The sequence below is a fragment of the Candidatus Magnetaquiglobus sp. genome, from assembly GCF_058402785.1.
Genome location: NZ_JBZVFG010000022.1, coordinates 15,324 through 62,542 on the forward strand (window position 1 = coordinate 15,324; position 47,219 = coordinate 62,542).

36 protein-coding genes are annotated in these 47,219 nt (G+C 60.3%); 10 read left to right on the plus strand and 26 right to left on the minus strand.

The window, feature by feature from the left end; genetic code table 11:
- Nucleotides 1-338 precede the first annotated feature (338 nt).
- Nucleotides 339-1,358, minus strand: coding sequence for a hypothetical protein (locus ACV4UY_RS09105; protein WP_491607287.1), 1,020 nt, complete (start codon nt 1,356-1,358; stop codon nt 339-341).
- 1,153 nt (nt 1,359-2,511) lie between these two features.
- Here ACV4UY_RS09105 and katG point away from each other — a divergent pair.
- Complete coding sequence (gene katG / locus ACV4UY_RS09110; RefSeq protein WP_491607288.1) at nt 2,512-4,692, plus strand: catalase/peroxidase HPI; 2,181 nt, start codon at nt 2,512-2,514, stop codon at nt 4,690-4,692.
- 97 nt (nt 4,693-4,789) lie between these two features.
- Here the strand turns inward: katG and ACV4UY_RS09115 are convergent, their stop codons facing one another.
- The 15 genes from ACV4UY_RS09115 to ACV4UY_RS09185 all read right to left on the minus strand — a co-directional run bounded on the left by ACV4UY_RS09115 (nt 4,790) and on the right by ACV4UY_RS09185 (nt 19,317).
- Entirely contained in the window at nt 4,790-5,032 is a 243-nt protein-coding gene (locus ACV4UY_RS09115; RefSeq protein ID WP_491607289.1) for a hypothetical protein, read from the minus strand.
- A 427-nt stretch (nt 5,033-5,459) separates the two neighbouring features.
- Nucleotides 5,460-6,233: a TorF family putative porin gene (locus tag ACV4UY_RS09120; RefSeq protein WP_491607290.1), complete on the minus strand. Its 774-nt coding sequence runs from the start codon at nt 6,231-6,233 to the stop codon at nt 5,460-5,462.
- A 64-nt stretch (nt 6,234-6,297) separates the two neighbouring features.
- Entirely contained in the window at nt 6,298-8,682 is a 2,385-nt protein-coding gene (gene feoB, locus ACV4UY_RS09125) for a Fe(2+) transporter permease subunit FeoB (protein WP_491607291.1), read from the minus strand.
- Between the two features lie 4 nt (nt 8,683-8,686).
- Complete coding sequence (locus tag ACV4UY_RS09130; protein ID WP_491607292.1) at nt 8,687-8,914, minus strand: FeoA family protein; 228 nt, start codon at nt 8,912-8,914, stop codon at nt 8,687-8,689.
- Nucleotides 8,915-9,318: 404 nt separating this feature from the next.
- Nucleotides 9,319-10,644 carry a sensor histidine kinase gene (locus tag ACV4UY_RS09135; protein ID WP_491607293.1) on the minus strand — a complete coding sequence of 442 codons (1,326 nt, stop codon included), beginning with the start codon at nt 10,642-10,644 and terminating at the stop codon, nt 9,319-9,321.
- Entirely contained in the window at nt 10,641-11,318 is a 678-nt protein-coding gene (locus ACV4UY_RS09140) for a response regulator transcription factor (RefSeq protein WP_491607294.1), read from the minus strand. Before ACV4UY_RS09140 ends, ACV4UY_RS09135 begins: the two co-directional genes overlap by 4 nt.
- Before the next feature lie 11 nt (nt 11,319-11,329).
- Nucleotides 11,330-11,698 (minus strand): P-II family nitrogen regulator, encoded by a 369-nt coding sequence (locus tag ACV4UY_RS09145; protein ID WP_491607295.1) that lies wholly within the window; start codon nt 11,696-11,698, stop codon nt 11,330-11,332.
- A gap of 4 nt (nt 11,699-11,702) precedes the next feature.
- Nucleotides 11,703-12,515, minus strand: a complete 813-nt coding sequence (locus tag ACV4UY_RS09150) for a DUF1538 domain-containing protein (protein WP_491607296.1) — start codon at nt 12,513-12,515, stop codon at nt 11,703-11,705.
- Nucleotides 12,516-12,524: 9 nt separating this feature from the next.
- Entirely contained in the window at nt 12,525-13,271 is a 747-nt protein-coding gene (locus tag ACV4UY_RS09155; protein ID WP_491607297.1) for a DUF1538 family protein, read from the minus strand.
- A 73-nt stretch (nt 13,272-13,344) separates the two neighbouring features.
- A complete protein-coding gene (locus tag ACV4UY_RS09160) occupies nt 13,345-14,802 on the minus strand; it encodes a TrkH family potassium uptake protein (RefSeq protein WP_491607298.1) in 1,458 nt (485 codons plus the stop codon).
- A gap of 9 nt (nt 14,803-14,811) precedes the next feature.
- Nucleotides 14,812-16,200 carry a Trk system potassium transporter TrkA gene (gene trkA, locus ACV4UY_RS09165; RefSeq protein WP_491607299.1) on the minus strand — a complete coding sequence of 463 codons (1,389 nt, stop codon included), beginning with the start codon at nt 16,198-16,200 and terminating at the stop codon, nt 14,812-14,814.
- A 10-nt stretch (nt 16,201-16,210) separates the two neighbouring features.
- On the minus strand, nt 16,211-16,579 hold the full coding sequence (locus tag ACV4UY_RS09170; RefSeq protein WP_491607300.1) for a hypothetical protein: 369 nt from the start codon (nt 16,577-16,579) through the stop codon (nt 16,211-16,213).
- The gene (locus tag ACV4UY_RS09175; protein WP_491607301.1) at nt 16,576-16,959 is read right to left on the minus strand and encodes a P-II family nitrogen regulator; all 384 of its coding nucleotides are present in this window, start codon (nt 16,957-16,959) and stop codon (nt 16,576-16,578) included. The genes ACV4UY_RS09170 and ACV4UY_RS09175 overlap by 4 nt, the downstream gene beginning before the upstream one ends.
- Nucleotides 16,960-16,992: 33 nt before the next feature.
- Nucleotides 16,993-18,750, minus strand: coding sequence for a DUF1538 domain-containing protein (locus ACV4UY_RS09180; RefSeq protein WP_491607302.1), 1,758 nt, complete (start codon nt 18,748-18,750; stop codon nt 16,993-16,995).
- A 30-nt stretch (nt 18,751-18,780) separates the two neighbouring features.
- Nucleotides 18,781-19,317, minus strand: coding sequence for a DUF3124 domain-containing protein (locus tag ACV4UY_RS09185; protein ID WP_491607303.1), 537 nt, complete (start codon nt 19,315-19,317; stop codon nt 18,781-18,783).
- 293 nt (nt 19,318-19,610) lie between these two features.
- Between ACV4UY_RS09185 and ACV4UY_RS09190 the strand changes: the two genes are divergently transcribed.
- Nucleotides 19,611-20,186, plus strand: coding sequence for a TerD family protein (locus ACV4UY_RS09190; RefSeq protein ID WP_491607304.1), 576 nt, complete (start codon nt 19,611-19,613; stop codon nt 20,184-20,186).
- A 19-nt stretch (nt 20,187-20,205) separates the two neighbouring features.
- Nucleotides 20,206-20,658, plus strand: coding sequence for a tellurite resistance TerB family protein (locus ACV4UY_RS09195; RefSeq protein WP_491607305.1), 453 nt, complete (start codon nt 20,206-20,208; stop codon nt 20,656-20,658).
- A 249-nt stretch (nt 20,659-20,907) separates the two neighbouring features.
- On the opposite strand, the gene ACV4UY_RS09200 is transcribed toward ACV4UY_RS09195, so the two are convergent.
- The 10 genes from ACV4UY_RS09200 to ACV4UY_RS09245 form a co-directional block, all read right to left on the minus strand.
- A complete protein-coding gene (locus ACV4UY_RS09200; protein WP_491607306.1) occupies nt 20,908-22,980 on the minus strand; it encodes a SulP family inorganic anion transporter in 2,073 nt (690 codons plus the stop codon).
- Nucleotides 22,981-23,203: 223 nt separating this feature from the next.
- The gene (locus tag ACV4UY_RS09205) at nt 23,204-23,533 is read right to left on the minus strand and encodes a hypothetical protein (protein WP_491607307.1); all 330 of its coding nucleotides are present in this window, start codon (nt 23,531-23,533) and stop codon (nt 23,204-23,206) included.
- A 255-nt stretch (nt 23,534-23,788) separates the two neighbouring features.
- Nucleotides 23,789-27,181, minus strand: coding sequence for an isoleucine--tRNA ligase (locus tag ACV4UY_RS09210; RefSeq protein WP_491607308.1), 3,393 nt, complete (start codon nt 27,179-27,181; stop codon nt 23,789-23,791).
- 205 nt (nt 27,182-27,386) lie between these two features.
- Complete coding sequence (locus ACV4UY_RS09215) at nt 27,387-30,407, minus strand: ATP-binding protein (RefSeq protein WP_491607309.1); 3,021 nt, start codon at nt 30,405-30,407, stop codon at nt 27,387-27,389.
- The gene (locus ACV4UY_RS09220; protein WP_491607310.1) at nt 30,404-32,608 is read right to left on the minus strand and encodes a PAS domain-containing protein; all 2,205 of its coding nucleotides are present in this window, start codon (nt 32,606-32,608) and stop codon (nt 30,404-30,406) included. The genes ACV4UY_RS09215 and ACV4UY_RS09220 overlap by 4 nt, the downstream gene beginning before the upstream one ends.
- On the minus strand, nt 32,601-33,515 hold the full coding sequence (locus tag ACV4UY_RS09225; protein WP_491607311.1) for a response regulator: 915 nt from the start codon (nt 33,513-33,515) through the stop codon (nt 32,601-32,603). Before ACV4UY_RS09225 ends, ACV4UY_RS09220 begins: the two co-directional genes overlap by 8 nt.
- 9 nt (nt 33,516-33,524) lie before the next feature.
- On the minus strand, nt 33,525-34,610 hold the full coding sequence (locus tag ACV4UY_RS09230; RefSeq protein WP_491607322.1) for an HD-GYP domain-containing protein: 1,086 nt from the start codon (nt 34,608-34,610) through the stop codon (nt 33,525-33,527).
- Nucleotides 34,611-34,885: 275 nt separating this feature from the next.
- Nucleotides 34,886-35,191: an STAS domain-containing protein gene (locus ACV4UY_RS09235; RefSeq protein WP_491607312.1), complete on the minus strand. Its 306-nt coding sequence runs from the start codon at nt 35,189-35,191 to the stop codon at nt 34,886-34,888.
- Nucleotides 35,188-36,282: a SpoIIE family protein phosphatase gene (locus ACV4UY_RS09240; protein WP_491607313.1), complete on the minus strand. Its 1,095-nt coding sequence runs from the start codon at nt 36,280-36,282 to the stop codon at nt 35,188-35,190. The genes ACV4UY_RS09235 and ACV4UY_RS09240 overlap by 4 nt, the downstream gene beginning before the upstream one ends.
- Before the next feature lie 198 nt (nt 36,283-36,480).
- Nucleotides 36,481-39,654, minus strand: coding sequence for an ABC transporter substrate-binding protein (locus ACV4UY_RS09245; RefSeq protein ID WP_491607314.1), 3,174 nt, complete (start codon nt 39,652-39,654; stop codon nt 36,481-36,483).
- 827 nt (nt 39,655-40,481) lie between these two features.
- Between ACV4UY_RS09245 and ACV4UY_RS09250 the strand changes: the two genes are divergently transcribed.
- The 7 genes from ACV4UY_RS09250 (at nt 40,482) to ACV4UY_RS09280 (ending at nt 46,951) form a co-directional block, all read left to right on the plus strand.
- The gene (locus ACV4UY_RS09250) at nt 40,482-41,531 is read left to right on the plus strand and encodes a 4Fe-4S dicluster domain-containing protein (protein ID WP_491607315.1); all 1,050 of its coding nucleotides are present in this window, start codon (nt 40,482-40,484) and stop codon (nt 41,529-41,531) included.
- A complete protein-coding gene (locus tag ACV4UY_RS09255) occupies nt 41,528-42,373 on the plus strand; it encodes an FAD/NAD(P)-binding protein (protein WP_491607316.1) in 846 nt (281 codons plus the stop codon). The genes ACV4UY_RS09250 and ACV4UY_RS09255 overlap by 4 nt, the downstream gene beginning before the upstream one ends.
- Nucleotides 42,370-43,164 (plus strand): NADH-quinone oxidoreductase subunit B family protein, encoded by a 795-nt coding sequence (locus tag ACV4UY_RS09260; protein ID WP_491607317.1) that lies wholly within the window; start codon nt 42,370-42,372, stop codon nt 43,162-43,164. Before ACV4UY_RS09255 ends, ACV4UY_RS09260 begins: the two co-directional genes overlap by 4 nt.
- Nucleotides 43,154-44,461, plus strand: a complete 1,308-nt coding sequence (locus ACV4UY_RS09265; RefSeq protein ID WP_491607318.1) for a Ni/Fe hydrogenase subunit alpha — start codon at nt 43,154-43,156, stop codon at nt 44,459-44,461. Before ACV4UY_RS09260 ends, ACV4UY_RS09265 begins: the two co-directional genes overlap by 11 nt.
- Before the next feature lies 1 nt (nt 44,462).
- Entirely contained in the window at nt 44,463-44,987 is a 525-nt protein-coding gene (locus tag ACV4UY_RS09270) for a hydrogenase maturation protease (RefSeq protein WP_491607319.1), read from the plus strand.
- A 130-nt stretch (nt 44,988-45,117) separates the two neighbouring features.
- On the plus strand, nt 45,118-46,521 hold the full coding sequence (locus ACV4UY_RS09275) for a sensor histidine kinase (RefSeq protein ID WP_491607320.1): 1,404 nt from the start codon (nt 45,118-45,120) through the stop codon (nt 46,519-46,521).
- A gap of 40 nt (nt 46,522-46,561) precedes the next feature.
- Nucleotides 46,562-46,951, plus strand: a complete 390-nt coding sequence (locus ACV4UY_RS09280; RefSeq protein WP_491607321.1) for a response regulator transcription factor — start codon at nt 46,562-46,564, stop codon at nt 46,949-46,951.
- Nucleotides 46,952-47,219 lie beyond the last annotated feature (268 nt).

Below are 47,219 nucleotides of genomic sequence, written 5' to 3' on the forward strand. Positions count from 1 at the left end.
GGATCGCTCCTTTTTTTGTAACTGGCATGATGGGGGGAGAACCCCCTCACCCCCCTACCATGGACCTCCCTTCGGGAGTTCCATGGTAAAAAAAAGGAGCGATCCGAGCACAACCGGATCGCTCCTTTTTTTGTAACTGGCATGATGGGGGGAGAACCCCCTCACCCCCCCCTACCATGGACCTCCCTTCGGGAGTTCCATGGTAACCATTCAGGCCCCCTTCATTCCCTTGCGCGGGGTCGGACCCTCCTCCCTGACGCACGAACTGCGGCAAACCGTGACCTGGCAACAGACCTCCCCTGTCGGCGCCAATCGGGCACGGAGAATCAACTCGCGCCTCAACGGCTCTTGATGACCGCCTCGCAGGTCATCACCAGCCCCTTTTTGTCGCTGACCAGCAACAAGCGCAGCGTCTCCTGATTCCTGTCGAGCACCGTGATCCCCTCGGCCCGGAACCCGGGCGGAAGGGTGCCGACAAAACGAATTTCGTCCTGATCGTCGTTCCAGATCCCCAATTGAAACGGCAGATCGCTCCCCGAACCGGAGGCGCCCAACAACACCAGGTAGGCATTGCCGCCGGCACCCGGAATCGGGGCCATGTCCCGCACTCCCAAAGGCTCCTTGCCGATTCCGAGAATGCCCCCCTCCTTGAAACGGGCCTGGAGTTTCAGCTTTCGCCACTGGACGACCGACAGAGCGCCGTTCGCCTCCTCCCTGGCGACCAGCACGACCGGTTTGCCCGCCAACTCCGGATTGCGGAATCCGAACACCAGGTGACCCTCGCGGGAGGCGGCCAACCCTTCGACATTGATGCCGGTTTCGCCATCCAGGGCCGATATCTTCTTGTCCCAGGGCGGATTGGCGGTCGTGGTCAGCCAGCCATTCAGCCCCCCGGCGGGCGAGACCTTCCGCGGGGTGTCGATCCCCGGCGGCTGAGCCCCATTCGGCTTGAGCGCGAACCGCAGGACCGTATCCCTCGGTTTGCCCTTGTGCAGCCCCAACGAGGCCGTGGCCACGAATTCGCCGCCCGGCAGTCGGGTGATCCCCTCCAGATCCTCCGGATTGAACTGCTTGACCTGGGCTGGCGTGAGCAGAGGAAGCGCGCGAATCGTGTTGTCCGGGCGGATCGCCTTGGGATCGAAGGCGAACAAGGCATGGGGCGAAGCCTCGTCCGAGACCCCGATCGCCCATTGAGTCGTCGGATCCCAGGCCACGCCCGACGGCTCCACCACGCCCTGATCAGCCACCAGTCTGGGCAATTTCTTGATCGTGTCCGGACATTTGACCGAATCGGCCACAGCCGGGGTCGCCAGCACGGTCAAGAACATCAGCGTGGTCAAGAGTGACAGGTTGCGCATGGTTCCTCCCTGGTTGATCAGACGATTTTCACTGGTTTGTTTTTACGATGGAACCCGGTTGGCCATGCAAACAGGATCGGACTCCTCATCAGACGGTAACCCGATTGGGCGGAATCGGCAAGCGCATTGTTTGATATTAAACCGCACCCATCACGGGATGCGTCGTTCCATTATCAGAGTCCAGGAGGATGATCCCCCTGGTGGGATCCAAGGGCAACGCCCTTGGGACGTTGCTTTTGACTTGAGCGCGCCCTTCTCAAAGAAGCATTGTTCGCGTCTTTTACCGTGGAACTCCCGTCAGGGAGGTCCACGGTTGGGGGGTGAGGGGGTTCTCCCCCCATCATGCAAGTTTGCGAAAAATGCGCCGCGCGCAGCCTTCGCGAGCTTCAGTTTCCGCTTTTTACCGTGGACCTCCCTTCGGGAATCACATAGTTAATTTCTATCGTACCGATTGATAAATAGTATTTTACTATTGACAAGCCTGTAACGTATGCTGGCATCAAGGTCGGACAGAGAATTCACCCGACCGGATCTTCGACGTTGCCCGTTCACCGTGCAACGCTCATCCGTTCACCTCCCCCAACACCCAACCACACATATGCGGAGGCAACATGTCTGGAAACGACACCCCAACCGCCGGAAAATGTCCCGTGATGCACGGAGGAAACACCCAGGCCAGCATGGCGAATCAGGCCTGGTGGCCGAAATCGCTGAATCTCGACATAGGAGGATGATCCCCCTGGTGGGATCCAAGGGCAACGCCCTTGGGACGTTGCTTTTGACTTGAGCGCGCCCTTCTCAAAGAAGCATTGTTCGCGTCTTTTACCGTGGAACTCCCGTCAGGGAGGTCCACGGTTGGGGGGTGAGGGGGTTCTCCCCCCATCATGCAAGTTTGCGAAAAATGCGCCGCGCGCAGCCTTCGCGAGCTTCAGTTTCCGCTTTTTACCGTGGACCTCCCTTCGGGAATCACATAGTTAATTTCTATCGTACCGATTGATAAATAGTATTTTACTATTGACAAGCCTGTAACGTATGCTGGCATCAAGGTCGGACAGAGAATTCACCCGACCGGATCTTCGACGTTGCCCGTTCACCGTGCAACGCTCATCCGTTCACCTCCCCCAACACCCAACCACACATATGCGGAGGCAACATGTCTGGAAACGACACCCCAACCGCCGGAAAATGTCCCGTGATGCACGGAGGAAACACCCAGGCCAGCATGGCGAATCAGGCCTGGTGGCCGAAATCGCTGAATCTCGACATCCTGCATCAACACGACGCCAAGACCAACCCGATGGGGGCGGATTTCAACTATCGCGAGGCGCTCAAGGGGCTGGATGTCGAAGCCCTCAAAAAAGATCTGCTCGCCCTGATGACCGACAGCCAGCCCTGGTGGCCGGCGGATTGGGGCCACTATGGGGGCTTAATGATCCGCATGGCCTGGCATGCCGCCGGCACCTACCGGATCGCCGATGGCCGGGGAGGCGCGGGAACCGGCAATCAGCGGTTCGCCCCGCTGAACTCCTGGCCGGACAATGCCAACCTGGACAAGGCGCGCCGTCTGTTGTGGCCGATCAAGAAAAAGTACGGCAACGCGATCAGCTGGGCCGATCTGATCATCCTGGCCGGCACCCTGGCGTATGAGTCCATGGGCTTGAAGACCTTCGGGTTCTCCTTTGGCCGCGAGGACATCTGGCATCCGGAAAAGGATATCTACTGGGGTTCCGAGCGGGAATGGCTGGCGCCGAGCGGTGGCGAGGGGAGCCGCTATTCCGGAGAGCGAGACCTGGAGAACCCCCTGGCCGCGGTGATGATGGGGCTGATCTACGTGAATCCGGAAGGGGTGGACGGTCAACCCGACCCCTTGAAGACCGCGCGCGATGTCCGGGTGACCTTCGGACGCATGGCCATGAACGACGAGGAGACCGTGGCCTTGACCGCCGGCGGTCACACCGTGGGCAAGGCGCACGGCAACGGCAACGCGGCCAATCTCGGTCCCGCGCCGGAGGGTGCCGACATCGAGGAGCAGGGATTGGGCTGGATGAACCATGCCGCTCGCGGGATTGGCCGGGATACGGTGACCAGCGGCCTGGAAGGGGCATGGACCACCCATCCCACCCGTTGGGACAACGGCTATTTCGATCTGCTGTTGGGATATGACTGGTGGTTGCAGAAATCCCCGGCTGGAGCCTGGCAGTGGGAACCGGTCAACATCCGCGAAGAGGATATGCCGGTCGATGTCGAGGATGCGACGATTCGACGCAAGCCGATCATGACCGATGCCGACATGGCGTTGAAATTCGATCCGGCCTATCGCACGATCGCGGAGCGCTTCCACAAGGATCCGGCCCGTTTCTCGGAGGTGTTCGCGCGGGCGTGGTACAAGCTGACCCACCGGGACATGGGACCGACCTCCCGTCACATCGGCCCGGACGTGCCCGCGGAGGCGTTGCTTTGGCAGGATCCGATTCCGGCAGGGGCCACGGGGTACGATGTGGACGCCGTGAAGGCAAAAATCGCCGTCAGCGGTCTGACCAGCGCCGAGATGGTGTCCACGGCCTGGGACAGCGCCCGGACATTCCGGGGTTCGGACAAACGCGGCGGAGCCAACGGCGCGCGCATTCGTCTCACGCCGCAACGGAACTGGGAAGGCAATGAACCGGCCCGTCTGGAGAAGGTATTGGCCGTGCTGGAGCCGATCGCCGCCGCGACCGGTGCCAGCGTGGCGGATGTGATCGTGCTGGCCGGCAATCTGGGAATCGAGCAGGCAGCCAAGGCCGCCGGTTTCACGGTGACCGTACCGTTTGCGCCGGGGCGGGGCGATGCCTCCCAGGAGTGGACGGATGTGGCCTCGTTCGGGGTTCTCGAACCGCTCGCGGATGGATTCCGCAACTGGTTGAAGAAGGATTATGTGGTCACCCCCGAGGAACTTCTGCTCGACCGCGCCCAGTTGATGGGGTTGACGGCCAGGGAGATGACCGTTCTCGTGGGCGGTCTGCGCGTTCTGGGCACCAACCACGGCGACACCGGGCACGGGGTGTTCACGGATCGCGTGGGGGCCTTGACCACCGACTTCTTCGTCAACCTGACCGACATGGCCCACACCTGGAAACCGGTGGGCCGGAACCTCTACGAGATCCGCGACCGACGGAGCGGATCGCTCCTCTGGACCGCCACCCGGGTGGATCTGGTCTTCGGCTCCAACTCGATCCTGCGCGCCCATGCCGAACTCTACGCCCAGGACGACAACCAGGCGAAGTTCGTGAACGACTTCGTGTCCGCCTGGACCAAGGTGATGAACGCCGATCGCTTCGACCTCGCATCCTCCTGATCCCCTCCTCGGGTACGACGGACCCTCCGTCGTACCCGACCGCGTGCGCCAGAAGTCACCCCTCCCCTTTGGATCCTCTCACGGCGCGCACATCCATTCAGCACGCTTCGGCCACGCCTCTGGCCTCCAGACGACCCGCCAGCCGGAACAGCGTCAACACCATCTCCGTCACGTCCCGAGCCGCCAGATCGAGAAAATCTTCCGGCGCGACCTCCCCGGATGCGAACAGGCGTTTGACCATGGCATGGTCCCACTCCAGAAGCGGATTCTGGGTGACCCCGTGCCGGACCACAATGCAAGGATCGCGACGTTCCAACCATGCGTCGATGGTGAAATCCATGTAAAATCTCCTGTAGGGGTGATCGCTGAATCGTGGACGGGCATTCTCTTCCCGTGTTTTCTGGCAAGGAGTGTAGCAAATCCGGATTATATTGTAAATGAGAATCATTACTATTTAAAAATTTCTCACGCCCTTCCAAACCGCCCCCCCCTGAAGCATGCTCCAGCCACGCGGCGCGTGTCCGCCAAATTGCGAAGCCATTTGCGAGAAGGCGCATCGTTCTTTTCGAATCGCGCCGGTTGGGTGATTCGATTCATGGAATCACCCAACCGACTCTGAAGGGGACTTTCACCCCCAAGTCAGTGCGCCATGCTGGGCACACAACGAAAAAGCCCGGCGCGATATCCGTTCGCACCGGGCTTTTGATGACAGCCTGATTTCAAGGGCCATCCCTGGCCCTCCTCTCCCGTCTCGACGACCAACGGGATCAGAAACTCTTGCTGACCTTCAACACCGCTTGATCATCCGAGTTGGCGAGATTGAGCTGGCGTCCATCCCGATCGGTGAAGTTGTAGGAGAGATCCACGCCGAAACCGAACAGCTCTTTCGACAGACCGACGGTGTAGTCGTTGTAGGATTCGGGAGCCCCTGTTCCCTCGAAATGATCCCCTGCCGTATGGCCCATATGCGCCGCGGCCACGATTTCGTAAGGCAGATCGTAGGTCAGCGCCCCTTCCAGGTAATAGGCCGACTTGTTGCCCGGCACGACGAGGTTGTCACCACCGAAGTTGGACGAATAGCTGTATTTGGCGTTCATCCCGAGGGCGTTGAACTTGTAGGCGGTCCCCAGGTAGTATTCGGTGTAGTCCAGGTGCATGGCGGAATTCACACCCGGATAGGTGTAGTGGATAACACCCAGATCCGGCTTGAATCCGGGGAACAGGATCTCCTTGCTCCAGCCCGCCGCGTAGTCCAGTTCCAGATTGGCGTTGTTGGCCGCCTGGAAATCGACCGAAAAGGCCGACACCGTGGCATAGATCCCGCTGGGGGTATGGCTGACCGTCGCCGCCCCCTGCAACGAGGGGTGCTTGTCGGAATTGGTGATGCCCCGCGACACATAATTGCTGGCCAGCGCCACATTGCCGGAAACAGCAAAATCACTGACGTTTTCAACTTTTTGGGCGTTCGACTCTTCCGCCTGGACTGGAACGGCAATCAGGCCTGCCAGAAGCGTGGCGGCTGTCATGAACGGGTAACGCATGGTTGCACTCCTTTGTTTGTTATGTTGATTCGCATGCCGTGTCGGCACTGTTGACAACAACTTCTCAATGACCGCTTTCACAACCGGCGCAGCCGCTTCCGCACCCCGCGCCGCTGGCGATCGGAATCGCGCGTGGCCGTACCGGCACGGCCAGAATCGAGCGCATCGGAACCAGACGCATCAGCATCACCACCACCAGCCAGAAGAGCCCCAATCCGGCCAGCCACACGAAGGACGAACCCGGATGGCGCGCGAAGGTGGCCGCCTGGTAGAATCCGGTCGCCACCGACCAGGCCACCGAGGTGGTCCAGAGGGCGGCAAACACCGTCCAACGCGGCCCGACCTCCTGTTGAATCGCCGCCGTGGCCGCCACGCAGGGAAAATAGAGCAGCACGAACAACAGATAGGCCACCGCCCCGGCGGTCCCGTCGAACAGACGGGTCATGGCCCCCAACGTGCCGGTGGTCACCTTGCTGGCCTTGGCCGCATCCTCGGCGCTCTCGAAGCTCTCCAGTTGAACTTTTAGCGGATCCGCCAGGGTTTGGCCCAACTCGCCGAACTTCTCGCCGATCGACGCGAACGCCTCTTGCGCCTTGCCCATGAGATCGAACGGGACAGCTTCCTCCTTGGCCTTCTCCTGGCCGTCCATCTGGCTGTAGAGCGCATCCAGCGAGCCGATCACCGCCTCCTTGGCGAACACGCCGATGAACAGTCCCACCGTGGCCGGCCAGTTGTCCTCCCCGATCCCCATCGGCTTGAAAATCGGCGTGATCTGCCGTCCGATCTGGCTCAACACCGATTTCTCCTGATTGGCGCTGTCGAAACCGCCATCCGTACCCATGGCATTGAGCATGCTCAACACCACGATCACCGGGATCAATACCCGACTGGCCCGCGTCACAAAACCACGCAGACGACCCGAAGCATGACGCAAAACGCTGGCCAAAGATGGCAGGTGATACAGCGGCAACTCCATGACGAACGGGGTGGGTTCGCCACGCAACAAGGTGTTCTTGAGGATCAAACCGGTCAGGATGGCCAGCAGGATCCCGGTCAGATAGAGAAAAAAGACCACGTTCTGTCCGCCTTGCGGAAAAAAAGCCGCCACGAACAGGGCATACACCGGCATGCGCGCCCCGCACGACATGAAGGGGTTCATCAGGATGGTCATCAGCCGGTCCCGGGGGTTCTCCAGGGTGCGCGTGCCGAGAATGGCCGGCACGTTGCAGCCGAAACCGACCATCATCGGGATGAACGCCTTGCCCGGCAGACCGATGAAACGCAGCAGCCGATCCAGAATGAAGGCCGCGCGAGCCAGATAGCCCGAGTCCTCCAGCCAGGAGAGAAACAGGAACATGAAACCGATCGGCGGAATGAAGGTGGCCAGGGTCTGGATGCTGCCGCCCAGACCATCGGCCAACAGGGTGATCAGCCACTCCGGAGCCGACACCCCTTGCAACAACACGCGGGTTCCCTCGACGAACACGGCGCCAAAGAGAATGTCGAAGAAATCGATGAATGCCCCGCCCAGATTGATCGTGAACATGAACATCAGATAGAGCACGACCAGAAAGATCGGCAGTCCCAAAAACCGGTTGAGCAGTACCGTATCCAGCCGGTCGGTGAGCGCGTGGGAGGCCATGCCGTTCCGGTCGATCACCGCATCGGCGATCTTCTCGATGGCATGATACCGGGCGTGGGCGAACGAGATGTCCGGTTCATCGCCGGTTTTGCTCTCCAACTCCTGCCGGATGCTGGCGACCTGGGCGACGATGCCCGCCTCATCCACCCCCTCGGGCGCGCCACCATCCCCTTCGATCAGCTTCAACGCCAGCCAGCGGGAATCCAGGCCAGCCGCATGCGCGATCGGAAGCACGGCAGGCCGCAACGTTTCGATCGCCGAGGCGAGAGGTTCGGTCAACTCCGGCATGCCCGGCAGCGACTCCCGGCCCATCCGGGCAGCCCGCACCATCACGGCCCGCAAGGTCTCCAACCCCTCGTCGCGCTTGGCCACCACCCCCACCACCGGACACCCCAACCGCTCCGCGAGCGCCTTGATATCCGGCACGCAACGCCGTTGCTCGGCCACATCCATCATGTTGAGCACCACCATCATCGGCACGCGCATCTCCATCAACTGCATGGTGAGATAGAGATTGCGCTCCAGATTGGAGCCATCCACGATGTTGATGATCAGATCATGGCTTCGGGAGAGCATGAAATCCCGCGCCACCCGTTCGTCCGGCGCAATCGCCGCCAGCGAGTAGATCCCCGGCAGATCGACCAGGGTGATCTCCTGATCGCCAACCTGAAGCAGTCCTTCCTTGCGCTCCACGGTCACGCCCGGCCAGTTGCCGATGGTCTGCCGCCCACCGGTCAACCGGTTGAACAACGTGCTCTTGCCACAGTTGGGATTGCCGACAATCCCCACGACCAGATTGTTTTTCATGGTTTCAAATCCTTTCCACCCGCACGGCGGATGCCTCTTCCCGGCGCAGCACCAGGGCAAACCCTCGAATGACGATCTCCACCGGGTCTCCCATGGGGGCGACCCGACGAATTCTCAACAGCGCGCCACGGATCACCCCCATGGCGAGCAAACGCGAACGATAGGCAATCGGTCCCTTTTGGTAACCGATCACCCGGGCCTGCTCGCCCACCGCCAAATCTTCTATGGTCATGGTCGTTCCTTGGTTGAAGCGTGAATGGTGTAGTCTATCGATGGGAAGAGCGTAGCGGATGCGACGGCTTTTGTAAATAGGAATTATTTAGATTTGCATTCGAAAGAAAATCGTTTCAGTTAGAAAATGAACTTGCGAGCGTTGAGGAAGGCAAGATGCGGGGAAGCGCGGGAAGCGCGGGAAGCGCGGGAAGCGCGGGAAGTGCGGGAAGTGCGGGAAGCGCGGGAAGTGCGGGAAGCGCGGGAAGCGCGGGAAGTGCGGGAAGTGCGGGAAGCGCGGGAAGCGCGGGAAGTGCGGGAAGCGCGGGAAGTGCGGGAAGTGCGGGAAGTGCGGAGAAGCGCGGGAAGCGCGGGAAGCGCGGGACCGGGTTCACGACCTCGCGGCAACCTTGGAAAGCCGACTCTTCATGCTTTCAACCGAATGCTGACCATGAAGCCACCCAACTCCCTGGAGATCCCCAGGGTGATCTCTCCGTCGTAGAAGGAGACGATATCCTGCGCGATCATCAGTCCCAGCCCTTGGCCCGGACGGCTCTCGTCCAGCCGCTTGCCGCGCCATTGACGCAGGATCGCCAGTTGCTCCTCCCCGACTCCGGGTCCGTCATCCTCGATGGTCAGCCAGAACCCCCCTTCATTACCGGCGGAGAGGATGATCCGGGATTTGGCCCACTTGCAGGCATTGTCCGCCAGATTGCCGATGAGTTCCAGAAAATCATCCCGATTGCCCGGACAGTTCAGATCGTCCGGGATGCGCATGTGCGTGTCGATCGCTTTGTCGTAATAGAGGATATCAAGCGCCCGGACCAGGGCGGGAAGCTCCTGTCCCAGCGAAAAGAACTCACCGGGCGTCGTGCGTCCAGCCAACGAGGCGCGACGCAAATGGCGTTCGATCAACCTTTCGAGCAGTCTGGTCTGTTCGGTCAACACCTCCCGGACAGCCGGATGCTGGCGCAACTCCCCGGACTCGGCCAGATGAAACAGCACCGTCAATGGAATCCTCAAGGTGTGACCGATGTGAGACAAGGTGCGCCGCACCCGATTCAAGGATCGCTCCTCGGAAAGCAACTGCCCTTCCATGATCCGCATCAGGGGCTGGATCTCCTCGGGTCCAAGCGGCAAGCGCCGGGGACCACTCCCGGAACGCCAACGCTCCAGATCGCTCCGCCACTGTCCGAACACCTCGAACTGTTGCGTGACATGCCAGTGGGTCAGTGCCGCAAACAGAAAAAACACGCAGAACGTGAACAACAGATGATAGAAGCGCCATTTCCGCAACTGCCCCTTGAGCAGGGACTCGGACTGACCCACCGCCAGGATCAACGTGCCGCTGGCGTGCGCTGTCGAGAGCGCCACCACCCTCATCTCCCCGCCTTCCGGCTCCGAAAGTTTCAGTTGCAATGGGCTCTCGGCAGACATCTCCGGCAACGGAATCGATTTGCCAGCCAAGGATGGGGATCGATGGATCGTGGTGCCAGTTGCCCGCCGCACCTCCCATTGGCAGTACAACCCGGAACCAGGCGGTTCCTGACACGGGTTGACAGGCTCGTCCATGTGTTGCAGGGCGGCCATCAACAGTGCGCGCAGCCCTTCCGCCTTGTGGGTGATCTCCCGCCAGGCCATCGAGTCGGCGAGACCGTGGGTGAGTTGATCGTTGACCGAGAACAGGATCAGAAAAATCGAGAACAACAAGGCTGACAGCCCGATGCGCAACTGCCCGGCGACCGACTTCATGCGCCGGTCTCCGGCTCGCTCAGTCGATAGCCATGCCCCCGCACGGTTTGGATCCACCCCTCGCCGATCTTCTTGCGCAGACGCATCACATGGGTTTCGATGATGGGCAGATCCGGTTGGGCATCTTCGTGGTAGAGATGGGAGAAGAGCTGCTCCTTGGAGAGCACCCGGTTGCGGTTGAGCAGCAGACAGCGCAGCAACTTGAACTCCATGGCGGACAGGGCCACGCTCCGTCCGTCCGCCAACACCACCTTGCGACGCGGTTCATCCAGGGTCAGACCGCCGACATGCAGCGAACCCTGCTGGGTCTTGGTGTGGGCGCGACGCAGCAACGCACGCAGACGGCTGGTCAACTCTTCGAGATGAAAGGGTTTGCCCAGATAATCGTCCGCGCCGGCATCGATCCCCTCCACCCGCTCCTTCCAGGAGTTGCGCGCCGTCAGGACGATCACCGGCAGGGGATTGCGCGCCCGACGCCACTGCTTGAGAATCTCCAGGCCGGAGTATCCCGGCAGGCCCAGATCGAGAATCGCCACGGCATAATGGGGTTCCTGCCCCATCTCCACGCCGACCAGCCCATCGTGGACCACATCCACGATGAACCCTTCACCCGCCAAATGGTGGCGAATCGATTCGCACACCTGCGCATTGTCCTCGATCAACAGCACGCGCATGAATCACGAACTCATTTGGCCGACTGTTTCTCCAGAACGCTCGGATGTTTGGAGATCCTCTGGAAGTGGGCCAACTGTGGATTGATGCCAACCGCCCGGATCACCGGCAGGTTCAGGGCGATCCCGGTGCCGTGCTGATCGAAGTTGCCGACCTTGTTGATGACATCCAAAATGTGATCCGCCACGCCCGCTTCCAGAAAAAACAGGATCACATCCGACTGCATGTTGAGATCCAGCCCGAAAAAGGTCTTGGCCTCGTTGATTCCGGTTCCCTGGGCCGAGATCACGGTGGACCCGGTGGCGCCCGCCGCCTTGGCGGCGCGGATGATGCGATCGGTCAACTCGGTCTTTGTCATGCAGACGACAAGATTGAATTCCATGGAATCAGATCTCCTGTTGGATCAATGAGGCGTTTTCCTGAGCCATCCGTTGCGCTTTTTGTTTCTGCCAGACTGCCAGCTGGGCATAGCCCATCACGGTCATCATGGGAAAAAGACTGGCAAAGGCGATCAGACCAAACCCGTCGATGGCCGGATTGCGTCCCGGAACGGTCGATGACAGGCCAATTCCCAGCGCCGCCACCAGGGGCACCGTCACCGTGGAGGTGGTGACCCCCCCGGAATCATACGCGAGGGAGATGATGAACTTGGGTGCGAACCATGTCTGGATTATAACGATGATATACCCCACGATGATGTACATCGCCAGGGATGTTCCGGTCACGATGCGAAAACAGCCCAACGAGATGCCGATGGCCACGCCGATGGCCACCGCCATCCGCAGGGGCCATTCGCCGATGGTGCCTCGCGAGACCTGATTGGCCTTGAAGGCCACGGCGATGAGCGCCGGTTCGGCAATGGTGGTGGCGAACCCGATCATGGCGCCGAACAGATAGAGCCACCCATAATCCCGCCAGGTGCTGTCTGCCGGAACCTCGTTGGTGCCGAACAGGAATTGCGGGGCCGAAAGCTGGGTGGCCATCAGTTTGCCGATGGGGAACAACGCCTTTTCCAGACCCACCAGAAACAGCGTGATGCCGATCAGCACGAACACCATCCCGAGAAACAATCGCTTGGGATGGGGCAGACCATCCCGCAGGATGAGCAGTTGAAAAAAGACGATCAGCACCACGATCGGCGCGATGTCGGTGATGGTATCCAGAAAGGTGTCGAGGAGCAAGACGAGGGTACTGTTCATGGAAGACTCCTATTTGACCCCGAACACCATGACGCCATAGGCCATCACGAAGATCATGGGGGTGAGGGAAGCGAAGGCGATCAGTCCGAAGCCGTCGATCATGGGGTTGCGTCCCCGGATGGAACTGGCCAGTCCGATGCCCAATGCGGTGACCAGCGGCACCGTGATCGTGGAGGTGGTGATGCCGCCGGAATCGTAGGCGATGCCGATGATCTCCCTGGGCGCCATCGCGGTGACGATCATGACGATGATGTAGCCGCCGATGATCAGGTATTGCACCGGCCACCCCTTGATGATGCGCAACGCCCCCATGGCGATGGCGAATCCCACGGAGAGGGCCACCGCGATGCGCATGCCAAAGGCATACTCCTCCATCCCCTGCTGACCCGGCGGCAGCAATCCGGCGCCGCTGGCCACCCTGGCCGCCTCATCGGCCACGGCGATCAACGCGGGTTCGGCGACCGTGGTGGAAAATCCCAGTCCGAACGCAAAGACCAGCAACCACAGCAGGCTGTTGCGCTTGGCGAAGTTGTAGGCCATCGCCTCGCCGATCGGGAAAAGCCCGATCTTCAACCCCTCGACGAACAGGGCCAGCCCAACCAGGACCAGGACCGCCCCCAGAAGGATCTCCTCCAGGTTGGGGATGGGCTGGCGAATGAGTCCGTACTGAAACACCGCCACCACGATGACGACCGGCATGAAATCCCGTCCGGCCTCCTTGATACGTGAGAACAACCAGTTAAAAATGCGGAGCATGTGCATTTCTCCAGCCGGAAAAAGGATCTGTCATCTCACTCCCTGCCTTGGACCCGAACAATCCGTCAACGCATCATTTCAAGATGGCGTCCGGTTTCCAGAAATGGGGCACGAACAGAATGAACACGGTGAACACCTCCAGGCGTCCGGTCACCATCAGCACGATCAACAGCCATTTGCCCGGATCGGGAATGGCGCCGAAATTCTCCATGGGTCCGACCAGACCGATTCCCGGCCCCACGTTGATCAGGGTCGCCAGGGTGGCGGAAAACGCGGTGGCCAGATCCAGGTTCAGGGCGGTGAGGATGATGGTCGCAGCCGCCACGGTCAAGGTCATGGCGAATCCCAGGGCCATCACGCTGTCCAACAGTTCCGCCGGAATCCGCTTGCCGTTGATCTTGATGGCGATGACCCGCTCCTGGGTCAGCATCCGGTTGATCACGGCGAAAAGCACCTTGAACAACACGATGGCCCGCACGATCTTGATGCCACCCGTGGTGGATCCCGACATGGCCCCGGTGATGGCGATGGTCAGCAGAATGATCTGCACATAGAGCGGCCAGGTCTCCCAGTCCACATTGGCAAAGCCGGTATTGGTCACCAGGCTCACCGCCTGGAACAGACCATGCAACAGGGCATCGTGGAGATTCTTGGCCGCCGTGGAGGCAAACGCCTCCAGGGTGCAGAAAAGCGCGCCCACCAGCATGATGATCCCATACCACTTCAACTCCTCATCCCTCAGGGAGCGCCACTCGCCGAGAAAGATCAACTGAAAATAGAGAACATAGTTGATGCCCGCCAGAATCATGAACACGATGGCGCACCACTGCACCGCCGGGCCATAGGCCCCCAGGCTGGCGTTCTTCGGCGAAAATCCGCCGATGGAGATGGTGGTGAAGGCGTGGTGCAGCGCATCCAGGGACGACATGCCCGCCAGATGGTAAGCCAGGGCGCATGCAACCGTCAGCCCCACATAGATCGCCCACAGGATGCGCGCCGAATCCGCGATCCGAGGCGCGAGCTTGTCCTTTCTGAACCCCGGCATCTCTGCCTTCATGATCTGGGCGCCGCCCACCCCCAGATAAGGCAGGATCGCCACCGCCAGCAGCAGAATCCCCATGCCGCCGATCCACTGGCTGATGCTGCGCCACAACAGCAGCCCCTGGGGCAGCGCCTCGACATCGGCCAGCACCGTGGAGCCGGTGGTGGTGAAGCCCGACGCGGATTCGAACATCGCGTCCACGCCGCGCATCGTGCCCGAAAGATAGTACGGGAGGGAGCCGAGCAGGATCATGACGATCCAACCCAGAATCACCGCCACCACGCCGTCGCGCGCATTCACCCCGCCGCCGAAGAGCTGGCCTCGCGAGGGAATGTAGAGCAGCGCGAGGGTGAACGTGATCACCAGGGTCCAGGCGGACGGGGCGAGCCGTTCGCCCAGATGCCAGGCCAACGCCAGACCGGGGAGTTGAAAGAGTCCCAGCATGGCGGAGATCACCGCGATGATGCGCAGGTTGAGTTGCAGGTTCATGCGGGGCGGCTAGAACAGGGTTGGCCACCGGGTATTGCGTGCGATCCACTTGTCCAACAGCGGCGCCTTGCCCGGTTGCACCACGAACAATGCCTGATCCCCCTGTTGCAAGCGCAAATTGCCGTGCGGCACCTCGATCCGGTCGTTACGCACCGACGCGGCGACGATCACCCCCTCGGGCAGCGACGCCTCCTTGAGCATGGGACCATCCAGACGGGATCCGGCCTGGATTTCGGTCAGGAACAGATTCAACTTTCCGCCCAGCAGGATATCCGAATCCAGCACCCGCCCCATGCGGATGAAGCGCAGGATCGAACCCACGGCAGCGGCGCGGGGACTTAAAATCGCATCCACCCCCAGTTCCGGGGCCAGGGAGAAATAGGCCTCGTTGTCCATCATGCTGATCACCTGCATGGCGCCCCGTTTGCGCGCCCAGAGCGCAATGAAAAAATTGACCTCCTGCACCGGCGTGGTGGCCAGCAGCGTGGTCTCCGGGGTGATGGCGCGTCCGAGCAGTGCCGTGTCGGTGACCTCGCCGTGCAGGATCACCGACCTGGACAGCATCTCCGTGAGCATCTGACACCGTTCGTAATCCGATTCGATCACCACCACCTGACGACCACGCTGTTCGAGCTGACGGGCGATGTTGACGCCGATCGGCGATCCGCCGGCAATGACGAACTTCTGTCTGGAACGATGGCTCTTGCCCAGCAGCGGCAGGATCACCGGCAATTCGATCCCCTCGGGAAGGGTGATGCAGATCCGGTCGCCGGTCTCCAGAACCGTATCCCCGGTGGGAATGAACACCTCGTCGCCCCGTTCCACGCCCACGATCAGGATCTGCTTCGACGGCAACTCCGCCCGCGCCGCCTGCAACGGCTTGCCGGCCAGCACGTTGTCGGAGCCGAGCCGGAAACAGGCCACCCGGATCTTGTTGTCCAGAAATTCGACCAGATCGAAGGCGTGTTGCACATCCAGGATGTTGATCGCCTTCTCGATCACCGCCCGCTCCGGACTGATGATCAGGGTATCGTTGAGATCCCGCGACTGCCAGAGCTGATGATTGTTCAAGAAGGCGTCATCCTTCACCCGTGTCACGATCCTGGCCGTGGGATTGAGCGAACGGGCGATCAGGGTGAGAATGATGTTGCTCTTGTCCTGATTGGTGATCGCCAGGATCAGATCCGCCTCCCGTACCCGCGCCTCCCGCAAGGTGTCCTGATCTTCCGCCGAGCCATGAACGATCTGCACATCCATCTGCTCACGGATCTTGCGCACCGTGTTGAGGTTGGATTCGATGAAACAGAGATGGTGTCCCTGTTCGGCGATGTGCCGACCCACCGCCTCGCCGACCAGTCCGGCGCCGAAGATCACCACCTTCATGGGTTTGTTCTGCATGGATTCCCCCTCAATCGCTCTCTTCCAGGGCCACCCCCTCCGGGAGCGTGAACGCCGTGCTGCCCAAAAGATCGCCCTGATACATGAGACACCCCTCCTGCATCGGTTGTCCGTATCCGGCCTGGTGATACAGAAACTCGAAGATCTCCTCGGCCTGCTCCCGCCACACCACCACCTTGAGCAGTTGCACCGCCACCGCCACCGGCTTGCCCTTGCGCTGAAAGGCGTGAAAGCCGCGACACGGAAAACTGTGCGCGGTGAGAATGCCGTGCCGGTCGCGCAGCAGCTTGAGCAGTTCGTGATCCCGTCCGTCGTCCGGCAGGATGCAGGTGATCAGTTTGGCCTCTTGCAAGGGATCGGGCGGCACGAAAGGGCTCATGGCGACACCTGACCGGCACTGCCATGTTTCTGGAGCACTTCGCGCGGAATGTAGGTGGCCGCCTTCTCCAGAGGGGTGACATACATGAATCCCATGCCCGGCGTGTCGAGTTGACCGGCCAGATAGATGTTGTCGAAGACCAGGTTCATCTGTTCGGTGGCCACCACGATGTTGACCACCTCCTTTTCCACCTCCACGGCCACGCCCAGCAGACCCAGGCGCTCCCGCACCCCGCTCCCTTTGGCGAAATAGACCGTCGCGCCATGGGCGCCGGCATCCCTGGCCGCCTGCACGATGGTATCCCCCAGGCCGCGTTGCACGATGCAGGTGATCAGGGAAACATCGGTCAGGAAGGTGATGCTGCGTTTTTCGGTGTTCATGCTACGGCTCCGGATTGGACAATGAAAACAATATCAGGCGTGGAGATCGATGGCATCCGCGACATCCCGTTCGGCGAGCCTGGCCTTGTGGCGTGCCCACAACCCCATGGTCAGCACGGAGAGGATGGGACAGATGGAGGCCACGGCGAGAATGCCGAACCCCTCGACCACGCCGACCGCGCCGCCGACCCCCAGACCGATGGAGAGCACCAGGGGCACGGTGATCGGACCGGTGGTCACGCCGGCGCTGTCCCAACCGATGTTGACGAACTCTTCCGTGGAAAGGTGGGTCAAGACGAGGGCCAGCAGATAGGCGGGGATGAGCAGATAGGCCAGCGGCAGGTCGAAGATGATCTTGGCCACGCCGATGGTGATGCCGAAGGCCACGCCCACGGAGACGGATCGGATCAGGGCGCTTTTCTTGAACACCCCCTGGGTGAGATTCTCCACCGTCACCCCCAGGGCATTGAGCGCGGGTTCGGCCAAGGTGGCGCCGAATCCGAGCAGCCAGGAGAAGATCAGCACGATCGCCAGTCCCAACAAGTGGAGATAGAGCGGGGAGTCGGCCAGGGCCGGAATTTTCATGAAGGCGCCGGGCAGCATGCCGCCGGTTTGGGAACCCAGGCTGGAGAGCCCGTAGGTAAGCCCCAGATTGAACAGACACATGCCGATCAGCGTCAGCACGATGCCGTAGAGCACGATGCCGGCATTGGCGATCTTCTCTTTCAGCATCACCCGCAGCACCAGCATCAGAAAAGCCACCAGCGGCAGGATGGCCCGCAAACCGAGCACGATGTCCACGCCCGGCGAGGTCTCGTACCAGGACAGATCGGTGGTGGTCGTGGCGGCCAGTCTGGCCGAAGCCAGGATGGTCTCCACAGGCACGGTCTGGCGCACGTAGATGGCCAGGGCCATCACGCTGATGACCGGGAACACCGAGGCCAGGGTGACGATGCCGAAACCGGAGAGTTTGGAGCTTCCCTTGCCCGCGGCAGAGGCGATGCCGATGCCCAGCGAGAGGACCAGGGGCACGGTGACCGGTCCGGTGGTGACGCCGCCGCAATCCCAGGCCAGGCCGAGCACCTTTTCCAACTCCGGATCCGAAAGGGCATACAGGGTGATCAGCAGGCCGGGAATGACGGAGATGTAGATCAGTGGTTTCAGGCTCCAGTCATACAGAAAGCGCAGCGTTCCCAGCACCGCCGCCAACCCCACGCCCCCCCCCACCATCAGGACCAACACGCCCGACCAGTCGTTGAGCAGGGCATACAGATACGGGGCCTTTTCCACCGAGACGATCTGTCCGGCGGTTTTCAAGGCGCCGATGGCCGGTTCGGCGAAGGTTACGCCCACACCGAGCAGAAAGGCGATGGTCAGCACGCCAGGCAGAGAGCTTTTCTTGGGCAGAAGATTGCCGATCGTCTCCCCAAAGGGCATCAGACCCTGGATCAACCCTTCCATGAAAAGCATCAACCCCAAAACCACACCCAGCATGCCAAACGAAATCGACCAGCCACTTTCCACGTTCCGGCTCAAGATGAGCATCTGGAACAGCATCAGATAGGCGGCCAGGGGCACGACCGCCTTGATCTGCTCCAACAGACGGTCCTGGATATAGTTCTTGAGCAGTCGATAGACATCGAGCAGGCTTAGATGAATCCGCGCCGCGGCATGGGGCATGACGCGCCCCTGGGCATCGCGATCGATTTTCGGGGCCAGTTTGTTGTAACTGATGCTCTGCGCGATCAGGGAGGTCTCGCGCACGAATTGACCATATCGGATGGTTGGCATGGCAGGCCAGGGACTCCTCGACGCGTGGGATCAGGGTTTCTGGGGGACTTCGGGTTTGGCATTGGGATTGGTCGCATGGATCACCTGTCCGCGACTGGTGAATGCCTGGGACTGCGTACCCCAGTGGTAGACCTGTACCGTTTCCATCATCGGCTGGTCGATGGGCTGTTCGGCATGCCAGATGACGATGAAATTGGCGCCGGTTCCACCCTTGTTCTCCCGGTTTTCGACGAAGAAGTCAGCGGTGGCGAGACGGGGAAGGAGCTGCGGTTTGGAGAGGTAGCGGCGTATCCGTTGACCGGTGGAGTCGTAATAATCCACCGCCGTGATGGTCATCGCGTGGTGGAGGTCGGTGTTGCGAACACTCAGCATGGAGGAGAGCAGCGCCTGTTCCGGTCTGCCCCGATCGTTGAGATTGCCGTGCAACACCGAGGAGTAGACCGGCACGTAAACCGTCTGTCCCGTGGACAGGGGAGGCTGTTCCATGGCGTTGGCATCCGGGATTGGGACCATCAACGCCCCGGACAGCAGACACCCGATCCATGACGACACCCTGGAAACGCGCACGGCACACCTCCTTTCCCACGCTGTTTGCCGACCAGGCATGGCCGACCAAAACCTCATGAGAAGGAAGTCTATCCGCAGTTCCTGACATTTCGCTGACAAAGCGCGAAGATTCACCCGCAATCCGGGTCGCGCCCCCCCTTTTCTTGAAGGCATCCAGTTTGAATTCAGGTTGCCGTGTTACCCTGTTTCAAAACGTGGATGTACCGCCCTTCAAGCCTCGAACACCCGCTGGAGGTGCCGGAGGGGAAGGATCCGGGTTCACACAAACCATCAACCGAATCAGAGGGAGTGGCATGACTGTCAGCTTAAGCAAGGGTGGCAATGTTTCACTGACCAAGGCGGCACCCGGCCTGCGGGAGATCGCGGTGGGACTGGGTTGGAACGCCCGACAGACGGATGGGACGGCTTTCGACATCGACGCGATCGCGTTCGTGCTCAACGATCTGGGCAGGGTGAGAACGGACAAGGATTTCATCTTCTACAACAATCTTGTATCGCCGTGTGGAAATGTCGAGCACATGGGCGACAATCGCACCGGTGTGGGCGAGGGCGATGACGAAGTGGTGCGCATCAAGCTGTCGGCCCTACAGGATGAGGTCCAGAAGGTGATCCTGGCCGTGACCATCCACGATGGCGAATCCAGACGACAGAATTTCGGACAGATCCAGTCAGCCTACATCCGCGTCGTCAATACCGCCGATCAATCGGTCATCGCCCGATACGACCTTTCCGAAGACGCCTCGACCGAAACGGCCATGATCTTCGGAGAGATCTATCGCAACGGATCGGAATGGAAATTCCGGGCCGTTGGACAAGGGTTCGCGGGTGGTCTGGGACCATTGGCGCGCAATTTCGGTGTGGACGCCTGACCAGGAAGGAGAAGATACCATGGGTTTCTTTGATGAAATGAAAAATTTTGCCGCACAGATGCAATCGTCGATGCAGCAGGAGCTGAGCCGTTTCAAGAATCGCGATCTGATGGAGGCGATCCTGGCTGGATGCGCCCTGGTTTCCGCCGCGGACGGCAAAGTCAACAGCGACGAGAAGCAGCGCATGATGGGGTTCGTGCAGAATTCCGATGTGCTCAAGGTTTTTCAGAGCAGCGAGGTGATCGACGCCTTTCAGCGCCACATCGGCAAGCTGGAGTTCGACTACGCACTGGGTCAGGCCGAAGCCTTGCAGACCATCGCCAAGATCAAGAATCCGGATCAGGCCCGCTTGCTGGTACGGGTCTGCTGCGCCATCGGCAGTTCGGACGGCCACTTCGACGAACAGGAGAAAGGGGTGGTCCGTGCCATCTGTCGCGAACTGCAACTCGATTCCAAGGATTTCGACCTCTGAAAAGGCGGTCCGCCCCCTGTCAGACCGCCCATGCGGGCCATGGGCATGCAATCCCCGGATTGCGCGGCCATTCTCGAACCATGCGCGTTTGGTGACGCCAGGATTGGCATCACCAAACAGTTTCCACCCTCCCCCCTGGAGCCTGCCACCCTGGTTGCGTGGCAGGCTCCTCCCCTGAATCCCGAAACGTTCCAGGCCAATCCGGGCCAGGCGTTGCATGGATCTTCGCCGTCCCTGGATGCGCGGCGATCAATCGTTCATCGCCTTGAGCAACTCCTCCTTGGCCTGGAACAGATCCCGACTGAAACTCTGCAGCGCCTTGTCCGCGGCGATCATGCTCTGCAAGGCGGCCTCCACGTCGGTGCCCGCCATCATCTCCCGGATCGTTTCGACATCCTCCTCCGTGCCGTCCAGCAGGGCGATCTTCGTCATGTCGCCCATGAGAATCGCCATGCGATGGGTACAGAAATCGGCCTTGTCATCCTGGCTGCACGAGCAGATGACCGTCATGTTGGAGCCAATCCGACGAAACAGCAGCTCCCGCGGTTCGCTTTCCGCGTCCGGCTCCCCGGAATCCTCCGTGGTGTCACGCACCACCAAACGAACCTCCCGGACCGGATTGGTCATGGCCTCGAACTCCTCAGCCGCCTTCTTCACCGAAACGTAGAACTGAAGATCATCCATGGTGACGATCGCGCCAACCTTTTCCAACTGTTGGTAGAAGGGACGCGGCGCGTCCGCCACCTTGACGACGATGCCCGCTTCATTGAACTCCCGGTACAATTCGGCGAACCTCTGTGCCGCCGTGATATCCATGTCGGTGATCGATTGCGCATCGATCACAAGCCATTTCACCGGTGTCGGAGCATTCATCACCAGATGTCGCAGACGGTTCATGACATGTCGGGCATTGGCGAAGATCAACGGTGCGTAGAGCCGATAAATGATCAAACCGGGCAGACTCTCTCCGGCATGGGCCTTGTCGCCGAAATCGTGGAATTTCTTGCCTGGCCCCTGACGACACAGAACGGCATCGCCGGGGCGGGAGAGTTCCACGATCATGCCGATCAGGGAGATGAGCAGCCCCAACAGAATGCCCGGCACCACCCCGGCCACCAAAATGGCGAGAATGACCATCATCGCCATGAAGAATTCAAAACGGTCGATGCGATAGAGATCGATCATCGCCTTGATTTCCAGCATGCCCATGGCGGTCACGATGAGAATCGCACCGAGAGCCACCTTGGGTAGCAGTGAGATCAATCCGGTCAAGAAATAGAGAAAGAGCAGCAATCCCGCCGCCGCCACCAGTTGGGCCACCTGCGTCTTGCCCCCGGTGGCATCGACGATGACGGTGCGCGAGGAGCTGGCCGAGACCGGAAACCCTTGCAGCAGACTCGCGCCGATGTTGGCCATGCCCAGGGCAGTGAGTTCCCGGTTTGGATTGATCTCGTAGCGGTTCTTTTCCGCGAACGCCTGGGCAAGAAGAATCCCGTCGGAAAAGGCCAGAAACGCGATGGCCATGGCGGCTGGCGCCAGTGCCGGTATGTCCGAGCCGAGGAATTCCGGCAGCACGGGCACCGGGGTGCCGGAAGGGACGGATCCCACCAGAGCCACCCCCATTTCGCCCAAACCGAAATAGAGGGTTCCCAGAATGCCAAGGGCCGACACCACCAGAGCCCCGGGAATGCGCGGCGCAAGACGCCCGAGGATCACCATGAGCAGAATCAGCGTGATACCCACGAGAAAGGTGGGACGATGGGTGGTGTGCAGATTGTCGATGATCTGCCAGAGCAACGAAAAAAACTCTTCTCCGCTTGTTTTGATGGCGAACATCTTGCCCAGCTGGGTCGAAACCAGAATCAGGGCTGCACCGTTCAGATAGCCGATCAACACCGGACGCGAAAGAAAATCGGCGATGGTGCCGACCCGAAGTCGGGCAGCCAGCAGCAGGATCACCCCGGACAGAAGCCCCAGAGTGGCGGCCAAGGCGGGAATGCGCGCCGGATCCCCGGCGGCCAAGGGCAGGATCGCCGTGCCGGCCAGCAGGCCAATGGCCGCATCCGGCCCGGCGATCACCTGTCGGGAGGAGGCAAAAAGCGCAAAGCCGATGGAAGCGGCCAGAGCCGCGTAGAGTCCGGTGATCGGCGGCATGTGGACCAGTTCCGCATACGCGATCACGGAAGGGATCATCACCACGCAGGCGCTCAGACCGGCCATCAGGTCGCCTTGCAAATAGCCCAGCCGGTAGCGACGCAGGGTGGATAGAATGGGTAGCCATGACTCCGGATCGAGCCATGACCTGTTGTGCTTCGTGTGCATTGAAATTCCTCGGGTGTTTTTAAGAATGAAAGGCTGTCGACAGGGCGGGATCCCCCGGGTCCATGGGGGATTTGGATGTGTGGATGCCGTCCAAGGCGTACTTGCGAAATCTGGAAGCGGTCGGAGCGCCTGACCGACCGGGCAAGTCAAGAATTCAGCATGGGACATGCGGGCGGCATGGCCGCCAATCCGCCTGCCATACCGCCCCTTATTACCCCTCGAATCAATCCAGCATGGCCTCTGCCAGGCGTTTTCTGGCGATGACGAAGTCATCCTGAGCGTTCATCAGACGTGTATTGGCATGCACCATCGCAACCAGGGCCTCCCCCACATCGGTACCGTCGATCCAGGATGCCAACTGACGTAAATCCTCGCTTCGGGCGTTAAGCACCCCTTCGGTCAGGCCACAAAGAATGTTCAGACGGTGCTGGCAGAGACCTTCCTTGCCGTTCGAGCAGGAGCAGAGGGCCGTCAGATTGTGGCCGTCCTTGCGAATGAGGACGTTGAACGGTTTGTGCGACGCATCGGCAACATGGAAGTGCAATTCGTTCATTGAGGTTCTCCGGATTTGTAGGTCCAAAATTTGGGACCATGGTATCCTGCCAACCTGAACCATCATTGAATCCGTTGCGGATTGCCTGAAAAAAATGGCCGTTCGTTCAATTTGGATTCAGTTTTCCTCCGCCAAACCGCAACCGGCATGAGATGCGCCGTTTTCCGCAAGGCTGCCGTGCATATACTATACGGGTGGTTTCCAAAACCGGAAACGACGCGCGCAAGGCTGCGCGCGGCCCAAACCGAAGGCGGTTCAAACCTCGACCTTCTCCATGTGCAGCGTCACCTTGCCACCTGCCAGGGGGGCGGTCGTCTCCGCCGTGAGACCCGGTTGGTGCCGAATCACCTCGGCGAGCAACTCGCCACGGAGATAGTCGTCATGGACGCGCACCGCATCGACCACGGCGGCAGGGGCATCAAACACGAGGACAACGCGGTCGCTCATGTCCAGGCCGATCTCCCGGCGCATATTCTGCGCCACGCGATTGAAGTCCCTGGCCAACCCCTCGTGGGCCAACTCCGGCGTGATCACGATGTCGAGCACCACCAGGACACCGCCATCCCAGACCGCGATGCGTCCCTGGCCCGCGTCGAAGGAGAACTTGAGATCCGTGGCGGTGAGTTCGATCACCGTGCCGTCCGGTATGGGGAGAGGCCAGGTTTCGCGTTCGACGATCACCTTCCAATACAGGGCCATGGCGTCGAGACGGCCAATGGCCTCCGCCGCCCGTGGCATGGCGGAGCCGGTCTTGGGACCCAGGGTCTTGTAGTTGGGAACGACCGAGATGCGGATTCCGGCCTGATCCGCGGAGGCAAGCAGCTCAATTTCCTTGATGTTGCACTCTTCCAGGATCTGCGTTTGCAAATCCGGATCGCCAAGAACCCCCCGTTCCTCCGGGACGTTGGTGAAGATCGCCATGCGGTTCAAAGGCTGACGAACCTTGATCTGACATTCGTTGCGCAGGTTGAGCACGATGTTCTTCATGCGGATGGCGATGTCGATGGATTGTTCCAGCCCTGCATCGACGCGCGTCGCGTCAACCTGGGGATAGGGGCGCAAATGGATCGATTCCGGTGCCTTGGGATCCACGGAGCAGACCAGATTCTGGTAAATCTCCTCCGTGAAGAAGGGCAGGATGGGGGCGAGCAACTCCAGACAGGTCACCAGGGTTTCGTGCAGGGTGGCATAGGTGGCCCGTTTGTCGGGATTGAGGCCAGTGCCCCAGATGCGACGGCGCGAACGACGCAAATACCAGTTGGAGAGGTCTTCGACGAAACTCTCGAAATGGGCGACCAGACGGTAGACGGTAACGGCCTCGAACATCTCGTGGGCCTGTTTCACCAGTCCCTGTAAGCGACTCAGGATCCAGCGGTCCAACGGTTCCCGTTGCGCGGGCGAGGGATCCTCCGGACCGGGGGTCCATCCATCCAGCGTGGCATAGGAGACAAAGAAGCTGTAGCAGTTCCAGAAGACGAGCAGTTTGCGGCGCGCCTCGGCGTCCGTGTGGACGACATGGCCATCCTTGTGTTTCAGGTCGGGGAAGTTGAGGTTGACGGAGGGGTTCTGGGAGGCGTACAGATAGCGCATCACCTCGGCCCCCAGCACGTCCGCGGCCTCGTCGAAAAGAATGGAATTGCCGGCGGATTTATGCATCTCCTCGCCCCGCTCGTCCCGAACCAGGGCATGGCCCAGCAGGGTGCGGAACGGCGCCCGACCATCCAGTTTCACGCTCATGGCGAGCAACGAGTAGAACCAGTTGCGGAACTGCCCCGGAAAACACTCGATGACCATATGGGCGGGAAAGAACTGCCGCCAGTATTCCGGATCCCGCCGATAGTTGAGGGTACTGAACGGGACGATGCCGGCATCCAGCCAGGGGTTGCCCACATCCTCGACACGGTGGGCATGACCACCGCACGCCTCGCAGGCAATCTTGACCTGATCGATGTAGGGACGGTGGGGCGAATGTCCCTGAAACGCCTCCCACCCCGCCACTGCCTTGGCAGCCAACTCCTCCTGGCCACCGATCACGGTGAACCAGCCGCAGGAACACTCCCAGATCGGCAGGGCAAGCCCCCAGAAACGCTTCTTGGAAATCAGCCAATCCCCCATGTTGCGCAGCCAGTCCTGCTCCCTGGCCTCGCCGTCGCCGGGGATCCAGCGCACACTCCCAACCACGGCCTGGATCCGGTCACGCCAGCTCATGTCGATGTACCAGCCGTCGATCAGCCGATAGACCAGCTCGGTCTTGCAGCGCCAGCAGTGGGGGTAGACGTGGGGATAGCGCTCCTTGGCCACCAGCCGTCCCGACTCCTTCAAGGCGGTGATGACGTTCTGGTTGGCGGTCTTGACGGGCAGATGGGCATAGGCGCCGAATTTGTCCTGGAAAACGCCGTTCTCATCCAGGGGGGCAACGACGGGGAGATGGTTTTCCCGACCCAGGTCGTAGTCCTCCTTGCCGCAGCCAGGGGCGATGTGGACGATACCCGTACCCTCGTTGCTGGTGATCTCCTTCCAGGCAATGGCGCGATGGGCCATGGTGGCGGTCTGTTCAACCCCCCTGGCCGGACCGAAGGGGGTGACGCCACCGGGGATGTTCAAGGCCTCCAGGTCGTCGAGGGGACCGTGGTAGGCGATGCCGAGAAGCGAACTGCCCGGAATTTCGCCCAAAATCTCCACATGCCCCCCCTGCCCTTGCAGGAGTTGCGCGAGGGCGGGAAGCCTGGCCTGCTGCTTGACCCCCTCGGTTTCCAGGAGTTGGTGGCGCTTGGCATGGAGATTCTCCTTGCCGACGTAATAGATCCAATCCTTGTGGCGAACCTTTACATAGGTCATTTCCGGATTGACCGCCACCGCGACGTTGGAGGTGAGGGTCCAGGGCGTGGTGGTCCACACCAGGAAGGCCTCGCCAGGGTGATCGCGCAGGGGGAAACGCACGTAAACCGCGTCATGCTCGACGATCTTGCGACCATCGGCCAGCTCCATTTGCGACAGACCGGTACCACAGCGGGGACACCAGGGCATCACGTCGGTGCCGCGGTAGATGTGGCCATCCTCGTGGCACTTCTTCAAGAAGGACCAGATGGTATAGTTGTTCTCGTTGGAAAAGGTGAAATAGCTGCCTCCGAACTCGGGACTGCCGAGGGCGCCGATGATGGATTCGGGCGATGCGGTGATCGTGTGGCCATTGGCGGCGGTATAGGTCACCTGCCCGGCGCCGGAACGAAGCGCATCGCGGAGCCGTCGCAACTGGTCGGGGTCGTCCCAGTCCATCCAATAGCCCAGACGGATGGATTGCTCGGTCTGCTTGGCGGCAAAGGTCAGCACCCGCTCCTTGCACGCGCTGATGAACCGCTCGATGCCGAACTCCTTGATATCCTTCTTGGAGGCGAAGCCGTGTTCCTTCTCGATTTCGACCTCGACCCACAACCCCTGACAGTCGAAACCGTTCTGATAGCGTAACCGTTTGCCCTGCATGGCGTGGTAACGCTGGAAGATGTCCTTGAGCGTACGTCCCCAGGCGTGGTGGACGCCCATGGGATTGTTGGCGGTAATGGGACCATCCTGGAACGACCAGACTTCGCCTTGGCTGTTTTTATCTTTCAATTTCTGAAAAATCTGCTTCTTTTTCCAAAAATCCAGCATATCTTGTTCGATTTGAACAAAGTTCGGGTATTTTTGAGCTTTTTTGTACATGGATGATGCCTTGGCGTATCTTGTGAGGTCGGGGATAACGGACGCACGAACAGAAAAAAAGGCCGGTCGGGCCAGCGGATCATCTTACGCCACATTCGCTTTCCAGGGAAGCCCCCTTTGCCGTTGGATACCGATCAGGAAGCGATCCGGGGCATCACGTCGCACGGTTGAAGGTCTCCAGAGCGGCCTCGAAATCGAATCGATCGATCTGCTCCAGAAAAAGCGACCACCGCTCGCCCAACAGACGACGCAACTCCCGCTCATGCAGTCGGGCGAAACGACCGGAACGGGTATTGTCCTCCCGAAGCAACCCGACCAGTTGATTCACGCAATCAACCGCGGACGACGCATCCGGAACTTCCGACACGGGACTCTCCAACGCCGACCGACCATCCGGAGCCAACCGCTCCGTCTGTCGTTCCAGCTCCAGAACCGCCAGTCGGCAACGCTCCGTCAGGAGCTTGCAGTCGGCATCCGCAACCCCATGCCGCAAGGCCTGCTCCAGGGAACGACTCGACTCGGCGATCTCCACGAGTCCCAAGGTCGCGGCGATGCCGCGCAACCGGTGCGCGATCCGGCTCGCCTGCTCCCGTTGCGCACCCGCCAACGCCTCGCCCACCCGATCCATGTCCAGGCGGTGATCCGCCAGAAAACGGTGCACATGCGCCAGAAATTTACCTCCATCCCGATTGACCACGGACAATCCCTGCTCGAGATCCACACCGGACAACACGGAGAGTTCAAACAACAACCGGCTCTTTTGAGGCGCATCGTCGGCTGCCGCTGCCGCCGCCGTCGTCGTCTGATCCTCGCCGTCGGGCGGGACCATCTGCAACCATCGACGCAATTTGGCGTTCAGAAGCGACGGGATCACGGGTTTGGCGATGAAATCGTTCATGCCCGCTGCCAGGCACGCCTCCCGATCCTCGGTGAAGACGTTGGCGCTCATGGCCAGAATCGGCAGATCGGATGGCGCGATCGCCTTCCTGATCCGTCGCGTCGCCTCCACGCCATCCATCAGCGGCATCTGCATGTCCATCAACACCAGGGCATACCGATTGGCAAGCGCCTTTTCGACGGCGCCATGACCATTCTCGGCGGTATCCACGCGATAGCCCAACCCCTGCAACAACTCACGGGTTACATCCAGATTGACCGGATTGTCTTCCACCAACAGCAGGGGCCTATCGGAAATCACGGCAGGAAGATGCGCCTCCAACTCCCCCGCCCCCGTCGCGAACACATCGTCGGCCACGTCCGAGCACCCCTGTCGCAGCACCGCGGTGAACCAGAACAGACTCCCCTCACCGGGAACGCTCTCGACACCGGCCTCCCCACCCATCAGAACGGCCAGATGTCGGGTGATGGCCAACCCCAGACCGGTTCCACCATGCCGGCGCGTCGTGGAAGGATCCGCCTGCTCGAAAGCCTGAAACAATCGGGACACCTGTTCCGGAGCGATCCCGATGCCCGTGTCCCGCACCTCGAAACGCAGACGCACGCCGGCATCGTTCGTTTCCAACACCCGGACGCCCAGCCCGACGCTCCCCCTCTCGGTAAACTTGACGGCATTGCTGGCATAATTCAGGATGGCCTGGCTCAATCGGGTCGAATCGCCGCGCAACCACATCACCTCCGGAACGGCCTCCACCTCGACCCGCAATCCCTTGGCGCGCGCCAGCGGTGAAATCAGCGAAACAATGTGGTCCAGCAGGGAGGGCAAGGCGAAATGCCTCTCTTCCAGCCGGATACTCCCGGCCTCGATCTTCGACAAATCGAGAATGTCGTTGAGCAGCGCCAACAAGTGCTGCGCGGCCACCTCGATCCGGTCGAGGTGTTCGGCCCGGCGCGACGCCGCCCCATCCCGACGCAACAGATGCGTCAGGCCGAGAATGGCATGCATCGGGGTGCGTATTTCATGACTCATGTTGGCCAGAAACGCACTCTTGGCCCGGTTGGCGGCCTCGGCATCATCCTTGGCTTGAGCCAATTGCCGGGTACGCATGTCCACGACCCGCTCCAAATGATGTTCGCTCTCCTGCAACCGGACATTCACCGCTTCGGCGCGGGCACGTTGCCGAATGGCATCCTCCATCAGATTGAGGGCCGCCAGTCGTCCACGTCGTTGCTTTTCGAGCGCTTCCTTCTGACTCTCGCGCAGCGACCACTCGGCCTGTTTCCGCATCGTGATATCCCGCACCGTTCCGAACAGGCTCGTGATCACCCCGTTCCCGTCCCGCCGGGCCATCCCCCTGGCGACGATCCAGCGACGCTCCCCATCCGGTCGAATCACTTCCGCTTCGTATTCATACTCCTGCCCGCTTTGCAGACACACCTCGACCTGAGCCGATAATCCACGCCACGACTCTGGCGTGAAATATCCGGCCACCTCCGGATAGACGGCAGGCGGCAAGGTCGGATCCCGCCCGTAGATGTGATAGATCGCCTCCGACCACTCATGACGACCCGCGGCGATATCCCATTGCCAGATGCCGATTCCCGCCAGTTTCAAGAATTCCAGCATCTGAACGGAGGCCTCCTTGAACATCTGTTCCGGCGTTCCGTTCCCGCCGTTCTCCTCCGCGAACAACACCGCCTGTCGAATCGGCGCGTTCGCGTCACGAGGCCAGAACAGGCTCCAGCGAATCGAGACGCTCACCCCATCGGCCCGCCGATACCGGGTGTCCAACACCCCGTCCACACCGTTCGACAGCGCGCTCCAATCCGGGGCAGCCCCGCCGGAATCGACGCACTCCCAAAACCCGCGCCCTGTCCACGACGCTTCGGATTCGCCCAGGATACGGCACAGGCGCGGATTCACCCGCAGAAACCGACCATCCGGATCCAGCAGGGCCAACCCCGTCGCCGCATGGTCGAAGAGATGTGCGAACAGGATTTCATGGACCCTGGATCGCTCCCGAACGGCCAGCCATTCGGTCTGTCGCCATTCATCGGCCCTCTGCAACCTGACCGCTTTTTCCCACATGTTCCGAACGGCGAACCCTCCGACCAGCAACAGCGACGCACAAAAGCCGATCCATCCCCACGCGCGCCGACCAAGGTTCTCCTCCCAGCCGATCCAGAACAACACACCGATCACAGCCGCCAGAATGACCGTCACCACCGGCATCACCGGCATCATCGACTCTCTCGCGGCCAGGCGGGACTCGATCATCGCGCCTCCTCAAGCGTCACCGCCCGCTCCGACGACGCCAGGGAATACGGGGGCTCCCGTCCCAACTCCCGACTCAAGACATTGATCTCCTGCTTGAGTTCCAACATCACCAACTCACGCCCCACCATCGCCTCGTTGAACCGTTCCAACTCCTCATTGCGTTGGATGGTCTCCACGGTCAAACGCAACAACTCCTCCTCGATGTTCTTGCGCGCGGTGATGTCGATCGACACCGCCAGAATCCGCTCCATGCCATCGATCAGAATGGCGTTGAGCAACACCTCTTCCCAGAACTCCGCCCCATGACGGTCGCGATTTTTCCATTCGAACCGCTGTTTGCCTTCGAACGACGTGCTGCGGATCCATTTCAAGGCATCTTCCCGGGAATAGGGCGGCTCGATCCAGAAGGCGTTCTCTTGAAGATCGGCCAGGGTTTCAAAGCCATAGGAGGCCAAGGCGCGACGATTGGCATCCAGGATCGTTCCGGTCTCCTTGTCGAACAGGATGATCGATACCGCGGCGGTCTGAAACAAGGTGCGAAAAAGCACCTCGCTCTGACGCAGACTCTCCTCGGCCTGCTTGCGCTCGGTGATGTCCCGCGAAATGCCGAACGATCCGATGATCTGGCCATGCAAATCCAAAAGCGGCCCCTTGAAGGCGGAAAAAAACCGGATACCCTGATGCGTGGCCAAGCGCTCTTCCTGGATGATCGAGCGTTTTTCGGCGATCACCCTGCGATCGGCGGAACGGATCATCTCGGCCTGCTCAGCCGGAAACAACGTCCCGTCGTCCAATCCCAACACCCTGTGCGCGGCCATGCCGACAAATCCGCCCGCGGCCTTGTTGAACAGAATGTAACGTCCGTCCAGATCCTTGGCGAAGATGGCATCTTCCGAACTGTCCACAATGGCATCGAGCAGTTGCAAGGCCCGCAAACGCTCCTCCTGGGCGCGATGCAGCTCGGCGACCACCGCGAGTTGTTCCCCACGACGCAACAAGATCATCGCCATCACGGCGGCGGAGACCGCCAACACCCCGGCCAACAGGATCCATGCCGAGGATGCGGTCATCTGCCGATACAACTCGGCCTGATCGATTTTGGCAATCAGATGCCAATCGGTCCTGGGGATGGCGTGGGCCACCCCATAAACCGGAACATCACGATAATCACGCCCCTTCATGATCTGGCCATGCGCCACATCCCCGTTCAGGAGTCGTGCCGCCAGCAGGTTGCCGCGTTCCAAGGGAAGCTGGAGCTTGAGCGCGGCATCGGCATGATAACGCAGCGCATTGAGAAACTGCACCGTCCCGTTCCGGGCCCGGAACAACAAGGTTTCGCCACTGGTGTCGGGCATGGGCCAGAACTGTAGCATGGGATACAGCCAAACGGTCGGATCCACCTGAAAACCGATCCAGGCCCGGGGCGATACGTCATCCAACGGCGCGACGATGAAAAGGCTCGGCTGTCCGAAACGATCCATGCGGAGATCGACCCGGATCCGATCGGCATCGTGCGTCGTGACGAATTCGTTCCAGAGCGGCTCGGAAAAGAACTCCCATTCTCCGGAATCGTTGAGTGAATGGCCGCCGGCATCCAACAGGACCACGCTCTGATAGCCATGGCTGCGACGCAGCAGATCCAGACTGGCGACGATCCGCTCTCTGGCCTTCGGCTCCTGGTCGGCGCACCAGACTTTTTGCAATTCGGCAAATTCGGCGTTCTTCTGCACGAGCGCGATATCGTCCAGCCTTTCGCTCAACCAGTCGCCGATCTGTCTGGCCTTGAGATCGACGATGATGCGCAGTCTGGAAAAGGTCATCTCTTGATGGTTTTGGAGCGTGTAGACCGTACTGGCCCCCACGACCAACAAAATGCCTCCCACGACGAACGACAGGATCAGTTTGAAGCGACCTCGGGTCACGGTCTTCTCGGAACCGGCCAAGGGCAGACGACGCAACATGCCATACAGCAGCAGCGCCGTGACCACCACGAACAACCAGCCCTTGACCGTACTGGCCAGCAGAATGTGCTCCGGGTTTTGAAACAACCAGATCACCACGCGATCCGAAAGCAGGATCCACAAGGCCGCGAACAGAAAATAAACCATGACAACAGTCATGATGCTGCCCTGAATATCCAGGCCGAACGAGGCGACATCCCCCTCCCCGTCGTTGGACATGCGCACCTTCCGCTCACCCATCCGCCCGCTCCGACCGTGCGTCGATCACGGCTGTGACGCTATTGCCATTCCCTTGATAGTCGAGGCCGTCAAAACTGAATTTGCCAGCCATGGCAATCCCCCGACCATGAAGATCGAAAGCCCGTTCCGGAGAAAAATCGAGATATTGCCGCCAGTCGAAGCCATGCCCCTGATCCTGGATGGTAAACTGCAACCAGATCGGGCCGCGTTCGAACCGCACCTCCACCATGCGTTCCCGGAGTTCGGGCAACCGCAGACGCCTCTCGATCTCCGTTTCCCATTCGCCGGACAAAAGCAGACGCCCCTTGTCCTGGTAAGAGATTTCCAGATTCCCATGCTCGACGGCATTGACGAACAACTCCTGCAACCCCATGATCACCCGTTCGGGTTCCGGACAGGCATGGGCCAGATGGTTGGCCAGCAGGCGCCCCTCTTCCAGATCGCGGAAAGCGAACACGCCCGATTGCATCAGACTGAGGGGACGCTCCGCGCATCGCACCCGCTCGACCAGATTCCGCATTTCCAGACACTGTTGCAAGGCGGTCTTGACAACGGCCAGCAGAACCTGGGCCTGCCATGGTTTGGTCAGATAATAGTACGCCCCCTGCTGCAACCCTTCGCGCACACTCTCGTGATCGCTCTGCACCGTCTCAAGGATCACGGGAACATGTGCCAGACGGGAATCCTGTTTGATGCGTCGCAACAATTCCATCCCATTCAGTTTCGGCATGATGCGATCCAGGAGAACGACATCGTATCCCGACGGATTGGCATCCAGATGTTCCCAGGCCGTCTCCCCATCCGAACAGATCGTGACTCGAGCCCCATGCGCTTCGAGCAGTTCGCAAATGATGGTGGACGTCAACGCCTCGTCCTCCACCAACAGGATATGTCCAGTTCGCAGCATGGCACGACCTCACGGGAAACGGATGAAAATTTCACAGAACTTGTCAAAATCACTCAAGAAAACATCCACAAGATCCGGTTCGAAATGCCTGCCCCTCCCCTCGGCGATGATGATCCGCGCCTGGTCCAAAGGGAGTGCCCGCTTGTAGACGCGCGGCGAGATCAAGGCATCGAACACATCCGCCACGGCCATCAATCGGGCCGGCAACGGAATCTCCCGACCCGCCAGACCATCCGGATATCCCGATCCATCCCAGCGTTCGTGATGCCAGCAGGCGATGATCCTGGCCATTTCAAGGATGGGGACCGGCTGGCCGGCATCCTGTTGTGCCAGAGCGATGGCTTCCGCGCCCTTTCGGGCATGGGCGCGCATGATGATCCATTCAGACTCCGAGAGAGGACCGGCCTTCCGCAAAATGTCATCCGGAACCCCGACCTTGCCGATGTCGTGCAAGGGAGCACTGCGGACCAGCATGGCAATGGTCGCATCGGTCAGATCGTCGTCCGGTCGTTGGCGCGCCTGGAGGCTCACGGCCAGTTGTCGAACATAGCTTTGGGTGCGAACGATATGATGCCCGGTCTCCTGATCGCGAATTTCGGCCAGGTGGGCCAACGCATGGATCGTGACGCTCTGCATGCGCTCGTTCTCGGCCATGCGTCGGTTGACTTCGTTCTCCAGCCAGGCATTCTGATTGGCCAACCGATCCCGTGCATGCTTGAGTTCCAGTTGCAGGCGAACCCGCGCCAGAAGAAGCGCCGGCACGATCGGTTTGGTGATGTAATCCACGGCACCGGCGGTCAGACCACGCAATTCGGCAGCCGATCCATCCATGGCGGTGATGAAAATGACGGGGATATTCTGAGTTTTCGGATTGAGGCGCAGTTGTTCGAACACTTGATACCCGTCCATGTCGGGCATCATGACATCCAGCAGAATGAGATCGGGTGGCGTATCACCCGATGCGATCCGCAACGCCCTTCCCCCCGAGGTCGCGGCGCGCACCTCGTAATACGGTTGCAACAGATCGCTGATGATGGAAAGATTTTCCGAAAGGTCATCGACAATCAGCAGTGTTGACCCATCCACGGTTCGCATGTCGAACATCGCACCTCTCTCTTGACCGTGGCACGCCCTTCAGGAGGACCACGCGGGGGTGAGGGGGAGATCCCCCATCATGCACGTTCACGATGACCCGTATTCGTTCCAAGATTACATCATCCCCTTTGACATGCCAAGCAGGAATTTTTATCGTATTCATGCCTCCGCACAACGACACCATTCCCATGCAAGCCGGATTGCAAAAAAACGGGCACGCAATCGGAAAACCGCGAAATGACCCACCCCCTCCCGCCCCCATCCCCATAACGCCGTCAAACCACATTCTGATCGATCTCAAAGAGTGTGTCGATCGATGAATAGACGAGCAACCTGGCAATCCGGCTGTTGCACCGCAACAACCGGATACGACTGTCGTTGCCCTTGCAAAACTCGTACATCAACAACAGCATGCCCAGGGCGGAACTGTCGATGATCTTGACCAGATTGAAGTCGATATCGTACTGCACGCCAGGGTTCCGATGCTGATAGATGTCACGGAATTCCCGATACATTCGGTACGAAAACTCCTCCGGCAGGGTCACCACGACTCTGCCGCTCAACTCTTCGATCTCGATCATAGGACCTCCACCATGGTGATGTCGTCGATCCGCTCTTTGCCACCACTGAAAGCCTCGAGAACCGGCAAGATGGTTTCCAACTCTCCCCCCACAAAAATTTCACGCTCCAGAAACGCTTCCATGCGTTCCATTCCAAAAAACTCCCAGGTATCCGAACGCGTCTCCAGGCTTCCATCCGAAAACAGATAGACCCGATCGCCTTCCCGCCACTCCCGCCTGCAACGCTGCGCGGGAACGCTCAACTCCGCCTGAATTCCCAGCAAAGGCAGATTGGCGGGGAATCGATCCATCGCCTTGCCTGCCCGGATCCGCACCACCGGAGGAAACGCGGCGTTCCAGACATGCAGCACGCCGCGCGTTCGATCCAATTCGAGAAACGCGGCGGACAGAAACATATTGATCGGCATGCGGGTGTAAATCAAACTGTTCAGTTGTGATATGATGGTCCAGAGATCGACATTCTGCCCGGTCAAACGATAAAACAAATCGGAAACCAAAGGCCCGCAAATCGCCGCCGCAAGTCCGTGTCCGGCAAAATCGCCCACCATCAGACATTGAACCCCATCCTCCCGACAGGCGGAAAGCACGATGTCACCCGTGGTTCTTCCAAGAGGGGTCATCAGCACCCTCAACCCTCGTGGATCGAAATGATGGTCCAAACGCATCTTGAGAATGACGTTTTCCACATCCAATCGATCGATGGCCAACCGATTGGCCAGGTCGGCGCGCTGCAACCAGACCTGGATGCGCGCATTCAACAAAATAGGATTCGGCGGCTTGTTCAGAAAATCATCCCCGCCACACTCCAGACACCAGGCCAACTCCTGATCGGTCTGCACCGAGGTCAGAAAAATCACGGGAATCAAGAATCCCGACGCGCTGCGCGCCTTGATGCGACGGGTCGCTTCGTACCCATCCATCACCGGCATCAGAATATCCATCAAAATCAAATCGCAGGATCGCTCTTCCAGTCGCTCCAGGGCCTCCACGCCGTTGGATGCCGAAACCACGCGATACCCACCCTGAAGCAACATCTCCTCCAGGAAAATCCGGGTTACCGGATCATCATCGACGATCAGAATCGTGTTCATCGCACCACCAGACAGTCATCGACCCACAAAAGCACCCTGGACCGGGCTGCATCCGCATCCTCGGCAAACCGCTCCCGAATGCACAAAACATCCGGCAAAACCCGCTGAAACATCGCGATCACCCCAGGATCGAACACCCGCCTCACACGCGGACGTTCATCCGAAAGGAAGCTCCCGACCTCCCCGATCCCGCCGTCCTCAGCCCCGACACACAGCATTCAGCGCCTCCCCTGCCTGATCATACAAACGCGCGCATGCCGCCACACAGCGTCCGACCCGCTCCAGATCCGCATGGTTCGCCTCCATCTCCCCCCCCATCTCCGCCAACCCCACGACCCCCATGGTCAGACTCGACGATTTCAGAGAATGGGCCGCCACCCGCACCGCCTCGCCATCCCCCTTCGCGACCGCCTCCGAAAGATTCCCCAAGAGATCCCGCGTTTGTTCCATATAATGCGCGACCATGCGTCTGGGCAGAGTCGAATCCCCCTTGCGGGCCAAGGTCATGATCCGCTCCAGCGCCACGCCGTCCAGCACCCCGCCCCTATCCCCCGATTCAAGCGCCTGCGTCGGTTCCGGATCTCCGACAGGCCCGCCCCTGACGACGGGCGGCAGCCAACGCCTGACCATGGCACCCAATTCATTCAAACCGAACGGCTTGCGCAGATGGTCGTTCATCCCCGATGCAAGACACTTCTGGCGACTCTCCTGCAACACATGCGCCGTCAACGCGACGATCGGCATGGGGGAACGCGCGCGCGCCAACTCCCATTGACGCACGCGACGGGTCGTTTCGAAGCCATCCATGATCGGCATTTCACAATCCATGAGAATCAGATCGAAAGACTCCGGAGCGGATTTCAAACGCTCCAGGGCACTGAGTCCGTTGTCCTCCACCGTGACCTCACACCCGAACAGCCGCAGCGCGGCCACCGCCACCTCCTGATTGACAACATTGTCCTCGACCAGCAGAATGCGCCCTTCCAAACCACCGCGACACGCGCCCGACTCACGCGCATCCGGCTCGTCCAACCGGTTCCAGTCCACGGATCGAGGGATGATCCCAGGATGCATCTTGCCGAAACGCGCCGTGAACCCGAACGTCGATCCAACTCCCGGAGCACTCTCCACCCACAAGCGACCATTCATCAACAAAACCAGTTGCCGGGCAATCGCCAAACCGAGTCCGCTCCCGCCAAAACGGCGCGCCACCGACGAATCCTCCTGAGAAAACGACTGAAAAATCCGCTCCAGGTACTCCGGAGAAATCCCGACACCCGAATCGGCGATCAGAAACCGCAACACCAGATCAGCCTCCCTCTCCTCCTCCACCTCCACCGACAGCGTGATCGAACCGGCTTCGGTGAACTTCACGGCATTGCCCAGCAGGTTGAACAAGATCTGATCGAGTCGATACGGATCGCCAAGCAACCCCTCGGGAAGGGATGCACGCGCCTGAAACCGAAAATGCAAACCCTTTGCGCTGGCCTGCTGCTCAAAAAGTTCCCGGATATGCTTGAGTACGTCGTTCAGACTGAAATAAATGATCTCCAGATGAAACTGCCCGGACCGGATCTTGGCGAAATCCAGGATGTCGTTGATGATCCGCAGCAGCAACCGTCCCGATCGATGAATGGTATTGACATAATGGCGTTGCTGTTCGGTCAATGAGGTTTTCAAAATCAGGTCGGCCATGCCCAGCACACCATTCATGGGGGTGCGAATTTCATGGCTCATGTTGAACAGAAAACTCTCCTTGGCGCGTGCGGCGGCCTCGGCATCGTCCCGCGCCCGTTCAAGCGCCAGAGTCCGAAGCCGAACCTGCTCCTCAAGGGTGTCCTGATAGCCACGCAACGCCTCTTCGTTGCGCTTCCTCTCGGAAATATCCTGCAAAATCGCCATCCACAACTCGCCATGCACCGGATGGGTCAGCGAGGTGATCGACACATGCCCCCAAAACGGTGTCCCATCCTTGCGGATGTTGCGGGTCTCCCCGACCCACTGCCCCTTGTGCAGCAAATGGGTGGCGATCCGCCGAACCTCGGGAACCGAATCATCATGCACCGGTTCATGAATCACCTCGATGTTCCGCTCCAGGATCTCCCCGCGCGCATACCCGAACAACCGCTCGAATCCCCGGTTCACGTAAACGATGGTGGCATCGCCGGCCCGCACCAGGCACACCCCTTCGGTCATGTTCTCAAGCATGAGCGCCTGAAGCCGCCGATCGTCCCGACACACAAGCGGCACATCGACCTGGTGCATGGCATATCTTTCCGGAATGACCGGATCGACCGGACCGAACTCGCAAACCAGTTCGAATCGTCCCGCCGCATCGCACCGGGTCAAGAAGGTCTGCACCCGTGCGTGATGGGTTTCAGGATCCATGCGGACTGTCCCTTGAGGTGAAGAGATCGACACGTTCTCAAGGGCTTCCACCAGCGACTCGACACCCAGTCCGCCAACCTGATTGACCGCCTGGGCGAAAGCCTTCACGCACAGATAAACCCCCTCGCCGAAATGGGTCACGATACCATTGCCATCCGGCCAGATCCCGCGAACCCCCGGCATTCTGGAAAGCCTGTCCAAAAAGCCGATATTATCTTTATTTTTTAACGACATAAAATAAGTGTTACTGGCATAGAACCCCTGCCGCACATCCGGAGACAGATGGCTGGCCATCCTTTCGTCGAAATGTCCCATCACCACGGCGATTCGATGCTTGAGTCCGAGCGTGGAAAAACGGGTCAGAAGACGCATCTGATCGCTGCCGACAAAATAAGGCACAAACACATCCGCGCCGGATTCCATCAGTTGGTGCAGCAACCGATCGATCTGCTCATCGGTGAGCGAGATCGGCAGATACTCCTCTCCAGACACCGTGCCACCGGTGCGCAGCAACACCTCCTTGGCCGCCGCGATGGAACCGCGCGGCCATTCATAACCGTTGCCGGCAAAGAACATCCGCGCTCCGTACCGCTCCTTCATCCAGGGGATCATCCGATCGATCTGCTGGTTGGGCAAAGCCGCGAAATGGAAAAAATAGCGGCTGAAGATGCTCCCCTCGTAGAAGGAGAAGTTCAGCAGAGGAACCCTCCGCGACTCGGCGACCCGATAGGTCACGGCGATGCGCGCATTGGAGAGCAGATTGCCGACGAGCGCCACGCAACCGTGTTGATCGATCAACCGTTCCCCAGCCCGAACGGCCATCTCCGGATGGCAGCCATCGTCCTCGATGATCAGGTGCAAGGGTCTGCCCAGAACGCCGCCCTGTTCATTCACCTCCATGGCCGCGATCCGGGCGGCAAGCACGACCTCATCCCCGTAAATGGCCGCCACGCCGCTCAGGGGAGACAACAAGCCCAGCTTCACCGGTCTCTTCCGAGCGAACGGACCACTCCTGGCGGGACGACCGTTCGTGGGAGAAAATCGCCGAAGTCTCTTCTTCATCCAACTCCTCCGCCGGCGTGGACCGCGTATCCGCGATGATGCGCGGTTTCCACTGACCGCCATTCCAGGTAGCGCCTTTGGCCGCGCATGCGAAACCGTACTCCCCAAATGCTTGATTATACCACAATTCCGTTTGTCATCGCCATTCGCGCTCGTTCGCTGTCATTGTCTGGTGCTCCTTCAAACTGAAGACGGCTTAGTTTTCGTTATGCGCCTGCATGCGCACGGCTTTCGGGATAAAAATCTCCCGTGCGTTCACCTCAACGAACAAGATTTTCGAAACAGTCGATTATCGTCAGGATCCGAACGCAGGCTCCACCTTGCCCGCTTGGAGGGCGCGCGCCGATTCCGAAAATCGCCTGGTCGGCAACGATCTTCTCCAGAGACGACTCCACATGGATCAGTCTGAAAAGACCTCCTCCAGGGATCTCGCATCCACAAACCCCGGAATGATGCCACTTTAAAATACACCGTTCCCATCGTAAAAGCGAGCGTTTCTGGAACCCGGCAAGTCTTTGGAAGAGTCGATCGGTCATCAGGGCGATCATCAAGCTGCAAAAACGATTATGATAGCATTATTCGATATTATCGCCCGACGACAATCCGTGCTATCATGTATTTTTCATGTCCTTGTCGATAAAGGCCAGCAAAAACCGAGGGAATCGTCCCGTGGCACGCCTTGGCATCTCGGATTTCACGTCCGCATGCACGACTCTTCCAAGAGGGAAAGGGGGGTAAGCAGACCACACATGCGCACATTTCTGGTTCCAAAACAGGAGGTAATCTCCTGGATCCGACGGTTGGGGCGTGAACGAACGGTCTATTTCCCGCAACGGGTCGGTCAGGAAAATTACCGCTTTCTGCCCGTCAAACCCGACTCCGGCATCGAATTTCACGGCTATCGTCCCACCCTGGCCCCGCCCGGCAAAAAGCTCTCGCCCGCCTCGGAGACCCTGTTCTTCTTCCGCGACCGAGATTCCGCGACTCCCGAACTGCAACCGGTGCTGGATCATACCGAACGCGTGCTGGCCGGAGTCCGTCCATGCGACTTGAAGGGGATCGAGCTGCTGGATCGGGTCAACCGCGAGGGGCACGCCGATCCGCACCATCTCACTCGCCGCACCCATACCACGCTCATCGGCTGCGACTGTCTGTCCCCGTGCGACGAACGTTGTTTTTGCGATGCGGCGGGCTCCCTCGCTTGGCATGCCAATGCCGATCTGTTTCTCACTCCACTCGACGAAAAAATGCTCCTGGAGGTGTTCAGCGAAGCAGGCGCGGCCTTGCTGGAAGGGTGTGACTTCACCCCATGCGCGAATCCGGATGCGGTCAGAAAACGAATCGAGGCCAGCCGTGTCCGTCCCTTCGGCAGACAGTGGCCAACCGAAGCGCCCCCCGGTGCAGACCTATTTGCCGAGGGTGCGGCCTGGATCTGGGAAAAACATGTAGAAACCTGTTTCTCCTGCGGCAGTTGCAATCTGGTCTGCCCCACCTGTTACTGTTTCGATGTCCACGACACCCTGGAGTTGCCCGATTTTCAATCCGGACAGCGTGTTCGCACGGCGGATGGCTGCATGCTCCCGACTTTTGCCCAGGTGGCGAGCGGCCACGATTTCCGTCCCACCCCCTCCGCACGTCAAAAACATCGGGTGAAACGCAAATTCGCCTATCTCAACGATCGCTTCGACACTCCCTCCTTTTGCACCGGTTGCGGACGCTGCGGGCGGCAATGCACCGCCGGCATCGATATTTTCGACATCATCGCGGATTTGATCGAACACGCGGAGGCGGGACGATGAACACGACAATCGATCCGAACCTCTTTGTGCCGCAACCGGCGCGCATCCTGGAGATCACCCCCATGACCGCGCGGGAGAAGTTTTTTCAACTCGAACTGCAACGCCCCCTGAACCACCGCCCAGGCCAATTCATCATGCTCTCGCTGTTGGGCGTCGGCGAAGCGCCCATTTCGATCAGTTGCGGGCCGCGCGCGGACAACCTGCTGGAAATGGTGATCCGGGATGTCGGTTCCCTTACCCATGCCCTGCACGCCACGAAACCGGGACAGACCCTCGGGGTGCGCGGTCCGTTCGGCTCGGGCTTCGATCTGGAGTCGCTGACCGGACACCCGCTCGTCCTCATCGTCGGCGGTTTGGGTCTGGTGCCGATGCGCTCCCTGATTCAGGCGGTACTGGCCCGATTGAGCGAATTCCCCTCTCTCACCATCATCAGCGGCTGCCGCACCCCCGCCGAGGAGCTGTTCCGGGAGGAGATGCGCGCCCTGGAGCGGCTGGGCCAATCCAACGGCAAGATCCGGGTGATCCGTCTGGTGGACCGGCCCGATCATCTGCCCTGGGACGGACAGGTAGGGCTGGTGACCGCGCCGATCTCCGAGTTGTCCATCGATCCGACCCGGACATTGGTGGCGTTGTGCGGACCGCCGGTGATGTACAAATTCGCGCTTCTGGAACTCAAAAGCCGAGGCATTCCGGATGATCACCTCTTCGTGGATCTGGAACGGCGCATGAAATGCGGCGTGGGCAAGTGCGGACACTGCCAGATCAATCAGGTCACCTGCTGTCAGGAGGGACCGGTGTTCCGCTACGACCGGATCGCCCATCTGCCGGAGGCGCTGCTATGAAACCCAAGGTCGCCTTTTTCGATTTCGCCAGTTGCGAGGGGTGTCAACTCGCGGTGCTCAACTGCGAGGATATCCTGCTGGATCTTCTGGAGTGGGTGGATATCGTCGAATTCCGCGAGGCCATCTCCGAGACCGCCTCGCGCTACGATGTGGCTTTTATCGAAGGGAGCATCCACCGCGAGCAGGATGCCGAGCGACTGCGCGACATTCGTGCCCGTTCGACCCATCTGGTCGCCATGGGGGGATGCGCCTGCACGGGCAATGTCCAGGCACGCGCCAATTTTCTCGCCCCGGCGGAACATTTCCGGCGGGTTTACGGGACCGGAGAACGCGACCGGGTGCAGACCGATCCAGAGTTCTGGCCGCTCTGGGCCCACACGCGGGTGCGCACCGTGGCCGAGATCGTGCCGGTCGATTTCGAGCTGCGCGGCTGTCCGCTGGTGCCCGAGGAGTTCGTGGAACTGGTCAAGGCGCTGATCACCGGCACCAGACCGCGCATCACCCAACACCCGGTATGCGTGGAGTGCAAGGCGCTCGAGAACGAATGCGCCTACGATCGCAACGAAGTCTGCCTGGGACAGATCACCCGCGGGGGATGCAAGGCGATCTGCGTGACCCACGGCTACCGCTGCGACGGCTGCCGGGGGTTGGTGCCCCACGCCAATCTGGAGGCGCATCGGGCGCTGTTGCACCGCCTGGGCCTGACCGACGCGCAAATCGCCAACCGTTATCGCCTTTTTTTAAGCGCGGAACCGCCGGGACGACTCGTGAGGTGCTCGCATGAACCCTGATACCAAGACCTACCGCATCGACGTGCACCATGTAACCCGCGTCGAGGGACACGGCAACATCCGCATCAACACCCGCGACGGGGTGGTGGAGGAGGTCAAGCTCTGCATCGTCGAGGCCAACCGCTTCTTCGAGAGTTTCACCCGGGGCATGCTGCCGCAAGAGATCCCCTGGATCGTGGGGCGCATCTGCGGCATCTGCTGCGTTGGTCATCAACTCGCGGCCACCAAGGCGGTCGAAACCGCCCAGGGGATCGAGGTCTCCCCGCAGACCGTGCTGCTGCGGAAAATGCTCAACCAGTCGCAATTTTTGCAAAGTCATGTGCTGCACGTCTATTTTCTCGCGGTGCCGGATTTTGTCGGCGCACCGAGCGTCCTGCCTTTGGCCAAGAGTCATCCCGAGGTGGTACGCCGCGCGTTGCGCCTGAAAAAACTGGCCAACGACTACACCGAGGTGATGGGCGGACGCACCCTCCATCCGATGAGCAACACCTTGAAAGGATGGCGCAAACTGCCAGATCCGGAGCGGTTGGAGGCGATCCGCGTCCGACTGCTCGCCGCCCTGCCGGATCTGGAGCAGACCATCGCCGTGGTACGCTCGTTAAAGATCCCGGAGTACGAACGGGAGACCGAATTCGTGTCGCTCAAACATCCGGACGAATACGCCCTGTACGATGGCGAGGTGTTCGGCTCGGAAACCCGAACCAGCGTGCCGGTGGCCAAGTACCGCTCGGTGACCAACGAGTTCACCGTAGCCCACTCCACCACCAAGTGGTCGCGCTGGCATCGCGACGCCTACGCGGTCGGCGCGCTGGCACGGGTCAACAACAACTTCGACCAGCTCCACCCCGCGGCCCAAGGCGTGGCCGAAACCCTGGGATTGAGGACTCCCTGTTTCAACCCCTACATGAACAATGTCGCCCAGGTGGTGGAGATCATCCACTGCGCCCACGACAGCCTGGCGATGATCGAGCGCGCCTTGAACGGCGGCCTGAAGGAGGAGCCGATCACCCACATCCCGCAGGCCGGTCGAGGCGCCGGCGCGGTCGAGGTGCCGCGCGGAATCCTCTTCCACGAATACGCCTTCGATGCCGATGGCCGCTGTTGCGAGGCCAACGCCATCATCCCGACCAGTCAGAACATCAACAACATCGAACAGGACATGAAGGCCTTCGTACCGCGCATGCTGCCGGAGATGTCCAAAGAGGAGCTGACCCTGCACATGGAGATGTTGCTGCGCGCGTATGATCCGTGCATCTCCTGTTCGGTACACATGCTGGATGTCGAGTTTCTGGATTGACATGGATGAACGCGAGCCCCTGCCGCTGACCCTGATCGGGGTGGGAAGCCGCGCCGGAGGGGATGACGCCATCGGTCTGGAACTGGTCGAACGGCTGGCCGGATTGCACGCATCCCCAGCCCTGACGCCGCTTTTGTGGGAGGATGCCGACGCCTTGAGTCTGGCCGGCGAACTGCTGGAGCTTGACCAGGCGATTCTGCTGGTCGATTGCGCGGACATGCGTCTTGAACCCGGTTCCTGGCGACTGTTCCATCCGCGCCGCCCACGGATGCCTCTGACCTGGGATTCGGTCTCGACCCACGGACTGGGGATCGCCGAGGCGCTCGAGATCGCCGAAGCCCTCGGTTTTGATCAGCCGATCGCGGTGTTCGGAGTGCAACCGTTCGACCTGTCGCCGGGTCGCGACATGACCCCGGAGATGCGGACCTGTCTGCCGGAACTGGTTTTCGCCTTGCAGGGGATCGTCACCGCCCTGATCGCCGGGATTCGCCCCTTTCCTTCGGGCCGCGCGGCCCTTTTGAAATGACGCGGAGCTGGAAATGGCCTATACTCGCAGTCATGAAGGCGCAACCCGAATCCGGCCTCGCCGGATCGCGTTCCGGCGCCCGGCACAGGGTGCCAAACCCGGTAGTCGCGTAACGCTGGGGTGATCGCGCATGGCTGCTTCCCCCTCCTCGATCGACACGCCCCGCCAGAGCTGGCATGCCCGCGTCTGCGAGAAGGGATTGCGCACCACGGAGATGTCGGAACGCAGCTGGTGGTTCATCCGCACCCGCTGGAACGCCACGGCGCTCTGTTTTGTGGGCGCCCTCTGGGCTCTGCTGCCACCGTTGCGGGATCCACCGTTGTTGATGGTCGATTTCCGTTTCTTTTTGACCGTCGGCCTGCTGCTGGCGGCCAGCAACCACCTGTATACCCGCATGGCCCGGCACCTGGAAGCCGATCCGCATGCCAAAACCCGGCTCTGCCGTTTCTTGAGTCTTCAGGTATTGAGCGATTACGCCAATCTGTCGCTTCTGACCTATGGCCTGGGCGGCATCGAAACCCCGATCCTGATTCTGTTTTTACCCCACATCATCCTGTTGACCCTGTTTTTCTCCCGCCCCTACAGCTTCATCATGACCTGGGTGGGCATTTTTTTTGCCAGTTTACCCATCATCCTGGAACACCTGGGTGCCATCCCGGTGGTGTCGATCTTCGATGCCTCACGCAAGATGATCGATGTCACCTCCAGCCTGGTGATCACCTCCAGCTACATCCTCGGCATTGTCATCGCGTTTCTGATCTGCTGGTATCTGGTGGGCGGCATCACCGCCATCCTGTTGTTGCGCGAGCGCCAGTTGGAGTCGGCCTTGCAGCAGTTGCAGCGGTTGGACCGGGAGAAATCGCAGATCACCCTGCGCGCCACCCACGAACTCAAAGCGCCGTTCGCGGCCATCAAAAGCTATGTCTACACCCTGCGCGACGGCTACTGCGGCCCCCTGCCGGACAAGGCCAGACAGGTGATCGACCGGATCGGCGAACGGTGCGATCTGTTGATGGAGAAAATCTCCGACATCATCCATTTAAGCAACCTGCGCACCGCCACTCCGGCCAATGTGGGGTTGAGCGAAACCGATCTGACTCCCATCCTGGCCAAGGAGATCGACGATGCCCGGTTGATCGGCCAACCGCGCGGCGTGCGGATTCTGGCCTCGTTCGACATGGCCCCGTGTCCGCTTCAGGCATCCAGGGAGCATCTAAGCACCATGCTCTCGAATCTGTTGCGCAATGCCATCAGCTACTCCCATCCGGAGGGCGCGGTGGAGGTGACCCTGGAGCGACACGAAGGGCAGATGGTACTCCAGATTCGCGACCACGGCATCGGCATCCCGGCTGAACATCTGGAGAAGATTTTCGAGGAGCATTTCCGTTCCAACAACGCGGTGCGTTTCAATCCCAACAGCAGCGGCATGGGATTGGCGCTGGTGCGCGAAATCGTGCGTCTGCACGGCGGGCAGATCCGGGTGAAAAGCGAACTGGGTGTTGGATCCAGATTTATCGTAACTTTGCCGACATGAAACGCCCCTTGCGGGCGATCCAATTTTTCAGGAGATGAAGATGGCCAAGATTCTGTTGATCGACGACGACCAGGACATCACCGACAACCTCTCGATGATTCTGGAGAGCCAGGGATATCAAGTGTCGGTGAAGGGGGACACGGACCGCTTGCTGGAGGAGGTGCGACTTTTACGCCCGGATCTGATCATCCTGGACATCATGCTGCCCGAGGATGCCCAGGCCGGCTTCAAGGCCGCGCGCCTGCTCAATCAGGATGGGGAGTTGGGACGCATTCCGGTATTGATCCTCTCGGCGGTCAATCAACGCAGCAATCTGTCGTTCGGCTTCTCGGATCACGACATCAGCCCGGATTTCATGCCCGTGGAGGCGTTTCTCGACAAACCGGTGGAGCCGAGGCTGCTGCTGGAGAAGATCGAAGGGCTGCTGTAACTTGCATGATGGGGGGAGAACCCCCTCACCCCCCTTTACCATGGCCCTCCCTTCGGGAGTTCCACGGTAACTTGCATGATGGGGGGAGAACCCCCTCACCCCCCTTTACCATGGCCCTCCCTTCGGGAGTTCCACGGTAACTTGCATGATGGGGGGAGAACCCCCTCACCCCCCTTTACCATGGCCCTCCCTTCGGGAGTTCCACGGTAACTTGCATGATGGGGGGAGAACCCCCTCACCCCCCTTTACCATGGCCCTCCCTTCGGGA

Excerpts from the sequence above, each read along its gene's own strand:
- ACV4UY_RS09105 (WP_491607287.1), bottom strand. The coding sequence starts at position 1,358 with ATGCGCAACCTGTCACTCTTGACCACGCTGATGTTCTTGACCGTGCTG.
- katG (WP_491607288.1), top strand. The coding sequence starts at position 2,512 with ATGTCTGGAAACGACACCCCAACCGCCGGAAAATGTCCCGTGATGCAC.
- ACV4UY_RS09115 (WP_491607289.1), bottom strand. The coding sequence starts at position 5,032 with ATGGATTTCACCATCGACGCATGGTTGGAACGTCGCGATCCTTGCATT.
- ACV4UY_RS09120 (WP_491607290.1), bottom strand. The coding sequence starts at position 6,233 with ATGCGTTACCCGTTCATGACAGCCGCCACGCTTCTGGCAGGCCTGATT.
- feoB (WP_491607291.1), bottom strand. The coding sequence starts at position 8,682 with ATGAAAAACAATCTGGTCGTGGGGATTGTCGGCAATCCCAACTGTGGC.
- ACV4UY_RS09130 (WP_491607292.1), bottom strand. The coding sequence starts at position 8,914 with ATGACCATAGAAGATTTGGCGGTGGGCGAGCAGGCCCGGGTGATCGGT.
- ACV4UY_RS09135 (WP_491607293.1), bottom strand. The coding sequence starts at position 10,644 with ATGAAGTCGGTCGCCGGGCAGTTGCGCATCGGGCTGTCAGCCTTGTTG.
- ACV4UY_RS09140 (WP_491607294.1), bottom strand. The coding sequence starts at position 11,318 with ATGCGCGTGCTGTTGATCGAGGACAATGCGCAGGTGTGCGAATCGATT.
- ACV4UY_RS09145 (WP_491607295.1), bottom strand. The coding sequence starts at position 11,698 with ATGGAATTCAATCTTGTCGTCTGCATGACAAAGACCGAGTTGACCGAT.
- ACV4UY_RS09150 (WP_491607296.1), bottom strand. The coding sequence starts at position 12,515 with ATGAACAGTACCCTCGTCTTGCTCCTCGACACCTTTCTGGATACCATC.
- ACV4UY_RS09155 (WP_491607297.1), bottom strand. The coding sequence starts at position 13,271 with ATGCTCCGCATTTTTAACTGGTTGTTCTCACGTATCAAGGAGGCCGGA.
- ACV4UY_RS09160 (WP_491607298.1), bottom strand. The coding sequence starts at position 14,802 with ATGAACCTGCAACTCAACCTGCGCATCATCGCGGTGATCTCCGCCATG.
- trkA (WP_491607299.1), bottom strand. The coding sequence starts at position 16,200 with ATGCAGAACAAACCCATGAAGGTGGTGATCTTCGGCGCCGGACTGGTC.
- ACV4UY_RS09170 (WP_491607300.1), bottom strand. The coding sequence starts at position 16,579 with ATGAGCCCTTTCGTGCCGCCCGATCCCTTGCAAGAGGCCAAACTGATC.
- ACV4UY_RS09175 (WP_491607301.1), bottom strand. The coding sequence starts at position 16,959 with ATGAACACCGAAAAACGCAGCATCACCTTCCTGACCGATGTTTCCCTG.
- ACV4UY_RS09180 (WP_491607302.1), bottom strand. The coding sequence starts at position 18,750 with ATGCCAACCATCCGATATGGTCAATTCGTGCGCGAGACCTCCCTGATC.
- ACV4UY_RS09190 (WP_491607304.1), top strand. The coding sequence starts at position 19,611 with ATGACTGTCAGCTTAAGCAAGGGTGGCAATGTTTCACTGACCAAGGCG.
- ACV4UY_RS09195 (WP_491607305.1), top strand. The coding sequence starts at position 20,206 with ATGGGTTTCTTTGATGAAATGAAAAATTTTGCCGCACAGATGCAATCG.
- ACV4UY_RS09200 (WP_491607306.1), bottom strand. The coding sequence starts at position 22,980 with ATGCACACGAAGCACAACAGGTCATGGCTCGATCCGGAGTCATGGCTA.
- ACV4UY_RS09205 (WP_491607307.1), bottom strand. The coding sequence starts at position 23,533 with ATGAACGAATTGCACTTCCATGTTGCCGATGCGTCGCACAAACCGTTC.
- ACV4UY_RS09210 (WP_491607308.1), bottom strand. The coding sequence starts at position 27,181 with ATGCTGGATTTTTGGAAAAAGAAGCAGATTTTTCAGAAATTGAAAGAT.
- ACV4UY_RS09215 (WP_491607309.1), bottom strand. The coding sequence starts at position 30,407 with ATGATCGAGTCCCGCCTGGCCGCGAGAGAGTCGATGATGCCGGTGATG.
- ACV4UY_RS09220 (WP_491607310.1), bottom strand. The coding sequence starts at position 32,608 with ATGGGTGAGCGGAAGGTGCGCATGTCCAACGACGGGGAGGGGGATGTC.
- ACV4UY_RS09225 (WP_491607311.1), bottom strand. The coding sequence starts at position 33,515 with ATGCTGCGAACTGGACATATCCTGTTGGTGGAGGACGAGGCGTTGACG.
- ACV4UY_RS09230 (WP_491607322.1), bottom strand. The coding sequence starts at position 34,610 with ATGCGAACCGTGGATGGGTCAACACTGCTGATTGTCGATGACCTTTCG.
- ACV4UY_RS09235 (WP_491607312.1), bottom strand. The coding sequence starts at position 35,191 with ATGATCGAGATCGAAGAGTTGAGCGGCAGAGTCGTGGTGACCCTGCCG.
- ACV4UY_RS09240 (WP_491607313.1), bottom strand. The coding sequence starts at position 36,282 with ATGAACACGATTCTGATCGTCGATGATGATCCGGTAACCCGGATTTTC.
- ACV4UY_RS09250 (WP_491607315.1), top strand. The coding sequence starts at position 40,482 with ATGCGCACATTTCTGGTTCCAAAACAGGAGGTAATCTCCTGGATCCGA.
- ACV4UY_RS09255 (WP_491607316.1), top strand. The coding sequence starts at position 41,528 with ATGAACACGACAATCGATCCGAACCTCTTTGTGCCGCAACCGGCGCGC.
- ACV4UY_RS09260 (WP_491607317.1), top strand. The coding sequence starts at position 42,370 with ATGAAACCCAAGGTCGCCTTTTTCGATTTCGCCAGTTGCGAGGGGTGT.
- ACV4UY_RS09265 (WP_491607318.1), top strand. The coding sequence starts at position 43,154 with ATGAACCCTGATACCAAGACCTACCGCATCGACGTGCACCATGTAACC.
- ACV4UY_RS09270 (WP_491607319.1), top strand. The coding sequence starts at position 44,463 with ATGGATGAACGCGAGCCCCTGCCGCTGACCCTGATCGGGGTGGGAAGC.
- ACV4UY_RS09275 (WP_491607320.1), top strand. The coding sequence starts at position 45,118 with ATGGCTGCTTCCCCCTCCTCGATCGACACGCCCCGCCAGAGCTGGCAT.
- ACV4UY_RS09280 (WP_491607321.1), top strand. The coding sequence starts at position 46,562 with ATGGCCAAGATTCTGTTGATCGACGACGACCAGGACATCACCGACAAC.